The 56550-nt window shown below is 59.3% G+C and carries 54 protein-coding genes, 1 tRNA gene and 2 pseudogenes (2 of these 57 cut by a window edge); 24 read left to right on the top strand and 33 right to left on the bottom strand.

Annotated features, from left to right (window positions below):
• Both AC0V6M_RS10860 and AC0V6M_RS10855 read right to left on the bottom strand, forming a co-directional pair.
• Nucleotides 1-79, bottom strand: partial view of a TIGR03013 family XrtA/PEP-CTERM system glycosyltransferase gene (locus AC0V6M_RS10860; RefSeq protein ID WP_486138810.1) — the 5' portion only. 1307 nt of this gene lie to the left of the window's left edge; the window shows 79 of its 1386 coding nt (coding positions 1-79); it begins with the start codon at nucleotides 77-79; its stop codon lies beyond the left edge, outside the window.
• Nucleotides 80-246: 167 nt separating this feature from the next.
• Nucleotides 247-1584, bottom strand: coding sequence for a helix-turn-helix domain-containing protein (locus AC0V6M_RS10855; protein ID WP_486138809.1), 1338 nt, complete (start codon nucleotides 1582-1584; stop codon nucleotides 247-249).
• A gap of 155 nt (nucleotides 1585-1739) precedes the next feature.
• Between AC0V6M_RS10855 and AC0V6M_RS10850 the strand changes: the two genes are divergently transcribed.
• Both AC0V6M_RS10850 and AC0V6M_RS10845 read left to right on the top strand, forming a co-directional pair.
• A complete protein-coding gene (locus AC0V6M_RS10850; protein ID WP_486138808.1) occupies nucleotides 1740-3338 on the top strand; it encodes an isocitrate lyase in 1599 nt (532 codons plus the stop codon).
• Between the two features lie 134 nt (nucleotides 3339-3472).
• Nucleotides 3473-3652 (top strand): hypothetical protein, encoded by a 180-nt coding sequence (locus AC0V6M_RS10845; protein ID WP_472645551.1) that lies wholly within the window; start codon nucleotides 3473-3475, stop codon nucleotides 3650-3652.
• 157 nt (nucleotides 3653-3809) lie between these two features.
• On the opposite strand, the gene AC0V6M_RS10840 is transcribed toward AC0V6M_RS10845, so the two are convergent.
• Complete coding sequence (locus tag AC0V6M_RS10840; RefSeq protein ID WP_486138807.1) at nucleotides 3810-5150, bottom strand: amidohydrolase; 1341 nt, start codon at nucleotides 5148-5150, stop codon at nucleotides 3810-3812.
• A 231-nt stretch (nucleotides 5151-5381) separates the two neighbouring features.
• A complete protein-coding gene (locus AC0V6M_RS10835) occupies nucleotides 5382-7154 on the bottom strand; it encodes an SLC13 family permease (RefSeq protein WP_486138806.1) in 1773 nt (590 codons plus the stop codon).
• A gap of 189 nt (nucleotides 7155-7343) precedes the next feature.
• Here AC0V6M_RS10835 and AC0V6M_RS10830 point away from each other — a divergent pair, with 189 nt between their 5' ends.
• A complete protein-coding gene (locus AC0V6M_RS10830) occupies nucleotides 7344-8393 on the top strand; it encodes a zinc-binding dehydrogenase (protein WP_486138805.1) in 1050 nt (349 codons plus the stop codon).
• Here the strand turns inward: AC0V6M_RS10830 and AC0V6M_RS10825 are convergent.
• From AC0V6M_RS10825 to apaG, 3 genes are all read right to left on the bottom strand, one after another.
• On the bottom strand, nucleotides 8374-8907 hold the full coding sequence (locus AC0V6M_RS10825; RefSeq protein ID WP_486138804.1) for a GNAT family N-acetyltransferase: 534 nt from the start codon (nucleotides 8905-8907) through the stop codon (nucleotides 8374-8376). The genes AC0V6M_RS10830 and AC0V6M_RS10825 overlap by 20 nt on opposite strands.
• A 108-nt stretch (nucleotides 8908-9015) precedes the next feature.
• Nucleotides 9016-9804 carry a LysR family transcriptional regulator gene (locus AC0V6M_RS10820; protein WP_486138803.1) on the bottom strand — a complete coding sequence of 263 codons (789 nt, stop codon included), beginning with the start codon at nucleotides 9802-9804 and terminating at the stop codon, nucleotides 9016-9018.
• Nucleotides 9805-9864: 60 nt separating this feature from the next.
• On the bottom strand, nucleotides 9865-10269 hold the full coding sequence (apaG, locus tag AC0V6M_RS10815) for a Co2+/Mg2+ efflux protein ApaG (RefSeq protein ID WP_486138802.1): 405 nt from the start codon (nucleotides 10267-10269) through the stop codon (nucleotides 9865-9867).
• Between the two features lie 265 nt (nucleotides 10270-10534).
• Between apaG and AC0V6M_RS10810 the strand changes: the two genes are divergently transcribed.
• On the top strand, nucleotides 10535-11671 hold the full coding sequence (locus tag AC0V6M_RS10810) for a DUF4268 domain-containing protein (protein ID WP_486138801.1): 1137 nt from the start codon (nucleotides 10535-10537) through the stop codon (nucleotides 11669-11671).
• Nucleotide 11672: 1 nt separating this feature from the next.
• On the opposite strand, the gene AC0V6M_RS10805 is transcribed toward AC0V6M_RS10810, so the two are convergent.
• From AC0V6M_RS10805 to AC0V6M_RS10790, 4 genes and pseudogenes are all read right to left on the bottom strand, one after another.
• Entirely contained in the window at nucleotides 11673-12302 is a 630-nt protein-coding gene (locus tag AC0V6M_RS10805) for a DsbA family protein (protein ID WP_486138800.1), read from the bottom strand.
• A 325-nt stretch (nucleotides 12303-12627) separates the two neighbouring features.
• Nucleotides 12628-14130, bottom strand: a complete 1503-nt coding sequence (locus AC0V6M_RS10800; protein WP_486138799.1) for a SulP family inorganic anion transporter — start codon at nucleotides 14128-14130, stop codon at nucleotides 12628-12630.
• Nucleotides 14131-14315: 185 nt separating this feature from the next.
• Nucleotides 14316-15532, bottom strand: a pseudogene (locus tag AC0V6M_RS10795) (trans-sulfuration enzyme family protein).
• 12 nt (nucleotides 15533-15544) lie between these two features.
• Nucleotides 15545-16105 carry a TetR/AcrR family transcriptional regulator gene (locus AC0V6M_RS10790; protein ID WP_486138798.1) on the bottom strand — a complete coding sequence of 187 codons (561 nt, stop codon included), beginning with the start codon at nucleotides 16103-16105 and terminating at the stop codon, nucleotides 15545-15547.
• Between the two features lie 75 nt (nucleotides 16106-16180).
• Here AC0V6M_RS10790 and AC0V6M_RS10785 point away from each other — a divergent pair, with 75 nt between their 5' ends.
• On the top strand, nucleotides 16181-16591 hold the full coding sequence (locus AC0V6M_RS10785; protein ID WP_486138797.1) for a hypothetical protein: 411 nt from the start codon (nucleotides 16181-16183) through the stop codon (nucleotides 16589-16591).
• Nucleotides 16592-16652: 61 nt separating this feature from the next.
• On the top strand, nucleotides 16653-17927 hold the full coding sequence (locus AC0V6M_RS10780) for a phospholipid carrier-dependent glycosyltransferase (RefSeq protein WP_486138796.1): 1275 nt from the start codon (nucleotides 16653-16655) through the stop codon (nucleotides 17925-17927).
• A 52-nt stretch (nucleotides 17928-17979) separates the two neighbouring features.
• On the opposite strand, the gene AC0V6M_RS10775 is transcribed toward AC0V6M_RS10780, so the two are convergent.
• The 6 genes from AC0V6M_RS10775 to AC0V6M_RS10750 form a co-directional block, all read right to left on the bottom strand.
• Nucleotides 17980-19089 carry a glycosyltransferase gene (locus tag AC0V6M_RS10775; protein ID WP_486138795.1) on the bottom strand — a complete coding sequence of 370 codons (1110 nt, stop codon included), beginning with the start codon at nucleotides 19087-19089 and terminating at the stop codon, nucleotides 17980-17982.
• A 21-nt stretch (nucleotides 19090-19110) separates the two neighbouring features.
• A complete protein-coding gene (leuB, locus tag AC0V6M_RS10770; protein ID WP_486138794.1) occupies nucleotides 19111-20172 on the bottom strand; it encodes a 3-isopropylmalate dehydrogenase in 1062 nt (353 codons plus the stop codon).
• A gap of 10 nt (nucleotides 20173-20182) precedes the next feature.
• Entirely contained in the window at nucleotides 20183-20785 is a 603-nt protein-coding gene (gene recO, locus AC0V6M_RS10765; protein ID WP_486138793.1) for a DNA repair protein RecO, read from the bottom strand.
• Between the two features lie 28 nt (nucleotides 20786-20813).
• Complete coding sequence (locus AC0V6M_RS10760) at nucleotides 20814-22805, bottom strand: S9 family peptidase (RefSeq protein ID WP_486138792.1); 1992 nt, start codon at nucleotides 22803-22805, stop codon at nucleotides 20814-20816.
• Nucleotides 22806-22894: 89 nt separating this feature from the next.
• Complete coding sequence (locus tag AC0V6M_RS10755) at nucleotides 22895-23146, bottom strand: accessory factor UbiK family protein (protein WP_472638436.1); 252 nt, start codon at nucleotides 23144-23146, stop codon at nucleotides 22895-22897.
• Nucleotides 23147-23283: 137 nt separating this feature from the next.
• A complete protein-coding gene (locus AC0V6M_RS10750) occupies nucleotides 23284-23832 on the bottom strand; it encodes a TspO/MBR family protein (protein ID WP_486138791.1) in 549 nt (182 codons plus the stop codon).
• Nucleotides 23833-24261: 429 nt separating this feature from the next.
• On the opposite strand from AC0V6M_RS10750, the gene AC0V6M_RS10745 reads away from it, so the two are divergent.
• On the top strand, nucleotides 24262-24456 hold the full coding sequence (locus AC0V6M_RS10745) for a hypothetical protein (RefSeq protein ID WP_486138790.1): 195 nt from the start codon (nucleotides 24262-24264) through the stop codon (nucleotides 24454-24456).
• Between the two features lie 92 nt (nucleotides 24457-24548).
• The gene (locus AC0V6M_RS10740) at nucleotides 24549-25205 is read left to right on the top strand and encodes a DUF6969 family protein (protein ID WP_486138789.1); all 657 of its coding nucleotides are present in this window, start codon (nucleotides 24549-24551) and stop codon (nucleotides 25203-25205) included.
• Nucleotides 25206-25354: 149 nt separating this feature from the next.
• Here AC0V6M_RS10740 and AC0V6M_RS10735 read toward each other — a convergent pair whose 3' ends face one another.
• On the bottom strand, nucleotides 25355-26131 hold the full coding sequence (locus AC0V6M_RS10735) for a TlyA family RNA methyltransferase (protein WP_486138788.1): 777 nt from the start codon (nucleotides 26129-26131) through the stop codon (nucleotides 25355-25357).
• A 45-nt stretch (nucleotides 26132-26176) separates the two neighbouring features.
• Nucleotides 26177-26347: a hypothetical protein gene (locus AC0V6M_RS10730; protein WP_486138787.1), complete on the bottom strand. Its 171-nt coding sequence runs from the start codon at nucleotides 26345-26347 to the stop codon at nucleotides 26177-26179.
• Here AC0V6M_RS10730 and AC0V6M_RS10725 point away from each other — a divergent pair.
• From AC0V6M_RS10725 to AC0V6M_RS10695, 7 genes are all read left to right on the top strand, one after another.
• Nucleotides 26346-26750 carry a hypothetical protein gene (locus AC0V6M_RS10725; RefSeq protein WP_486138786.1) on the top strand — a complete coding sequence of 135 codons (405 nt, stop codon included), beginning with the start codon at nucleotides 26346-26348 and terminating at the stop codon, nucleotides 26748-26750. The genes AC0V6M_RS10730 and AC0V6M_RS10725 overlap by 2 nt on opposite strands.
• A 784-nt stretch (nucleotides 26751-27534) precedes the next feature.
• Complete coding sequence (locus AC0V6M_RS10720; protein WP_486138785.1) at nucleotides 27535-28629, top strand: branched-chain amino acid aminotransferase; 1095 nt, start codon at nucleotides 27535-27537, stop codon at nucleotides 28627-28629.
• Complete coding sequence (locus AC0V6M_RS10715; RefSeq protein WP_486138784.1) at nucleotides 28629-28991, top strand: hypothetical protein; 363 nt, start codon at nucleotides 28629-28631, stop codon at nucleotides 28989-28991. The genes AC0V6M_RS10720 and AC0V6M_RS10715 overlap by 1 nt, the downstream gene beginning before the upstream one ends.
• Complete coding sequence (gene trhO, locus AC0V6M_RS10710; RefSeq protein WP_486138783.1) at nucleotides 28988-30025, top strand: oxygen-dependent tRNA uridine(34) hydroxylase TrhO; 1038 nt, start codon at nucleotides 28988-28990, stop codon at nucleotides 30023-30025. Before AC0V6M_RS10715 ends, trhO begins: the two co-directional genes overlap by 4 nt.
• Complete coding sequence (locus AC0V6M_RS10705; protein WP_486138782.1) at nucleotides 30022-30684, top strand: glutathione S-transferase; 663 nt, start codon at nucleotides 30022-30024, stop codon at nucleotides 30682-30684. The genes trhO and AC0V6M_RS10705 overlap by 4 nt, the downstream gene beginning before the upstream one ends.
• Before the next feature lie 75 nt (nucleotides 30685-30759).
• Nucleotides 30760-31143, top strand: coding sequence for a hypothetical protein (locus AC0V6M_RS10700; protein ID WP_486138781.1), 384 nt, complete (start codon nucleotides 30760-30762; stop codon nucleotides 31141-31143).
• Between the two features lie 86 nt (nucleotides 31144-31229).
• A complete protein-coding gene (locus AC0V6M_RS10695) occupies nucleotides 31230-31613 on the top strand; it encodes a hypothetical protein (protein WP_486138780.1) in 384 nt (127 codons plus the stop codon).
• 223 nt (nucleotides 31614-31836) lie between these two features.
• On the opposite strand, the gene AC0V6M_RS10690 is transcribed toward AC0V6M_RS10695, so the two are convergent.
• Together AC0V6M_RS10690 and AC0V6M_RS10685 are read right to left on the bottom strand one after the other, a co-directional pair.
• Nucleotides 31837-34137, bottom strand: coding sequence for a methyl-accepting chemotaxis protein (locus tag AC0V6M_RS10690; RefSeq protein WP_486138779.1), 2301 nt, complete (start codon nucleotides 34135-34137; stop codon nucleotides 31837-31839).
• Between the two features lie 75 nt (nucleotides 34138-34212).
• Nucleotides 34213-36288: an NAD(+) synthase gene (locus tag AC0V6M_RS10685; RefSeq protein ID WP_486138778.1), complete on the bottom strand. Its 2076-nt coding sequence runs from the start codon at nucleotides 36286-36288 to the stop codon at nucleotides 34213-34215.
• 230 nt (nucleotides 36289-36518) lie between these two features.
• On the opposite strand from AC0V6M_RS10685, the pseudogene yghU reads away from it, so the two are divergent.
• Both yghU and AC0V6M_RS10675 read left to right on the top strand, forming a co-directional pair.
• Nucleotides 36519-37374: pseudogene (yghU, locus tag AC0V6M_RS10680) on the top strand (glutathione-dependent disulfide-bond oxidoreductase).
• Nucleotides 37375-37464: 90 nt separating this feature from the next.
• A tRNA-Gln gene (locus AC0V6M_RS10675) sits at nucleotides 37465-37539 on the top strand.
• 72 nt (nucleotides 37540-37611) lie between these two features.
• Here the strand turns inward: AC0V6M_RS10675 and AC0V6M_RS10670 are convergent.
• The 7 genes from AC0V6M_RS10670 to AC0V6M_RS10640 all read right to left on the bottom strand — a co-directional run bounded on the left by AC0V6M_RS10670 (nucleotide 37612) and on the right by AC0V6M_RS10640 (nucleotide 47692).
• Nucleotides 37612-38289 (bottom strand): retropepsin-like aspartic protease family protein, encoded by a 678-nt coding sequence (locus AC0V6M_RS10670; RefSeq protein ID WP_486138777.1) that lies wholly within the window; start codon nucleotides 38287-38289, stop codon nucleotides 37612-37614.
• Between the two features lie 67 nt (nucleotides 38290-38356).
• A complete protein-coding gene (locus AC0V6M_RS10665; RefSeq protein WP_486138776.1) occupies nucleotides 38357-39307 on the bottom strand; it encodes an NAD(P)/FAD-dependent oxidoreductase in 951 nt (316 codons plus the stop codon).
• A 64-nt stretch (nucleotides 39308-39371) separates the two neighbouring features.
• Nucleotides 39372-40358 carry an L-histidine N(alpha)-methyltransferase gene (gene egtD, locus AC0V6M_RS10660; protein WP_486138775.1) on the bottom strand — a complete coding sequence of 329 codons (987 nt, stop codon included), beginning with the start codon at nucleotides 40356-40358 and terminating at the stop codon, nucleotides 39372-39374.
• A gap of 15 nt (nucleotides 40359-40373) precedes the next feature.
• On the bottom strand, nucleotides 40374-41657 hold the full coding sequence (egtB, locus tag AC0V6M_RS10655; protein WP_486139617.1) for an ergothioneine biosynthesis protein EgtB: 1284 nt from the start codon (nucleotides 41655-41657) through the stop codon (nucleotides 40374-40376).
• Nucleotides 41658-41804: 147 nt separating this feature from the next.
• A complete protein-coding gene (locus AC0V6M_RS10650) occupies nucleotides 41805-42866 on the bottom strand; it encodes a GGDEF domain-containing protein (RefSeq protein WP_486138774.1) in 1062 nt (353 codons plus the stop codon).
• A 183-nt stretch (nucleotides 42867-43049) separates the two neighbouring features.
• On the bottom strand, nucleotides 43050-44423 hold the full coding sequence (locus tag AC0V6M_RS10645; protein WP_486139615.1) for a class II 3-deoxy-7-phosphoheptulonate synthase: 1374 nt from the start codon (nucleotides 44421-44423) through the stop codon (nucleotides 43050-43052).
• Nucleotides 44424-44635: 212 nt separating this feature from the next.
• Nucleotides 44636-47692, bottom strand: coding sequence for a M16 family metallopeptidase (locus AC0V6M_RS10640; protein ID WP_486138773.1), 3057 nt, complete (start codon nucleotides 47690-47692; stop codon nucleotides 44636-44638).
• A gap of 147 nt (nucleotides 47693-47839) precedes the next feature.
• Here AC0V6M_RS10640 and AC0V6M_RS10635 point away from each other — a divergent pair, with 147 nt between their 5' ends.
• The 7 genes from AC0V6M_RS10635 to AC0V6M_RS10605 all read left to right on the top strand — a co-directional run bounded on the left by AC0V6M_RS10635 (nucleotide 47840) and on the right by AC0V6M_RS10605 (nucleotide 52339).
• Nucleotides 47840-48418, top strand: a complete 579-nt coding sequence (locus AC0V6M_RS10635; RefSeq protein WP_486139614.1) for a NifU family protein — start codon at nucleotides 47840-47842, stop codon at nucleotides 48416-48418.
• A gap of 23 nt (nucleotides 48419-48441) precedes the next feature.
• Entirely contained in the window at nucleotides 48442-49050 is a 609-nt protein-coding gene (locus tag AC0V6M_RS10630; RefSeq protein ID WP_486138772.1) for a malonic semialdehyde reductase, read from the top strand.
• Between the two features lie 67 nt (nucleotides 49051-49117).
• Nucleotides 49118-49741, top strand: coding sequence for a tRNA (adenosine(37)-N6)-threonylcarbamoyltransferase complex dimerization subunit type 1 TsaB (gene tsaB / locus AC0V6M_RS10625; protein WP_486138771.1), 624 nt, complete (start codon nucleotides 49118-49120; stop codon nucleotides 49739-49741).
• Nucleotides 49738-50250: a GNAT family protein gene (locus tag AC0V6M_RS10620; RefSeq protein ID WP_486138770.1), complete on the top strand. Its 513-nt coding sequence runs from the start codon at nucleotides 49738-49740 to the stop codon at nucleotides 50248-50250. The genes tsaB and AC0V6M_RS10620 overlap by 4 nt, the downstream gene beginning before the upstream one ends.
• A gap of 98 nt (nucleotides 50251-50348) precedes the next feature.
• The gene (locus AC0V6M_RS10615; RefSeq protein ID WP_486138769.1) at nucleotides 50349-50783 is read left to right on the top strand and encodes a Ros/MucR family transcriptional regulator; all 435 of its coding nucleotides are present in this window, start codon (nucleotides 50349-50351) and stop codon (nucleotides 50781-50783) included.
• 217 nt (nucleotides 50784-51000) lie between these two features.
• The gene (locus AC0V6M_RS10610; protein ID WP_472638410.1) at nucleotides 51001-51423 is read left to right on the top strand and encodes a Fur family transcriptional regulator; all 423 of its coding nucleotides are present in this window, start codon (nucleotides 51001-51003) and stop codon (nucleotides 51421-51423) included.
• Nucleotides 51424-51460: 37 nt separating this feature from the next.
• On the top strand, nucleotides 51461-52339 hold the full coding sequence (locus AC0V6M_RS10605; RefSeq protein ID WP_486139613.1) for a lysophospholipid acyltransferase family protein: 879 nt from the start codon (nucleotides 51461-51463) through the stop codon (nucleotides 52337-52339).
• A gap of 25 nt (nucleotides 52340-52364) precedes the next feature.
• Here AC0V6M_RS10605 and AC0V6M_RS10600 read toward each other — a convergent pair whose 3' ends face one another.
• The 5 genes from AC0V6M_RS10600 to miaB all read right to left on the bottom strand — a co-directional run.
• Complete coding sequence (locus AC0V6M_RS10600; RefSeq protein WP_472645598.1) at nucleotides 52365-53249, bottom strand: LysR substrate-binding domain-containing protein; 885 nt, start codon at nucleotides 53247-53249, stop codon at nucleotides 52365-52367.
• 81 nt (nucleotides 53250-53330) lie between these two features.
• Nucleotides 53331-54266: a hemolysin family protein gene (locus AC0V6M_RS10595; protein ID WP_486138768.1), complete on the bottom strand. Its 936-nt coding sequence runs from the start codon at nucleotides 54264-54266 to the stop codon at nucleotides 53331-53333.
• Between the two features lie 32 nt (nucleotides 54267-54298).
• A complete protein-coding gene (gene ybeY / locus AC0V6M_RS10590) occupies nucleotides 54299-54787 on the bottom strand; it encodes an rRNA maturation RNase YbeY (RefSeq protein ID WP_486139612.1) in 489 nt (162 codons plus the stop codon).
• 269 nt (nucleotides 54788-55056) lie between these two features.
• A complete protein-coding gene (locus AC0V6M_RS10585) occupies nucleotides 55057-56103 on the bottom strand; it encodes a PhoH family protein (protein WP_486138767.1) in 1047 nt (348 codons plus the stop codon).
• Between the two features lie 139 nt (nucleotides 56104-56242).
• Nucleotides 56243-56550, bottom strand: partial view of a tRNA (N6-isopentenyl adenosine(37)-C2)-methylthiotransferase MiaB gene (miaB, locus tag AC0V6M_RS10580; protein WP_486138766.1) — the final stretch only. The gene runs 1024 nt beyond the window's last position; the window shows 308 of its 1332 coding nt (coding positions 1025-1332); the start codon falls outside the window, past its right edge; it ends in the stop codon at nucleotides 56243-56245.

Raw genomic sequence — 56550 nt, 5'->3', positions numbered from 1 at the left:
CCAGCACCAAAAGCGCAAAGTCCAGCAGGCCGAGCAGCAGCACAGCATGAGGGATGTAGTGCTTAAACAAGCGGATCATCAGGTTCAAAGCTCGCAGTAATTGCAATTGCGAGTGTGGCTTTACGCGCGAGACCTTAAGTGTCGGTAAATTTTACAGAGCTTCCTCAAAGCCGCGTGATGCGCCGATCTACACGGTTAATGACTTGTGAAAAACGCACTACGTAGTTGCGCCTAATTGTTGGCGGTTCAAATGCGTGCCTGAGCGGCCAAACGCGCGGTTTGCGGGGTCAGGCAATCCGGCCTGCCGCAGCGTGAGCATTTCACGCCCAAGGGCACCGCGTCTTCCTGCGCCAATGAAACACCGCGCGCCTCCGCCAATTCGCCCGCAAATCTCGCCTCAATACCCAACACAATCGCTTGGCGCGCGGAGCAAGTGACACCGTCGCCATCGACAGTGCGCGCCATCGTAAACCAGTGCTTGGGCGCCGCCTCGCCTTCGCTGAACAGCACCGGCTGGGTCAACAACGTGCTCGGGCGCTCAAACGCCGAATACGGCGTCCAGGCGGGCCAGCGCGCGCCGTCCAGCGGGAACATCGCCCCGCTCGCCCCAGCGCTGAACCCGGCAAGCTCTCCCGAACGATCCAGCCGCGCAGAGAAGAACGGCAGGCCGCGTTCGCCCACACGCTGCAAGGTCGTTAGCCGCTGGGCAACTTGCGCAAAATTGACCGCGAAGCGCCGCTGCAACACGGTAAGATCATAACCGGTTTGCTCGCACGCCCTAAGGAATCGGCCATAGGGCATCAGCAAAGCGGCCGCGACATAGTCACTGACCGCGCTGCGCATGGCGTCGCGCGCCTCGCGGCTGGTTAGCCCCGCCCCTTCGACCACTGCATCGATTGCCTCGCGCTGTTCCAGCACGCCGACTTGCCGCGCAATTTGAAACCGCCGCGCCGCGCCCGGCAGCATTTCAGACAATTGCGGCTGGCGCGCGTGCAGATCGAGCCGCGCCACTTGGCCCGGGATGACCTCAGCGGGCAGAATGCGCACCGACAGACGGTGCCGCTCTCGCAGGCGCTCATTTAAGGCCACGCTGATTTCGGCGCGCGACAGCCTGAGCTGATCGGCCAGATCCTCGGCTGCGTGATCTAGGTCGGAGAAATGGTTCTGCCAGCGTTCCACCGCCTCGCGGGCCTGACGCTGAGGATCGTCACCGCGCGCCGCGACAACACCGCCGGCATCAAACAGGCGCGCAAAGGCCGCCGCGGCTTGAGGAGCAGCGGCGAGGAATTCCTGCACCTCTTCCCGGTCAATCCCAAGATCGCTAAAACGTTCATCGGACAGGCGGCGCGCAAGACCATCCAGCCCGCCAATCGCCTCATCCTCCCGCAAGCTGCGCGGATCAAAATCGAACCGTTCGATCACCTGCACCAGCACGCGGGCGGACAACGGGCGCTGGTTGCGTTCAATGAGGTTGAGATAGCTAGGCGAGATACCGAGCGAGGTCGCCATAGCGGCTTGAGTGAGGCCCTCGCGCTTGCGCAAACGGCGCAAAGCAGGACCGGCAAGAAGGGAGTTATCAGCCATGAGTGTCTTGTAAATTACTTTACAGATTCACACAAGTTTTGCGGTTTTCGAGCCGATACAGACACGATTGTCTGTAAGGTTTACTGGAGAATCGGGTCGCTGGCGGGCATACAGGATGGCGTAACCCTCCCCATCACGAAGCCGAAAGAACAGACATGACATATCAAGCAACCACCGCAAAAATGCAGCAAACCATCAACGCCAACGGCCCAAGCTGGGGCGCTATTGATGCAGAGGCGACCGCCCGCATGGCGATCCAAAACCGCTTCCCGACCGGGCTTGATATCGCAAAATACACCGCGAAGATCATGCGCGCCGACATGGATGCCTATGACGCAGACCCTGCGAAGTACACTCAGTCGCTCGGCTGCTGGCACGGTTTCATCGCGCAGCAGAAGATGATTTCGATCAAGAAACACTTCGGCAGCACGAAACAGCGCTACCTCTACCTCTCAGGGTGGATGGTTGCCGCCTTGCGCAGCGAGTTTGGCCCCCTTCCCGACCAGAGCATGCACGAGAAGACCAGTGTTCCGGCGCTGATCGAAGAGCTCTACACCTTCCTCAAGCAAGCTGATGCACGCGAGCTGGGCGGAATGTTCCGCGCCCTGGACGCAGCGCGCGAAGCTGGCGATGAAGTGGAGGCCAAGCGCCTTGAACATGCAATCGACAATTATGAAACGCACGTCGTTCCGATCATCGCGGACATTGATGCAGGCTTTGGCAATGCTGAGGCGACCTATCTGCTGGCCAAGAAGATGATCGAAGCGGGCGCATGCGCTTTGCAAATCGAGAACCAAGTCTCTGACGAAAAGCAATGCGGCCACCAGGACGGCAAGGTTACTGTCCCGCACGAAGACTTCGCTCAGAAGATCCGCGCATGTCGCCACGCCTTCCTCGAAATGGGCGTGGAAGATGGCATCATCGTCGCTCGCACAGACAGCCTTGGCGCGGGCCTGACCAAGCAGATCGCCTACACTAAGGAAGAGGGCGACCTCGGCGATCAGTACAATTCCTTCCTCGACTGCGAAGAGGTTGATCCTGCAAACATCCAGAATGGTGACGTTTTCTTGAGCCGCGGTGGCAAGTTGCTGCGTCCAAAGCGCCTGCCGTCGAACCTCTTCCAGTTCCGCGCTGGAACCGGTGAAGACCGCTGCGTTCTCGACGGGATCACCTCACTTCAGGCCGGTGCTGATCTGCTCTGGATCGAAACCGAGAAGCCGCATGTTGAGCAAATCGCCGGCATGGTTGACCGGATCCGTGAAGTCGTCCCGAACGCAAAGCTGGTCTACAACAACTCACCTTCGTTCAACTGGACATTGAACTTCCGCCAGCAAGTGTTTGATGCTTGGGTTGAAGCGGGCAAGGATGTGTCTGCCTATGATCGCGACAAGCTGATGAGCGTTGACTACGACGCGACTGAGCTCGCTGCTGAAGCCGACGAGAAGATCCGCACCTTCCAGTCGGATGCTGCGAAACGCGCTGGCATCTTCCACCACCTCATCACGCTGCCGACTTATCACACCGCAGCGCTGTCGACCGACAACCTCGCTCGTGAGTACTTCGGTGAGCAAGCCATGCTCGGCTACGTCAAGAACGTTCAGCGCGAAGAGATCCGTCAAGGCATCGCTTGCGTGAAGCACCAGAACATGGCCGGCTCTGACATTGGCGATGATCACAAGGAATACTTCGCCGGTGAAGCTGCCCTGAAAGCGGGCGGCAAAGACAACACTATGAACCAGTTCGCGGCTGCTTGAGCAGCAGCCTGTGGGGACGCGTTCGCCGCACCCTGATTGAGCGGCGAGCACCTAGCGGGGCGGATTTGTCCGCCCCGCCGGGAACCAACCACAGGTCTAGAGAGCTTTAGTCTCATCAGCCTAGGAGAGTGACAATGACCGATACTACCAGCCCAGAGCCAGCCCGCGCCCGCGCGCTGCTATCAACCGCCGACATGAAGTTGCTGCGCCGTGCGCTGGAAAGCCATGCTCGCAGCACCGAAGATCGCGACGAGCTCGCTAAGATCAACGCTTTGCACCACCGTCTCGGGACTTACGCACCAGCGCCTGAGTAGGAAAGCGGTTTAACGCACCCAGTTTACCAGTCTCCTGGGGAGGAGAATACGGCCGTCAGAGCAGCGATGCTTTGGCGGCCGTAACATGTGGTTTTGGCCTCAGGCTCCGCTAGTTGCACTTGCGGCCTTGCAGGCCGATGCGTTTCCAGCGCGCCGATCACCCAGCCTTGCGAGGCAGCAGATCAAGCGTGGCCGCTGTCATTGCCTCAGTCGCGGTGGAGATCACCGCTTCTGCATCTGGGGCCCAGAACGGCGAGTGCAGCGATGGCAGGTCTAGCTCGCCCGCCTCTGATTTCGCCCATTGGTCCTGCGGTACGCCGCCAACCCAGAAGATCAGCGATTCGATGTTCTCCGGATCAGCCAGGTAGAACTGGCCGAAATCCTCGCCGCCCATCACGGGCGGGGTCTCGAACACACGCTCGCCAAAGCGCTCCGACAGACCTGCCATCACCTGCTCGGTGAAGTCCGGCGTGTTGTAGGTCGAGGGCAGATATGGGTCCTGCACGCTCACCACCGGCATACGGTCCTCCGGCATGCCCGCCGCCATTGCTTCGGCCTTGGCGATCCGCTCGATCCCCTCGAGCAGCGCCGCACGCGATTCCGCGCCGTAAGAGCGCACTGTCAGCTGCAGCTTCGCCTCGTCAGGGATGATGTTGTGCTTTGCACCAGCAAGGAAGCTACCGACTGTCACCACGGCGGGATCAAGCGGGTTCTTCTCGCGGCTGACAAGGGTCTGCAAACGCATCACAATGCTGCTTGCGACCACGATCGGGTCCTTGGTGGTGTGCGGATAGGCGCCGTGCCCGCCCACGCCCTTCACCGTGATATCGACGCTGTCCACGTTGGCCAACGCATAGCCCTTCGCATAGCCGATGGTACCCGCTGGCGCGCCAGCGGCATCGTGGAAGCCCAGCACATAGTCAGGCTTTGGAAAGCGGGTGAACAGGCCGTCTTCCAGCATCGCCAGCGCACCCAGGCCCAGCTCTTCGGCCGGTTGCAGGATCATCACCAAAGTGCCCTGCCATTCGCCCTTGCGCTCCGCCAGCAGCTGCGCCGCGCCGATCCAGGCCGCCATGTGCGTGTCGTGGCCGCAGGCATGCATCAGGCCGCTCTCGATGCCCGATGCAGGAACGCCTTTCGCCTTAGAGGTATAGGGCAGTCCGGTTTGCTCCGTCACCGGCAGGCCGTCCATATCCGCGCGCAGCATCACAGTCGGCCCATCGCCATTGCGCATCACCGCGACAACGCCGGTCTGGCCCACGCCCTCTGTCACCTCAAAGCCGAGGTCACGCGCGCGGGCGGCCAGCTTCTTAGCGGTCTCGAACTCCTGAAACGACAGCTCCGGATTGGCGTGCAGGTCCTTGTAGAGCTCCATCAGGCCCGGCATGTCCTCGCCCACCGCATCGCGCAGCTCATCCGCCTGCGCCGGCATAGCCAGCGCCACCGCGCCCAGCACCAGCCCCAAGGCCGCCGCGCTTTTCCGAATTACCCGAACCATCGTCTCACTCCCATTGTGATTGCCCTAGTTTCACCGCCCAGCTCCGTTCGCCGCGTGTGAAGCACGCTTGGAACAGATGGAACACAATCTAGGGCCAAAAATCCATCCGATTGAACCATGCCTGTTTGATCGAAAAAAGCGATCAATCGCGGGGGCAAAGTGGCTCATCAAAATCATACAAAGCGGTGTCGCATATTTTCACCGCAGTAGGAAATCGCCAATCGGCCGACCCTACAGACCATAGGTGATCGCGAGCAGCACCGACAAAGTCGCCACCATCAACACCACCAGCGGAACGCCGGTGCGGACATAATCGGCGAAGTCGTAATTCCCCTCTGCCATAATCAGCATGTTGGTCTGATAGGCAATCGGGGTCGCGTAACACAGGTTGCACCCGAACAGCACGGCCAGCACCAGCGGCTCTGGCGGCAGGCCCAGCTGGGCCGCAATGCTAAAGGCAATCGGCGTGCCCACCGTGGCGGCGGTTGCGTTGGAGGCAAAGTTCGTCAGCACCGTGACGAACGCCATGATCGCAGCCAACACCAATGCGGGCGGCAACAGCACCAGCCCCAATGACAGAGCCTCGCCCAGCCAAGCCGCTGCCCCGCTTTCATCAATAATTCGGCCAATCGCGATACTGGCCGCGACCAGCACGATCACTTGGCCGGACAGCGCCCGGCCCACCCGGTCAAACTTCACGCAGCCGGTGACGAACATCAAAATCGCGCCGGCCAGTGCAGAAATCGCAATCGGGAAAATCCCAATCGCGGCGGTGAACACCGAAAATCCCATGATCGCAGCGGCCAGCATGGCCTTGGAGCGGCGCGGCACCTCGCGTGCGCCATCGAGCATCAGCAGGCTGTCGGCGCGCGAAAACGCCTCCAGATCTTCCTGAATGCCCATCACGAGCAGCACGTCGCCCTCTGTAATGCGCAGGTCGCCGCCTTCAGAATATTGATCCGGCCCGCCCAAAACGCGCGCTGGCCGATGAATACCCAGCACCGCGACGCCATACAGATCGGCAATGCCAGAGGACGGCAATGTCCGCGTAATCAGGCGGGAATCCGCCGTCACTGTCATTTCAAAGACCAGGATATCGCTGCCCAGCGCCGCAGAACTGCGCTTAATCCGGTCGAGCACCCAGTTTGGCGCAAGCTCTCCCTTCAGCTCACGAACCGCATCCTCCAGCGCCTCATGCGTGCCAGAGATATGGATGCGCTGCTGGGGCTGTATCGGCCCCTTTTGCTCGCCGTGAAAGACGATACCATCGGGCAGTTTCGGCAGGATGTCGGCGACATCTTGACCGATCAGATCGCTATCACCAGCGATCCTAAGGCGCGTGTGGAACCGCCGCACATTCTGATCCGCTGCGACCTTATTGTCTTTCAGCAGGCGCGGCATGACCAGCCACATATAAGGCAGCGCAACCAACGCCGCACCGAGCACAATTGGCGTGAAATCGAACACGCCCATCTCGCGCATGCCCAAATCAACCGCGATGGAGACCACCAGAATATTGGTCGATGTGCCAATCGTGGTTGCCAGCCCGCCGATGAGCGATGCCGAATTGAGCGGCATCAGCGTCTTTGACGTGGGCAAAGCCCCGCGCGCAGCGAGCGCAGCGAAAATCGGGATCATCAACACCAGCACCGGAGTGTTGTTGACGAACATCGACAGGAACAAAACGATCAGCAGCGAAACCAGCAGGCCAAGCTGAAGGTTGAACTTGAACACCCGTTCCAACACGCGGGCCGCAGGCTCCAGCGCTCCTGTGACGACTAGGCCCCTGCCCATCACCATCAACGCGCAAATCGTGATCAGCGCGTAATGTCCAAACCCGCCAAATGCGATGGCCAGGCCATCGATCTCGCGCGTGCCGGGCAATGGGAAGAAATACAGGCCAACCGCAATCACCGCGATGGTCAGCAGCGATACGATCTCAATCGACATGCGCCCGCGGACAAAGCCGACGAACATAAGGACCGTAAGGACCATGGCAGCCATGGCGTGATATGTTGGAAGCGACAGCATGTTCGTTGCGCGTGAATTCCCAAAGGTCGCGTAGAATATCAAGCGAAATCGGATAAAGCGGGACAGTCTGGCTCTTTAGGTCCGCGCAGGAGAATGTCGCTTGCGGTCAGCCGGTGATCCAGCAATGGGTGAAGCCAACGGGTTTCTGGGAGGGACAAATCAATGCAAGCGCTGGTGTTCAACGGACCGCGAGACATTCGCTATGAAAGCTATGCCGACCCGCAGTTGCGCAGTGACAACAGCGTTATACTAAAAGTGGAAAGCTGCTCAATCTGCGGCAGCGACCTGCACATGTATCACGGCGCGCATATCGGCAACACCGAATATGGCTCTGATATTCCTAAATTTTGCGTCGGCCATGAATTCATCGGCGAGGTCGTTGAGGCGGGCGGCGACGTTCACGGCTTTAAGGTCGGCGACAAGGTTCTGGCCGCGGGCGGAACGGGCTGCGGCAGATGCTCTGCCTGCCGCACGGGCAATGCCGTAACATGCCGTAAAGCGACCGCCTTTGGTCTCAGCACAGAGCTGCAAGGCGGCCAGGCAGAATATGTGAATGTGCCCAATGCCGATGCAACCTTGTTCTCCACCGATGGGCTGACGACAGAACAAGCGCTGCTGCTGACCGATGGCATGGCGACCGCCTATTTCGGCCTAATGCGGGCCGATCCAAAGCCCGGCGGCAGTGTCGCCGTGGTTGGTCTTGGCCCAATTGGCCTGATCGGCGTGGAGCTAGCGTTTCTGCTTGGCGCGAGCCAAGTGATCGCGGTTGATCCCGTGCCCGCGCGCCGCGCGATGGCGGAGAAATTGGGCGCCACCGCCTTTGCTCCGGGACCAGAACTGCATGCGCAAGTGATGGAGGCCACCGGCGGCCGCGGCGCTCAGTCAGTGTTTGAGGCAAGCGGCGCGAAGGGCGCGATCAATGCGGTGCTGCCACTGACCGCACGCGGCGGAAACGCCAGTTTTGTTGGCATTCCAGAGCCTGACGATGTGCTGCCTTTGCCGCTGATTATGTTCAAGAATATCACCGTACGCGGCGGAATTTGCGACGTGCAGAATATGTGGCCGCATCTCGTACCACTGGTGCAATCCGGGCGGATGAAGGCGGATGGATTGTTCAGCCACCAATTCAACCTGAGCGAAGGGGCGGAGGCCTATAAACTGTTCGACAGCCGCGATGACGGCGTGCTGAAGCTCAGGATTGATGTTGGGTAACGTGGTCCCGCGCTAGTAATCCGTACAGACACAGATCACGCAGCCCGATATGCGTCGTCTCATGCTCGCGCAGATGCGCCTCGCGGGTGAAACCAAGGCTCTCGAGCAACCGGATCGACGGTTCGTTATCGACATCCACCTCGGCGATCAGCTTGCGCGTGCCCTCATGTAGCAAGTGCTTCACAAGCGCTTCCGAGCATTCGCGAGCAATGCCCTCACCCTGGCGGTGCATCACCGTGACATAGCCGATTTCCTGCACGGCGTCCTCATGCGCAGGCATGGCGACAAACCGGCCAAGGACCGCGCCTTCACTGTCTTCGGCGATCCATGTCCGCCCATTCCAGTCAGGATCCACCAGCCAGCCCCAAAGCTCAGCCTCTGAGGTGAAATGCGCGCGCGACATATAGAGGTTTTGCTGCTCATCCGCGAAAGTCGGGTACAACGCAGCGCAGTCAGCTTCTCGCAAAGGCCGCATGGTGAAGCGGGTTGTGTTGAGAGTAGTTACTTTGCTCATTGTTGTTTCCGTAGGCCATGCCGCCCGCGCCCTCCACCCTTCCACCCGGATAGTTTCCGGTAGGCTCCGGGTGGAAGGGTGGAGGGCGCGGGTGGCTTGGGACCGAAGCTAAGAGCTCAAATGCGCGACCAACGCCTTTACCTTTTTTTGGCGCCATTGCGGCAGCGGCGCGAGCAGCCAATAGGCACGCTGACTTTCGCTCGGCTCTTCCAACGCTTCCAACCGCCCATCGCCCAGCGCCTCCGCCACCAAAGGCAGCGGCAAAACTGTGCGGCCCATGCCCGCCAGCGCAGAGCTGAGCGCTTGGCCTGGATTGCCCGCCTTAATGCACGCCTTTGTTCCCTCTGGCAGAGACGCGCCCGGCCAATCGATCCAGGCATCGCGGCAACTTGGCGCCGCCACCGTCACCCGCTGAGCGGGGGCCAATTGCGCGCCCTCCAGATCACCGGGGCCGTCTACCAGACGGATCGCCAGATCGAGGTTCGCCTCGGTAAAATCGGCATTTTCATCGGAAACCAGGATATATTGCACCCCGTCCGTCCCGGCCTGAAATTCCGCCAAGCGCGGGGCGAGCCACTGCGCATAGAACTCGCGCGGGACTGCAATTGTATAGCGATCAGAGGCTTGCCCCGCCTGCATCGCCTGAACGCTTTGCTCAAATTGCAAGAAGCCTTCTCTCAGCGGATCGAGCCCTGCCTCGCCTTCCGGCGTCAGCTCCAGACCCTTGCTGGTCCGGCGGAACAGCACCACGCCCAGGTGATCCTCCAGCGCGCGGATCTGTTGGCCTACTGCGGCCGGCGTCACAGCCAGTTCGTCCGCCGCCCGCGTAAAGGACAGATGCCGCGCCGCTGCATCATAAACGCGCAGCGCATTCAATGGGAGATGGGTCCGTTTCACGCAGCCGATCTAGCCAGCCACTAGCGGCTGCGCAAGCTTACGCCGCGTCGCACTTAATGCTTAGGACCGATCCGCCGTTTCAGGCGCAGCCAGCGGGAAGAACGGAATGCGCACCTCGATCGGCGATCCATCACCGCGCAGGAAGGTGTAGAACCCCTCCATCGAGCCATGCGGCGTCGTCAGCGGGCAGCCAGAGACATAATCGTGGCTTTCGCCCGGTGCGAGCTTGGGCTGCTCTCCAACCACGCCTTCACCATCGACATGGTTCACCATGCCGCGCGCATCGGTGATCCGCCAGTGGCGGGTGCGCAGTTGCAGAGGCTCGTGAGAGCCGTTTTCGATCCGAATGTGATAGACCCAGAACCACTTGCCTGCTTCAGGCTGCGATTGCTCTGGTAGAAAATTGACAGCGACCCGGACGGTTACCCCGTCGGTCACAGCAGCGTGTTGAAACAGCTCTTTCATAGGTCTCTCAAGGTAACGATTCTCAGGCCCTTCACAAGAGCACCAACGCGCTTAATCCTCCCTGTATCCCAGATTCATCGCGAATTGTTGGATTTGAGGGGTTGTGCGTAAGGCATAGAAGGTTGGGCAAATGAGATGAAAATCGGCAATGCACGTGGAACAGACTTGTGACGTTGCGCATACTTGACGCCCGAAATGCCGTTGTATCGATGACTCAAAAGAGACTAAGCGAACTACATACCAGTAACGCAAGCCAGAGGTTGAAATGTTTCGAGTCGATTTGTCAGAAAACCGTTTAAAGCAAGTCGAACAGACTACATTCACGCAGGCAGGATTACGAGAACGCGAGCACCTACAAGAATGGCTGGCAAAGTCACCAGAAGCACTCAGTCAATCAATTGGTGAAGAACTCCTCGTAATACAGAAAGAGTTTGACGGTTTCGACGGAACAAGGGAGCGTTTGGACCTGCTGATGCTCGACAAAAGTGGTCAACTCGTTGTTGTCGAAAACAAACTAGATGACTCCGGTCGCGATGTGGTTTGGCAAGCGCTCAAGTATGCAGCATACTGTTCAAGCCTCAAGAAAACAGAAATTGCCGAAATCTATCAACAGTTTCTCGATCGACATGATGACGGCGATGCAGCAAACAAGATTTGCGAATTTCTGGAGATCGATGACCTTGATGAGACGGTCTTAAATGAAGGCAACGATCAGCGAGTCGTATTCATAGCCGCCAACTTTCGCCGAGAAGTCACCTCTACCGTCCTTTGGCTACGCGAACATCAAATCGATGCACGCTGCATAAAAGTCGCCCCATATCTTTTCGACGGCCAACTACTCGTTAACCTCCAACAAGTCATTCCACCGCCTGAAGCCGCAGATTATATGATCCGCATGGCCCAGAAAGACACTGAAGAAAAATCAGTCAAGGGAGCTCAAAGAAAGAGTCATGAGATGCGCTTTTCGTTTTGGGAAGAATTACTCGATTCTTTTCGTTCTTCGGGTCTAGAGCGCTGGCAGAACATTTCACCATCGCGCGACCATTGGCTTACATCGAGATTTGGAGTCTCGGGATGCAACTTGGTTCTCGTCTTCTTGAAGAAAGAGATCCGAGTCGAACTTAACCTTGGTCGTGGCCTCGCAAGCGAAAATAAGTGGCTCTTTGACAGACTTATTGACCAAAAAAGTGAGCTAGATGAACCGCCTGGCCTTGAGCTTCAGTGGCGTCGTATGGACCAAAAAAAGGTTAGCATTGTCCAATGTAAAAAATCTGTTGAAGGCTATGATAAGGAAAATTGGCCGGAGATGATTGAGTGGTTAAAGCTACGCTATCAAGAGATGGAAGGGTTGTTTGTGGAACGCATAGTCAAGCTCACAAACGAAATGAAGTCGGACCCTTAACCTACCCCTTAGCGAGTTCTTCCTCGACTTGGCCCAAACGTTCTTTGCCGAAGAAAATTTCATAGGTGGACGGATCAGCACCCGTTTTGCCGACGAACATTGTCGGAATGCCAAACGCGCCGCGCTCAACCACGGATGATGTGTTTTGGACCAGCCCTTCTTTCACCTCGTCGCTTTGGCTGCGCGTGAATAGATCCGCCGCGTCGAAGCCTGCTGCGCTGAGCGCCGCGCCCAAGGCATCTTGGTCGGTAAAGTCGATGCTTTCCTCCCAAATTGCCTTCAGCATGGCCTCGACAAATTGGACCCCGCGCCCGTCCTGATCGGCGGCATAGAGCATCCGCTGCAATGTGATCGAATTGAACGGAAACTGCGGGTGCATGCGGTAATGGCTGAGGCCGTGCTTGGCGATGAAACGCTGCATTTCCAGCATCGCATATTCATTCTTACCCTTCACATCGGCATCGCGCATGAATGGCGGGGCATTGCCGGTAAGCTTGTGCATTCCGGCGAGAAAAACCGGGATCACATCAATCTCTGCCCCGGTCCGGCGCAGCACCTCGCGCAGCGGCCACCACACCAGATAGGCGTTTGGGCTGACGAAATCGAATGTGAGCTCAACGCGGTTTGCCATGTGGTGTTTTCTCCCGTTCTTGATGGGGAGAATGGGTTGCACACGGTCGTTGGCAGAGCAAGAGTGAGCGGCAAGAGTATTTGTTTTTGCGCACTCGCATCCGTGAGTGGATATCCTCGCTCACACGATCGTAGATCGCATCGCTGCGGGCGGGCTCAAGGCCCTTGCGACGCCTGCGGCGTCGAACCAGGCCCCAAAATACTGGTTTAGGCACGGTAGATTGGTCGCGTCAGCGACGGCAAGGCCGACTGGCCGCCCGCAGGGGCCCGTAGCGAAGCGGAGGAATAGCCCCGAGGACGAAGGCGCGGATGCGCCTTCGCCACAATCAATGCGGCGCTAGGCCCGTTTCCAGACCGGTGCGGTCTTCCAGCGCGAACTTATCGAACAGGTCGGCGCTCGCCGCGTTGAGGCCAACAATCCGCGTGTGGCGGCCGTTGCGGCGCATTCGGTCGACCGCTTTTTCCAGCGCGCCAATCGCGGAAATGTCCCAGAAATGCGCCTTGGACACATCGATCACGACATAATGCGCGGCGTCGTCATACTGGCTTTCCGGGCCGAGCGCATTTTGGAATTTGTCGACGCTGGCGAAGAATATCTCGCCGGTCACGACGTAAACCGCGCTGTGCTCTCGGCGAACACGCTCGACAGAGAACAGGTTGCGAACCTTGTTCGCAAAGAAAATGCCCGACAGCAGCACGCCGACCAGCACGCCGAGCGCCAGATCATGCGTCCAAACCACGACCACGACGGTCGCGACCATCACGGCTGAACTGGTGGGCGGATGGCGGCGCAGGTTGGGGATCGAGTTCCAGCCGAACGTGCCGATCGACACCATGATCATCACCGCGACCAGCGCGGGCATTGGCACCTGGCCAACATAGCTGCCCAGCACGGTGAGCAGAAACAACAGAAACGCACCGGCTGCAAAGGTCGACAAACGCCCGCGTCCGCCGGATGCCACATTGATCACCGACTGGCCGATCATGGCGCAGCCGCCCATCCCGCCGAAACATGCGGCGACGATATTGGCGATGCCTTGGCCGCCGCTCTCGCGCTGTTTGTTGCTGTCGGTGTGGGTCATGTCGTCGACGATTTGCGCCGTCAGCAGGCTTTCGAGCAAGCCAACCGCCGCCATCGTCGCCGAATAGGGCGCGATAATCCTCAGCGTTTCCCACGTCAGCGGCACGTCAGGCAGGGCAAACACCGGCAGGCCATCGGGCAGTTCGCCCTCGCCCGCGACATTGTTGACCGGCAGATTGTAATAGATCGTCACCACCGTCAGCAAGACGATAGCGACCAGCGGACTAGGCACGACCTTGGAGATGCGCGGGAAACCATAAATGATCGCGAGGCCAGCGGCGACCATCGCATAGGTCTCCCACCCCACGCCGGTAAGCTGAGGAATTTGCGCAAGAAAAATGAGAATCGCGAGCGCATTTACAAAGCCGGTGATGACCGAACGGCTGACGAATTGCATCAGCAGGTCGAGCCTTAGGACGGCCGCAATCCCCTGGAAAATGCCCATGAGAATGGTGGCTGCGAACAGATACTCAACCCCGTGATCTTTCACCAACGGGATCACCACAACCGCTACCGCAGCGGTCGCGGCCGAGATCATGCCCGGACGTCCGCCGGTGAGCGCAATCACCATGGCAATCGCAACCGAGGCATACAGACCCACGCTCGGGTCAACGCCCGCGATCAGGGCAAAACCAATCGCCTCTGGGATCAGCGCAAGGGCGACAACGATGCCGGCAAGGATGTCTGCGCGCGGCTGAGCCAGCCAATCGCGCCGGAAATTGCCCATGAAATTGGCATCCGCAGCCATAAAGAATTCCAAAACTTGAGTGCGGCGAAGACCCCCTTCACCGATTGAATTGCCGCGCCTCTAGGCTTTTGTGCTGCAACGCACAACCGCGCGAATGCGTATTCACTGGCGGTTTTCAGTGCATGAGGCGCTTTGGCCACGGGTGCTTCGCAGCGGGAGTTGCTTCGCGCGTTAGGCAGCGGGATTTAGAGCCCGGCCTTGGCCAGCGCTTGATCCAAATCCTCTGTCAAATCGGCCAGGTCTTCCAGGCCAACATTGATCCGCAGCAGTCCTTCCGTCACGCCCATTTCTGCGCGGCCTTCTTCGCTCATCCCGGCATGCGTACTGGAGGCGGGGTGGCACATCAGGCTGCGCGCGTCACCGATATTGTTAGAAATATCAATGAGTTCGAGCGCATCGAGCAAAGCGAAGGCGCGCCCGCGTGTGCCGACATCAAAGGCAAAGATCGGCCCGGTTGCATCCATCTGAGCCTTCGCGAGATTGTGGCGCGGATGGCTTGGCAGGCCGGGGTGCAGCATATGCCCGCCGCCCTTTGCGATGCGCGGCTCAAGAAATTCGCCCAGCGCCACGGCCTGCTCGCTTTGCTTATGCGCGCGCAGCCGCAGCGTCTCCAGCCCCTTGTGCACGACCCAGGCGTTAAACGCGCTGATCGTCGGGCCGGTGTTGCGCTGAAATGGCATCAGCGTCTCATTGATCCATTCCTCGCTGCCGCAAATCGCCCCGGCGAGCACGCGCCCCTGCCCGTCCATCAGCTTGGTAGCGCTGTAAGCAACAACGTCTGCACCAAACTCCATCGGCCGCTGCAACGCTGGTGAGGCAAAGGCATTGTCGACCACGCTGGTGATCCCATGCGCCTTTGCGAGGCCGCAAACATGTTTAAGATCAACGACATCCAATGTCGGATTGGCGGGGGTCTCAAAGAAGAATACTTTGGTGTTGGGCCGGATTGCGGCCTCCCACGCGGCATCATTCGCGCTGTCGATGACGCTGGTCTCAACGCCGAATTTCGGCAGCAGCTCGTCCACCAGCCAGCGGCACGAACCAAACGCCGCGCGCGCCGCCACCACATGATCGCCAGCGGACACTTGGCACAGCAAAGCCGCCGTCATCGCCGCCATTCCGCTCGCCTGAGCGCGGCAGGCCTCCGCCCCTTCGAGCAGCGCGATACGTTCCTCCAGCATCGCAACGGTCGGGTTTTGCAGGCGCGAATAGGTCATGCCTTGCGCATCGCCCGCAAACCGGTCTGCCACCGTTTGCGCATCGTCATAGGTGTAGCCAGAGGTGAGAAACAGCGCCTCACTCGTCTCGCCATGTTCGCTGCGCCAGGTTCCCCGCGCACCGCGCGCGTTGCAGGCCGCCAGTTGCGCGTCGCCGCGCGGTCCATTCCAGTGGTCTTTTTCATAAGATGCCGCTTCTAAGAGGGAGACAGATCACTCGCAAGCAGTCCTTCACGCGCCGTGCGCGCATGGCCGACTACGCCGAGCATCAAACTGCCCTCGATCAGGGTCAGCAGGTAACGCGCCCCGCCCGCAGGATCGGGATCATCGGCGGGCATTTGCGTCTCCAGCCATCCGAGCAGTTCGGCCATCATGCTCTCCGCCGCCTCGCGGTAGCCGGGAACGCCGCGCGCCGTGCCCGCCACAATCTCCCACCACAGCGCCATGAATGGCTGCATCGCCGGTTCGCGGCCCTGCGCAAGGATACGCGCCACGCATTGCTGCCGCGTCACCGCCCTTTCATCGCCCACACCCGCATCCAGCGCGGCGGAGTAAATCCCGGCGATATGCTCAAGAACATCGGTAAGAAGCTGTTCTTTATTACCAAAATGATAGATCAGCATGCGGTCGCTGGTGCCCGCAGCCTTCGCCAAAGGGCGCAGGCTTGCCCCGCCGAGGCCTTGCTCCAAAATATGCTGCGCCAGCAATGGCAACAGCGATTCCTTCGACATTTGCGGCTTCGATATGAGTTTTGACATAAGTCCTTGTAGCGAACGCTACACTGCGTTACAAGCACTTGTAGCACTTGCTACACATGCACGGAGAATCGACCCATGAATCCGCTTGAAATGTCCCCGCTCGAAATTTTGGCCGCCGCTGGTCTGATCTCCATCGCCGGTGTCGCCGCTTATATCGTGATGGCGGATCGTAAAATTGGCAGCGCGGCCATGGCCGCTGCACTTTGCGCCGCATTCCTTACCTATAGCGGGGTCACGATCTACAGCGAGGGATTGTTGCTGGTCTGGACCAATCACACGCACAATATGTGGGGCGTTCAGGTATGGTGGGATTTGCTGTTTGCCGTTGGAATCGCGCTGTTTTTTGTCACCCCGCGCGCCCGCGCCGTGGGTATGAATGTGCCGCTATGGACGCTCGCGATCCTTGGCACGGCCAGCATTGCCTTGCTGGCGATGGTGGCGCGCCTGTTCTGGCTCGAAAGCCAGGCGGAAACGGATGCCTCATAACAACTTACGCTGATCCAAACACTTGCCGCTAAGGAGGGGCGCCGCTAATCGCTCCTCCGCAATGAGCGAAGCCCCTCCCCATCCGCGCGACCCATGGCTGGCCTGTCTGGGCATCACGGCTGTGTTTGCCGCTTTGGCGTGGGTGCGGCTGACGATCCCTTCGGGTCCGATGTTTGATGAGATCCATTATCTGCCCGCCGCGCGCGCGATTTTGGAAGATGGAATTTATCTCAATCGTGAACACCCGCTGCTGGGCAAGCAGTTGATTGCGCTGGGGATTACCCTGTTTGGAGACAATGCGCTGGGCTGGCGCATCATGCCGATGATCGCGGGCGCTGCGGCGCTGTTCGCGGCGATGCGCGCCATGTGGCAGGCCAGCTTTGACCGATTTGCCACCATTGCCTTTGGCGTGCTGGTCGCCAGCGGATTTCATCTCTTTATCCATGCCCGCATCGCGATGCTGGACGTGTTTATGGCCGCGTTCCTGTGCATCGCAGCATGGCAATTCGCCGCCGCGATCAGAGAGGCAGAGCGTGGACGCTTGCGGCTCGCGGCCTGCGGCGTGGCTCTGGGCCTGGCGATGGCGTCCAAATGGAACGCCGTGCCAATTGCCGTGCTGCCGGGCATCGCTTTCTTCGCTGCGCGCCTATCCGCTGGCAGGCAGCGACTGCTCACCAGCACACGCGGGATCCCAGTGCCGGGCATATCGTTGGCTGAGGCGTTTCTGTGGCTCGGCATTGTCCCGCTCGCCGCCTATGCCGCGACCTATTTGCCCGCCTACGGCCTGCTCAATTCGCCGCTGGCAGAACAGGGCATAATCGGCCTCCACCGCGAGATGATCGAGCTGCAAGCCTCCGTCAAACAGCCACATCCCTATCAAAGCACGTGGGACCAATGGGCGCTGAATACGCGCGGCATTTGGTATCTGTACGAGTTTACGGACAACGCTCAACGCGGCGTGCTGCTGATCGGCAATCCGCTTACGATGCTGCTCGGCCTGCCCGCGCTGGTGTGGTGCGCACTGAGCGGCGCGACCAATCGCAATTGGGCCAAGATTGCGGTTGTCGCAGGCTATGCCGCCAGCCTTGGGTTGTGGCTGATCGCGAATAAGCCGATTCAGTTCTATTACCATTATTTCATGCCGAGCCTGTTCCTGCTGGGCGCGCTGGCCCTGACGCTCAGCGATCTGTCACGCAGAAAATTTCGCTGGGCGAGTTACGGTGTTCTGCTCGGCAGTGCCGCGATGTTTGCGCTGTTTTTCAAGATCTTGACCGCTGCCCAGCTCGATGGCCCGATGAGCTTCGTACATTGGACTTGGATCGAGGGTTGGAGGTAGGGCGTTAGCTCTCTTCTCGTCATTGCTTCGCTACGCTCGCAATGACGACTAGCTAATACCTTCCCCAAACGAAGCGGCTGGATAGGGCGTAATTCCACACCGATCCAATCAGGATCCCGGCGAGCGCGGCGAACACCCAGTAAACACCCTGACTTTCGAGCAACGTCGCCACCGCGACGTTGGCGAAGGCGCCCACTGCGCAGGTCGCGCAAAAGCCAAGCCATCCGCGCAGCACCGCGCCCGGCCCGCGCAGCCGCTGATCACGGTAGGTCAGCCAGTTGTTGAGCCAGAAATTGAAGCTCATCGCCGCGAAAACGGCGCCCGCTTGCGCGATGGTGAAGGCCTCTTCCAGCCACAGCAGCAGCAGTGCCAGAACCGCCATATGCACGATCACGCCCAGCGCTCCGACCGTGCCGAACAAAGCAAAACGGGTCGGGATTACGCGGCCCAAAGTCTTGTCATAAAGCCCGGCCAAAAAGTCGAACAGGATCGCGCGGTCAAGCTTGCTTTCGCCCTCGCGGCGCTTGGCAAATGTGAGCGGAAATTCCTTTACACTCAGTGCCTTGCCAGAGGTCGCCAGCAGGTCGAGCAGTATCTTGAACCCGATGCCGGAAAGGCGCGGCACAAGCACGCGCGCCGTTTCGCTGCGCAGCAGGAAATAGCCGCTCATCGGATCGGTCAGATCGGCCCCGGTCAGGCGCCGCGCCACCGCATTGGCAAAGCCGGACAGACGCTCTCGCTCCGGCGCTGCCCAGTCCTGTGTGCTGGCACCGGGAGCAAAGCGTGAAGCGACCGCGACGTCCGCTTCCTGGCTGCGCACAGCATCCAGCATGCTCCCGAGCAATTCCGGGTCGTGCTGGTGATCAGCGTCCATCACCGCGACGTATGGCGCGGCGGTGGCGCAAAACCCCTCAATCGCCGCGCTGGCTAGGCCCCGCCGGCCAATCCGCTGGATCACGCGCACCCGCGCATCGCCCAGCGCAATCGAGCGCGCTTCATCCGCCGTGCCATCGGCGCTGTTGTCGTCGATAATCAGCACTTCCCAGCCGTTCGCGCCCAAAATCGGGGTCAGCGCGGTATCAATCCGCTCCACCAAGGGTGCCAGATTGCCGCGCTCGTTCAGCGTCGGCAGGATGATCGCAAGTTCAAGCCCGGCCGTCATCACGCATACAGCCCCGAGCGCTCAAAGCCGCTCGATAATCGCGCTGCCAATCGCCTCGCAGCCGTGCGAGCCGCCCAAATCTCCGCCGCGAATGCCGTCAGCCAGCGCTTTTGCGACCGCCGCCTCAATCCGCGCTGCCTGTGTCTCCAGCCCGAAGGAATGGCGCAGCATCATAGCCGCAGACAGGACCGTCGCCATCGGATTGGCCTTGCCCTGCCCAGCAATGTCGGGCGCGCTGCCGTGGATCGGCTCGTACAGGCCAAAAGTGCCGTGTTCCGTTTGGCGCGAGCCCATGGAGGCACTGGGCAACAGGCCGATTGAGCCGACCGCCGCGCTGGCGAGATCGGACAGAATATCGCCGAACAGATTGCCGGTAACGATCACGTCGAATTGCGATGGTCCGGTGACAAGCTGCATCGCGGCGTTGTCGACATACATGTGATCGAGCGCGATGTTGTCGCCTTGCTCAGCGGCATATTCCAGCACGGTTTCGCGCCAAATACGGCTGGTTTCCAGCACGTTAGCCTTATCAACGCTGGTCACCCGCCCGCCGCGTGTCTTGGCCGCGTTCCACGCGATAGCCGCGATCCGGCGAACCTCGCTGACGGAGTAAGACATCATGTCCCACCCCTCGCGCTCGCCCGCGTCGTTTACGCGCTCGCCCTTGTCGCCGAAGTAAACATCGCCGGTCAGCTCGCGAACGATCAGCAGATCAAAACCCGCTGCCTGCTCCGGCGCGAGCGGAGAAAGCTCCTCCAGCCCGTCGAACACCTTGGCCGGGCGCAAATTGGCAAATAGATCGAGCTCTTTGCGCAGACCCAGGATCGCTTGCTCCGGGCGCAAATGCCGCTCCAAAGTGTCGCAAGAGGGATCACCCACCGCACCAAACAGCACCGCATCGGCCGCACGGGCCATCTCCAGCGTCTCTGCGGGCAGAGGATGGCCGTGGCGCTTATAAGCGACAGCGCCAATATCGCCTTCAAATAGGGTAAAGCCGGGCAGTGAGAGCGCACCAAGCACGCGCAAAGCCTCTTTGGTCACCTCTGGGCCAATCCCATCACCGGGAAAAACTGCGATCTTCATTAGCAAACTTTCACGTCATCATCCGGGCCAGCCGCTCCGTAAGCAGCACTCGCGCGGCCATAACATCGCGATCACGCTCGGCAAGCACGTATCGCGCAAGCGGGGCCTCAAGCGCCTTAAATTGCGCCATTTGCCCGGCCAAATCGCCGTTTGGATCGGGCTTACCGCCGCCATATCCGAGCTCGCGCAGCAACATAGCCTCATAGGTGACGAGCACAGACAGCCATCCGCGCGCTGAGGGCGCATGGCATATCGCGCCCAGCAGCGCATTCAGCGCTTGATAGAGGGTGGGATAAGGATTGCGTTCTGGCAGCGCCGTTGCCGTCAATGCGCAGACCCATGTGATCGCGGCGGCTGGCAGTGGCTCCGTCATCCACGGCCCGCGGCTTTCCGCCAGCTCAATCCGCGCAAACGGCAATTGGCTGTCCGATTTGGAGCGCAGCTCCGCCTCTATCGAATTGCCCGGGATCATCACCGGGCGCAGCCGCCTCCCGCGACCGCCCGCGACATAGCCTGCGACGAGCCCGTGCTGCTCGGTCAGCATGCGCGCAATCGCGGCGCTTTCTCCATGAGCGCGCGAGGCGACAAGGATTGCAGGCGCTCTGATATTCATGGCAGTCTGCGGTGCGGCGCGCGGAGCATCACTGCCCGGCGCTCAGCCCCAGATGTTCTTCAATAAACTGGGCCTGTTTGCGGAAATAAAACGGCTGATTGCTGAGTTTGCGCCAGCCGTGGCCTTCGTCAGGAATGCGGATGAAGGGCGCTGGCACACCGTTTGCGCGCAGGGTTTTCACCATGGTTTCGGTCTCCATGATGTCGATCCGAGGGTCCATCACGCCGTGTGAATAGAGCACCGGCACATTGATCTGATCGGCTTTGCGGATCGGCGAGTTCACCGCGTAATATTCGCGCCAACGCGGGTCCTCGATATCGCCAAATTCAATTTTGTCAGAGGCCTTGAGCGCAGGCGAGGCAATCTCCAAGGCTGTGACCCAATCCGCCACGCCGAACAGAGAGACCCCGGCGGCGAATTCGCCCGGATATTCTGCCAGCACCGCATTGACGGCATAGCCTCCGTAAGAGCCGCCCATCACCGCTGCCCTATCGCCATCGATCAAGCCATCGGCGGCCAGCGCGTTTTTGAGATCAACCAGATCGCGGATCGAATCGAGCCGTTTTTCCCGGTCATCGAGGGTCGAGTAGGTTCGCCCCAGACCTATCGAACCGCGAATATTCGGCTGGAATACGGCCACACCGCGCGCAACATGATATTGCGCGACCGCGTTGAATCGAGCTTGTGATTGCCCAGAAGGGCCACCGTGGACTGAAAATACCACTGGGGGCGTATGATCTACGGACGCCGTACTCTTCGGAAGGTACAGCAAACCCTGGAGTTCCACTCCGTCACGCGCCGGGTAGCGGACCACTTGCGGGCGAACCAGACGGTGAGGATCAAGCCCGGCGAGGTTTGCGCTGAAAACCTTCTGTGCAGTTCCAGCGATTGGATTTGTCATCCACAACTCGCCCGGTGTCTGCCAGCCATTAATGCGAACAAGCAATTCCCCATCCGCTTCGCAGTCGAGGTAATAGTTGCCTTCCGGAAGCTGCGGCATCTCAATCTGTCGCTTTTCGATGGTTTGCCAGCCATGCAATGTGTCAAAACCATCATTATTGCGGGTCCAATAGAGATAGCTGCCTCCTGACCCGGCACCGCAAAGCTGAAGATTCTCTACATCCCATTCCGCCTCGAAGACCCGCTCGAAGCTGCCACTCTCCACACTGTAGAACGAGAGCGTGCCAAATTCGCGCTCTGCATTGGTCGCGAAGTAGAAACCTGACGAATCGGGCATCCACTCAAATCCGCCCAGTATATGTTCGGCGCGCTCCTCGATTGGCGGTTTGGAAACGGTAGTCATCTGCTTCGTTTGCAGATCGAGTAGATAGAGGTTGTTGGCATCCTCTCCCACCTGCTCCGTAACCAAAGCATATTTGCCATCAGGCGAGATCGAGCGGGCCGCGAGGCCCAACTCGCTCTCGACAATCAGCTCGCTTTCACCCGCCATGGTGCCGCGATAAATGTCGAACACGCCCGCGCCGCGCGCAGTGGAGGCGTAGACAAAGCTGCCATCGCTCGCAAAATCACCGAACACGCGAAAATCACCGCGCGCCGCTGGCAGCACTTCGGTCTCTTCTTTCCCGTCTGGAGTGATGGTGAAATAGGCTGGCTGCTCATTGCCATCGCGGTCGGCGGCATAGAACAGTCGCGATCCATCGGGCGTCCACACCGGCGCGCTCACTCCGGTTTTAAAGGTCACTTGTTTGGGCACACCGCCGCGGGCGGGCATGACCCACAATTCCGATTGTCCGGTTACATCCCAACTGAAGGCGATTGTTTCGCCATCGGGCGAGAGGTTCGCTGCCCCCGGTCCGCTGGCCAGCAGATAGCGCGCAATATCAGCCGGATGCTCGCCCGCGCGGCCAATCGATACGCCGCTACCGTCAGGTTCCATCGCTTCGATAGAGAGGTCTGCGCCCTTAGCGCCGCCGAAACTTTCCTCTGCGTCTTGTGCCAAGACGACGGCAGGCAAGAGAGCAATTATGCCAGTGGCGGCAAGGAGCGATGTGCGAAGCATGGACGGCCTTTCATAACGGAGCAATTGCCCGCGAACCTAGAGGAACGCCGCAGGCTTGCAATCCCGCTGTGGCCGGTATTTTAGGCAGATTACTTCTTGGAGAGCTTGGCTTCGAGCTGCTTGATCCGCGCCTCGAGCGCTTCGTTCTGCTCGCGCGCCTTTTGCGCCATCAGCTTGACCGTCTCAAACTCTTCGCGGCTCACAAAATCGACCCCGCCCAAGGCTTCGCGCATTTTCTCACGCGCGCCCTCGCGGGCCTCGCGCGTCATGCCGGCCATTGTGCCAGCGGCGCTGTTTGCGAGTTTGACGAAGTCGGCGATGATCGGGTTTTCACTTTGCATGGGCTTCAGATGGTGAAGCGAGCAAGATTTGTCCAGAGGAGTGTTTGCGCGTGAACTCGGTTATCGGGCTGATCCTTGACCTAGCCGGCCCGCGCCCTTGCGACGCACCGTGCTCCGAAATCAAGCCGCGACCGTCCCTATAGTTGGATTCGCTGCACCGCCGCGCTTTCGCCAGATGCACCGCCATCTGGGTTGAGCACAAGAAACTGATAATTGAGCATGGTGGCAAACAGCACCCAAGCCAAATAAGGCAGAAGCAGGAGCCCCGCCAGTTTGCGGACCCGATAAAAGGCCCAGATCACTGCCAGCATGGTGGCGATCACGCCGCCAAGCAACCACAGGCCGCCGACGATATCTTGCATCGCGAAGAACACCGGATGCCACGCCAAATTCAAAGCGAAGTGGATGACAAAAAGCCCAATGGCCAATGGCCGACCATATGCGCCCCAAGAGCTGACCACCAACGCGAGGGAGACACCAATCATCACGTAGAGAATGGGCCACACAATCGCGAACGCCACAGGTGGCGGGAAAAGAGCCGGTTTCTCAAGCCCTTGAAACCACAAGGTTTCAGAGCTGCCCAATTGGCCGGAAACGAAACCGAGCAACCCGATTAGAGGAACGAAAAACAAGGACCAGCGCAGCAGACTTGCCCGCAATTGCGCTTTGGACGCGAGAAAAGTCATATCCATCCTCATGTGAGCCGCAGATGCCGCCGTATTCCCCAAAACACGGCGCGATTCGCGGGTGCGATCAGAGCCAGCCGGGATACACATCGCCACCCCGCGCGCCAATCACGCCCGGGCGCAGAAACGATAGATCGTCGGGGAAGAAACGCAGCTCGGCGCAATTTATTGCCAAATTATCAACAAAACCATTGGGACACTTTCAAACCTTCTGCTAGGCCTGCCACATTCCTGCCGTGATTCTTGAGCGCACGACGGTGAGGAACGTTGGAGTGGGGCGCTCAACCCAATGAGGTAAAATTTCTATGCAAAAGACCAAACTCGCATCGATGATGGCGATCGCTGGCGGCCTTTCAATCGCTACTGCTGCGTGTTCAGCACCTGCTGAAGAAGCAAGCACCGACGCAGATACCACTGCAGTTGCTTGCTGTGCTGCTGCTGGCTGCTGTGCTGCTGCTGGCTGCTGTGCGGCTGCTTGCTGTGCTGCTGAAGGTTGCGAAGCATCTGCTTGTGCGGCTGAAGGTTGTGAAGCATCTGCATGTGCGGCTGAAGGCTGCTGTGCTGCTGCTTGCTGTGCAGCCGCATGCTGTGCCGCTGCTGAGTAATTCAGCTAAGCAAAGCTAAACCCAAGTTTGGCTAAACCCAAATTTGGTTAAACAATGCGGGCCGGTGACAACGTGGTTGTCGCCGGCCTCTTTGTTTTTTAGACACAGCCTATGACACCAGAACAAGCCGCGCTCACCGTTATTGAAACGATCACGCAAATGGCCAGCGAGCAGCGCCCGTTGATGGCGCGCGTATTGCCATCTGAAAATGTGCATTTCTGGAAACATTACCCGGAAAAAGACGCGCGCGACGCCAAGACCAAGTCGCGCTGGTATTACCACGTGCATGCGCCGGGTCAGCGCGATGAAAACGAGCATGGCCATTTCCACCTGTTCCTACACCGCGATCAGCTGATCAAGGGCAGTCAGGTTGCCGTGATGCCGCCGGAAGGCGAGAAAGCCAAAGCGCATGTGACCCATCTGGTCGCGCTATCGGTGGATACCAACGGCATCCCAATGTCGTGGTTCACCACCAATCGCTTTGTCACCAATGAATTTCTCTATCCCGCAGAGACGATGATCAAGCATCTGAAGCTCTACAATGTCGATAAGACACAGGAAGATGAGCTGGTGAACCGTCTGGTCACCGCCATGGTCGCGCTATACCGCGAAGAGATTGCCGAACTACTGCGCCAGCGCGATCTCCGTCAGGCCGAACTGGTCGCCGAGCATGGTCCAAAGGGCTATGAGAAACACTGCGGGGTCGAGGTGCTCAGCTCCATCCCGATTGATCTCGACGAGAAGATTTCAGCGCTCGATCTGGATTAGGATGGGTCGAGGCTTGGTCACGGAGCTCGGTCAGCGCAGCCGACCGCTAGGGCGACCGCCCGCCCGCAGCGGGGTCGAAGACGGCCATAGGCCACCCGATCTTTGATCGCATGAGCGAGGATATCGCACTCGCGGATGCGAGTGCGGAGCTAAGAACGCCTCGCACTCACCAGAAACTCAACATTGCCTTGGGGGCCGGTGATCGGGCTTTCCACGATCCCCTGAATGCGCCATCCAGCCTGCTCCAGCCATTCGCGAACCTCGTCGCAAACGCGGGCGTGCAGATCCGCATCGCGCACCACCCCGCCCTTGCCAACTTCCGCGCGGGCGACCTCGAACTGCGGCTTAATCAGCGCCACTAGCTGGCACTCCTTCGCCGCCAGTTCCAGCGGCCGCTCCAGCACTTTGGATAGGCTAATAAAGCTCGCATCGCACACCACCCAGCTGAACGGCTGAGTGATATGATCCGGCGTCAGCACCCGCGCGCTGGTCTGTTCATAAACGGTGACGCGATCATCCTGGCGCAGCTTCCACGCGAGCTGATTGGTCCCGCTATCGACCGCAAAGACATGCGCCGCACCATTTGTCAGCAGCACGTCCGTAAACCCGCCTGTCGATGATCCAACATCCATTGCCGTCACGCCTCTAGGATCGAGCCCAAAATGCTCAATCGCATGGGCAAGTTTGATCCCTCCGCGGCTGACCCAGGGGTGATCGCGGCCGCGCACCTCCAGCGCCGCATCCTCGGCAATTTGCTGCCCCGGCTTGGTCACCTTCTGCTCGCCGACAAATACCGCCCCCGCCATCACCAGCGCTTGAGCGCGTGTACGGCTTTCCGCCAGGCCGCGCTCGGCCAGCAGTTGATCAACGCGCTTCTTTTTTGGTTTTGGAGCGGATTTCGCTGAGGAATTCGGTGTTTTCGGCATAGACGAGGGCCTCGTTAGCGCGCATTGATGCGGCATGAAAGCAATCTACCTCAACGCCATCGGCGCCGTCGCTCTCAGTTTCACCATTGCCGCCTGCGTGCCATCCTCTGAGCCGCCCAGCGTCGCAACGTCCGCTCCGGCGACGACGAGCACACCCGCTGCCGCGCCCAGCCCCTTGCCAGCGGCTCCAAAACCCGCGGCAACTTTGCTGCCCATGACCGGCGGCATATCGTTCCTCGACGCTCCGCAGACGCCAGGCAATTGGCGTTATATCGTGGAGCGCAATGAAACCTTCGCTTTGTTCGGCAGCAGCATAGAGAACGCCCAAGCGATCATCCGCTGCGATTTGGATACGCGCCAAGTCGGGATTGGCCGGTTTGGCCTAGCTGCAAGCGCCGCAGCCATGCGGATTCGCTCTGAAACTCGGGCGAAGGAAGAAATGGCCACAACGCGCGACAGCGGGCAGCCTTTGATCGCCTTTGAAATCAACGCGAATGATCCGGTGCTGGATGCAATGGCGCTGTCAAAGGGGCGCTTTGCGATTGAGACCGCCGGGATGCCGACGCTTTACCTGCCCGCATGGGCCGAAGTGACCCGCGTGATCGAGGATTGTCGGTAGTATATCTGCCATGGCTTGGCTGCGGAGCACGGCGCGCAGCGCCGCAAGGCCCTTGCGGCCGTCCGCAGCGATGCGAGCGTAGCGAGCAATGAGCGAGGATATCGCGAGCGCGGATGCGCTTGCGGAGAACAAAATCGTTTTTAAGCGAGGCGATCTATTCTGACGTGGGAAAAGTTTTTTACAAGACTTGTGTTCAAACCCAAAACGACTCAGATTGATCCTCGAGTTCAGCGGCGAACGCAGTACTCGGCCCCCCGATGATACGGCTGGGTCTTGGCTTAATAGCGCGAAAGGAGGTGATCCGATGTCTCATGGTTCAGTAGCGAGGTCGGTGAAGATCCCTACGGAGCATATTCGGTAGTTTCCTTGTGAAATTAGATGCCGAGTAAGGCTACGTGAGCGGCACTTCCGGCCGCTGACCATGCGAAGGGCAGTTCCGCTGAGGCGGGGCTGCCCTTCTCAGTTTTTTGAGAGGCTTCAAGCGCCAGCACTCACATCCGTTCGCTTGGCTATCCTCGCTATTACGACCTGAAGGTCGCATCGCTGCGGACGGCCAGTCGGCCTTGCGAACCCTATCGGGTTCGATCCACTGCCTGACATCCGGCTTGGTCGCGGAGCACGGCGCGCAGCGCCGCAAGGGCGACCGCCCGCCCGCAGCGACGCGATCTTTGATCGCGTGAGCGAGGAAATCGCCAGCGCGGATGCGCTTGCGAAAAACAAACAAACACACCCCAACCTCACACAAATCTTGCCCTTGCGCGCTCACGGTATTACGCGCGTTCCCATGCAATTTGAGACGATCCCTCACCCCTCGCCAATGGCTGATGATGCGCGCGAAGCCGCCATCGCCGATCCTGGTTTTGGCACGGTCTTCACCGATTACATGGTCACGATTGACTATGATGAGGGCGCAGAGGGCAGTGTCGGCGGCGGCTGGCACTCCCCGCGCATTGGCCCGCGCGAGCCGATTGCGCTCGATCCGGCGGCCAGCGTTCTGCACTATGCGCAGGAAATTTTCGAAGGGATGAAGGCCTACCGCTTGGCGGATGGCGAGCTCGCCTTGTTCCGCCCAGAGGAAAACGCTCGTCGGTTCAACGCCAGTGCGCGGCGCATGGCGATGCCTGAACTCCCCGAGGAGCTGTTTCTGGAGGCCGTGAACAAAGCGGTCACCGCAGATGCCAAGTGGTTCCCCAGCGTCGAGGGCGGCTCGCTCTACATCCGCCCCTTCATGTTCGCAAGCGAGGCGTTTCTCGGCGTGCGCCCGGCCAAGCAATATAAGTTTATCGTCATCCTGAGCGCGGCGGGCAATTACTTCAAATCCGGCGCGCCAGCGGTCAGCATCTGGCAATCGGAATACACCCGCGCGGCCCCCGGCGGCACGGGCGCGGCGAAGACCGGCGGCAATTACGCCGCCAGCCTGGTGCCCACCGGCGAGGCGTTCAAACGCGGCCATGATCAGGTCCTGTTCCTCGATGCAGTCGAAAAGAAATGGGTCGAGGAACTGGGCGGCATGAACCTGTTCTTCGTCATGCGCGATGGCAGCGTGATTACTCCGCCGCTAACCGGCACAATCCTACCCGGGATCACCCGCAACAGCCTGATCACCCTGCTCGGCGAAGAAGGCTTGAGCGTGCGCGAGGAACCCTATTCGATCCAACAATGGCGCAGCGATGCGGCCAGCGGCGATCTGGTCGAAGTGATGGCCTGCGGCACGGCGGCGGTCGTCACGCCGGTTGGCAAGGTCGACAGTGCGGATGGCGAATTCGTGATCGGCAATGGCGGCCCTGGCGAAGTAACCAGCAAAATCCGCGAGAAATTGGTCGGCATCCAGCGCGGCAGCGTGGACGACACGCATGGCTGGGTGAAACTGGTCGGATAATGACTGACCCTCTGGCCCCTACTTTTGTGGAGAGGATGAAGCGTAGCTGGGCGTTTTACGCTCTAATGGCTGGACTGCTTGGGGTAATTGCACTGTTTGCGGTCCGGGCCGAGCAAATCGTCAACACTGATCCAGTTCTCGTTTCAGCGACCGTTCTCTCGTTCGGTACTCACGCCGACTTTGATGGCAACCACCCAACCATGACTGTGAAAACAGAACAGGGCAGCACGCGAGAGATCACGATTGCACCGCGCGTGCAAAGAGCTTGCAGAATAGGTATGGAGGTCGTTCTTGAACGCCGCGATACACATTTGCGAGTGGCACCTGAAGCCTGCCAAACTTCCTTGAAATCGAACTCATGACCAACACCCCCATCCAAGTTGCAGCGCTCTATAATTTTGCGCCGTTTAACGATCCCGCGGCTTTGCAGGGGCCCTTGCAGGCGGCGTGCGATGCAGCGGGAACGCGCGGCACCATTCTGCTCGCGCCAGAGGGCGTCAACGGCACCATCGCGGGAACGCCGGAAGGCATCGAAGCCGTGCTCGCGCACATTCGCACTCTGCCCGATTGCGAGACGTTCGACGTCAAATACTCTCATGCCGAAAGCATGCCGTTTCACCGGATGAAAGTGCGGTTGAAGCGTGAAATCGTCACTATGGGCGAGCCGGGAATTGATCCGCGCGCCAGCGTGGGCCGCTATGTCGATCCAAACGATTGGAACGATTTGATCAGCGATCCCGACACCATAGTGATCGACACGCGCAATGACTATGAAGTCGCGATCGGTCAGTTCGAAGGCGCGATTGATCCCAAGACCCCGAGCTTTCGCGACTTTCCCGCCTGGTTTCGGAATCGCCGCGAAGAGCTGCTGGGCGAAGGCAAAACGCCCAAGGTCGCGATGTATTGCACCGGCGGTATTCGCTGCGAGAAATCGACCAGCTTTCTGCGCAGCGAAGGTGTGGACGAGGTCTATCACCTCAAGGGCGGCATTCTCAAATACCTCGAAAACGTGCCGGAGGACAAAAGCCTGTGGCACGGCGAATGCTTCGTATTTGATCAGCGCGTTGCGGTGAAACACGGGCTGGAGCTCGGATCATATGGGCAGTGCTTTGCCTGCCGCCATCCGCTGAGCGCCGAGGAGATGGCCTCGCCCGACTATGCTGAAGGGATCAGCTGTCCGCATTGCATTGATGCTCGCGATGATGAGCAGCGCGCCCGCTATGTTGAGCGGCAGCGGCAAAAGGAACTCGCGAAGCAGCGCGGCGAGGCGCATATCGGCAAGCCAATTGAGACCTCTGTGGGAGACGCGGGCAACGATGGTTTTGACACAGGTGAAAGCTGGGAGGCAAACTTCCCCGGCGGCCTGACGCCAGACACGCTGAGCGATCCGAAATGACGCATCCGCCAATCCTCTATTCCTTCCGCCGCTGCCCCTATGCGATGCGCGCGCGAATGGCTCTGTGGGTGGCGGAAATCGGTGTGATCCTGCGCGAGGTGAAGCTGTCGGATAAGCCCCCTGCCCTGATTGAAATCTCGCCCAAGGCGACCGTGCCCGTGCTGATTTCGGTTGATGGTCCGGTGCTGGAGGAAAGCATTGAGATCATGCGCTGGGCGCTGGGCAAGAATGATCCAGAGGGCTGGCTGGCGGGCGATGATACGGAGCTTATCGCGCGCAATGACGGCGTGTTTAAGCATCACCTCGACCGCTACAAATATCCATCGCGCTATGAAGATGAGGCCGATCACGGCCAGGTTGACCACCGCGCAGAAGGCTTAGCGATCCTACAAGACCTCGATACGCGGCTTTCCACTCAGGCGTTTCTGTGCGGCGAGAGCCGCACGCTGGCCGATATGGCGCTGTTCCCGTTCATTCGGCAATTCGCCAACACCGACCGCGAGTGGTTTGATGCGCAACCGATCCCGCATTTACAAAAATGGCTGGAGGGGCATCTATCCTCAGACATTTTCAAGAGCATCATGCCCAAATTTGACCCGTGGAAAGCAGGCGATAAGCCAACGCGTTTTGGACCAGATGAAGAACTTGTCCGTTCGTAAAAGACGGCTATTGCGTTAAGCGAAAGTGCAATTGTTTTTTACTCAACGTTTACCTCGAAAGGGTAGCTCCAATCTATGACAAGCAATGACCCTGCACACTCCGCTGAAACGCATGAGCAGTACTGCGAATTGCATACTTCTATCAGTGGCTTCTGGAGCACTGACACGATTCAGTCCTATTTTGACGACTTGAACGAAGCCTCAATGCCGATGCTTGTGGCCAGGAAGCCGATCTATGCGCTTGTCGACTTTACCGAGTTCTTGCCGCAAGATCGGGGCACGGGAGACGCAATTCGGGAACATTTGCTGGTCTCGAAAAAGCACGGACTAAAACGCATCGCCATTCTTGGCGCATCTCCGCTGGCTAAACTGCAATACCGGCGCTTGAGCGAAGGTCTGCAAGTCGAGTTTTTCGATAATAAGGCCGACGGTCTGGTTTGGCTGCGCGCGGATCGTTGATTAGCAAGTGCCCTCAGAATATCGGCATTGGCAGATTTGACCGATAGCTTCGACAGCAAGCTATCCAGTTATGGTAGGAAGACATCATGACAGACAACAAACCAGTTCACACGGTCGCACTGCTAGAGCAGCACTGTGAAACCCATTCCGTCGTTAGCGGGTTTTGGGACATAAAGACGATCCAAACCTATTTCGATGAGGTGAACGAGGTGGCTTTGCCTTTGGTGAAAGCACGCTCACCAATTTACTCCCTGGTCGATTTCACAGGCTTTTTACCGCAAGACCGCGAAACGGCCGAAGCCATCCGCGAACATCTGGTCATGTCGGAAAAATTCGGCCTGAAACGTATCGCTATTCTTGGCGCATCTCCGCTCGCCAAACTGCAATACAAACGCCTGAGCGAAGGCTTGGATGTCGAGTTTTTCGATGACAAAGCCGAAGCGCTGACTTGGCTACGCGCTAATCGCTGATCCGGCCAAGGAGACCAGCTACCAGCCTGGTCCTTAAAGCACTGACCTTCTGATTGTGCGCAAACATGCGCTTACGTCTCGACTGCGCATCACATCAGCCAGAGTGCTCTGCTTTGAATTGACATCAATCAAAGAGCTGAGACACAAATCTTCAATTTGCTAGGGTGCGCACAGGATGACCGTCGTCTTGTCGGGTGCGTCTGCGCTTAAAGCGCTGTGCAGATTACTCAGCTGGTTCCGCTGACAAGCCATCGTCTGAGAAGCGTTGACGCAGGCTTTCAACCTCTCGGTCGATCTGGGTCGCCAAGGTTTCCAATTGGCCAGAGCTGTTGTCGATCTTATCGATCGTCTTGCTCGCTTGCGCAAAGTTCTCTGACACTTGTGCAACCGCGCTGCCACTGTCCAAGGCCTTGCGGCGAACCCCGTCGATCAATCCAGAGAGTTCTGCGCTGGTTGTGCGCTGTTTTTCGACCGAGCTTGCGGCCACTGCGGCCATTTCGCCGACGGTTTCAATCGACGCGTCAATCGCGCGGAACTGCGCAATGGATTCGCCAATCAGCTCAGACAGCGAGCCAACGATTGTTGAGATTTCGCTCGAGGCTTCTTGCGTCTGCTTAGACAATTGCGCCACTTCGCTCGACACCACGGAAAAGCCCTTGCCCGCCTCACCGGCGCGCGCGGCTTCGATCCGGGCGTTTAGAGCGAGCAATCCGGTCTTATCCGAGATCGATTTGATCATCGCCACCAGCTTGCCGATTTCCTTTGCCGACAGTTCCAGCTGGCCGGCAATTTGCGCGCCGCGATCGCTCGCTTGATCGGCGTGGGTCGCGGCTGCATTGGCATCTGCAACGCGCGTTCCAACCAGCTCCAAGGTCTCGCTAAGGACCTGTGCACCCTTGGCCATTTGTTCCGCCATGCTCAGCGTTGCATCGGCCTGAGCGCTCGCATGATCAACCTGCTCACCGGATTCGTGCGAGTGAGCGGCAAGGCGCTCCGATCCGGTCGCAAGGTCGCTTGCCTGAGCATTCAATTGCTGAACGAGTGCGGCAAAGTTTGTCTGAAATTCGCGCAAAGCCTTGGTCGTATTGTCTGCACGATCACGCTCCCGCGTGACCATACTCGCAAGCTCGTTTTGCTCAGCCCGCAATTTGTCCGCGGCGATCTGTTCGGTGGCCTGCACCCGGTCGAGAAAGGCGTTCAGTTCTTCGGCAATATCGCCGCCCTCTTCAAATGGGTCGACATCAAGGCGCGTGCTGAGATCAGCGTCGCCGCTGTTGATTTTGTTCAAAGTCCGCGACAGTTCCGCATTGCCTAGCAACGCGCGGTGTTCCGACAGGTTGAGCCCCCGCCGTTCGTCTTCCAACGGCACGCGCAACTTGCCGCGACTGTGCATGGCGTTTGCGATGACGCCCATCGTCATAAAGGCGAATACGCCAATGCTGAATGCTCCGAGGAATTGAACCCCAAGCTGCGTGAAAAACCCATGAGCCAGGCGGTCTGCTGGCACAATAAAAACCACCGCCAATGTCCCAAAGAAGCCGCCAAATCCGTGCACGCTGACCGCGTAAACCGCATCATCGACGCGGTGCGTGCGCTCCAGCCAATCGGCAAAGAACACACTGCCCACGGCGATCAACGCAGCAGCGCCAATCGCACCCAAGGAATACGCGTAAGGCGCGCTGGCAGTGATCGACACCAACCCGACCAGCAGGCCGTTGATCATTCTGTCGGCGCGGTAATAGCCATCGCGGTAATAACCCGCGACCGCAGCGGCGCAGGCCGCGGCTGAACCGGCCAGCAAAGTGTTGGACAATGCGCGCGCGAAATCATCGCTGCCCGGCTCCAGAGTGCCGGTGTTAAAGCCGAGCCAACCTACAAGCAGGATCAGCGCGCCGCCGCCGGTTAGGATCGGGCTATGGCCGTGGATCGCCCGCATGGCGTCGTCGCCTTCGCCATCTACACTTTCGAGGCGATCAAAGCGGCCATCGCGCGCACCAACTACCAGCAAAATGCCCAGCGCCGCGGCGCCGCCCGCAAGGTGGACGACGCTGCTGCCAGCAAAGTCGATAAAGCCCAATTGTTGCAGCCAGCCCTCACCGCTGCCGCCGGGGAGATAGCTCGCCCAGGCCCAGTGGCCAATCATCGGATAGATCACAGCCGTCAGCGGCAAGGTCATCAGAATATAGGCGGAAAAGCGCATGCGCTCTGCCACCGCGCCAGATACGATCGTGGCCGCCGTACCGCAGAACAAAGCCTGGAAAAGGAGGAAGAGCGTGACTGAGCCTTCGCCCGAATAGCCGAGCAGGCCAGTATCAAATCCGATGAGGCCAAAGCCACCACCAAACATGACTGCGGCACCGAAGATATGGAATACAAGAACCGCGACGACGAAGTCCGCGAGGTTCTTCATCGACACGTTGATGCTGTTCTTAGAGCGGACAAATCCGGCCTCTAAAAACAGGAAACCGATCTGCATTCCAGCTACTAGCACGCATGCCAGCGCCAGCCATATCTCGATTGCCATTTCTCACCCCAACTTCTTTTCTTTTCGGGGTTTTACTCATGAGCGGCTAAGAACAAGTTAACGGCGAGTTAGTCATCATTTCCCGCTGGGAAGCCCGGTTTTCAGATCCTCCAGCCACACATCGGCAACCGCATCAGACGGCGCGCGCCAATCGCCGCGCGGCGACAATGCGCCCTGCGAACTGACCTTTGGCCCATTGGGCAAGGCGCTGCGCTTGAACTGGCTGAAAGCGAAGAAGCGTTTAACGAAACTTTCCAGCCATCCGGCAATCGCCGCAAGGTCGTATTCGTTCTTGCGATTTTCCGGAAAACCATCGGGCCATTTGCCCGCCTGCGCATCGCGCCACGCGTGATAGGCCAGAAACGCAACCTTGGATGGGCGCTGACCATAGCGGATGGTGTGGTGGAGGAAGAAGTCGTTGAGCTCATACGGCCCAATCCGCTCCTCTGTGCTTTGGATCGCGCCATCTTCGCCCGCAGGCACCAGCTCTGGCGAGATTTCCGTGTCCAGCACCGCGCCCAAGACATCGCTGCAGGCATTGCTAAATTGCTCAGTCTGGATCGTCCAGCGGATCAAATATTGGATCAGCGTCTTCGGCACGCCCGCGTTCACGCCGTAATGGCTCATGTGATCGCCAACGCCGTATGTGCACCAGCCCAGCGCCAGCTCTGACAAATCGCCAGTGCCCACGACAAAGCCGGAATGCTGCCCGGCCAAGCGGAACAGATAATCCGTACGCAATCCGGCCTGAACATTCTCAAACGTCACATCATAGACCGGCTCACCGCCCGCAAACGGGTGCTTCATATCCTCAAGCATCCGCGTAGCCGCTGGCTTAATGTCTATCTCCTCAGCGGTGATTTCCATCGCCTCCATCAGCTTCCAGGCGTTCGACTTCGTGCTGTCAGAGGTGGCAAAGCCGGGCATGGTGTAGCCGCGAATGGCGGTGCGCGGCATCCCCAACCGGTCGCAGGCTTTCGCCGCTACGATCAGCGCATGGGTGCTATCGAGCCCGCCGGAAATGCCGATAATCAAAGACTTGGCATGGGTCGCGGTGATCCGCCGCATCAGGGCATCGACCTGAATGTTGAACGCTTCGTAGCAATCCTCGTCCAGTGTCTTTGCGTTGTTCGGCACAAATGGGAAGCGGCGAACCGGACGGATCAGGCCCTTATCGAGCGCGCCATCCTCAGCAACACCGGCATGGTCGAACACGATCCGGCGATAGCTGTCCTCTGGCCGGCCATGCGCCTCTGCTGCATCGGCAAAGGTTTGGTTACGAACGCGCTCGGCCGCAATCCGCTGGGTGTCGATATCGACCACGCACAGCTCCGGCTCCAGATCGAAGCGCGTGCTTTCCGCCATCAATCCGCCGAGCTCGTAAATTACGCCCTGCCCATCCCATGCAAGATCAGTGGTGCTTTCTCCGTGGCCGCTGGCCGAATAGACATAGGCACAAATCGACCGAGCCGAGCTTGATCGGCAGTGCAAATGGCGATCATCCGCTCGGCCAATCGTGATCGGCGAAGCGGAAAGATTGCACAAGATCTGAGCCCCGGCGAGCGCGGCCATCGTGCCCGGCGGATTGGGTGCCCAGAAGTCCTCACAAATCTCCACGCCGAAGGTGAAACCGGACAGGTTGCTCGCGGCAAAGACCACATCCGTGCCGAACGGAACTTCTTCGCCGTTCACTGCGATCCATAGATCTTCGCAGCCGCGCCCATGCGCGAAATAGCGTTTCTCGTAGAACTCGCGATAATTGGGCAGATAGCTTTTCGGGATCACGCCCAGCAATTCGCCATTCGCAATCACCGCGGCACAATTGTAAACCTTGTCCCCGCGTTTCAGCGGCGCGCCAATCACCAGCACAGGCGAAAGATCGCGTGAGGCCTCGATCACCTCGCCCAGCGCCTCTTCCACCCGGACCAGCAAAGCCTGCTGCAGCAGCAGATCATCAATCGCATAGGACGATAAAGTCAGCTCTGGATAGACCACCAAATCGACATTTTGCGCATGCGCCTTCTTCGCCTCGGCGATCACCCCAGCGGTGTTGTAAGCCACATCGGCCGGGCGCGAACACGGCGTGCTTGTCGCCACGCGCACAAACCCGTGGCTGTGCATGTCGTAAAAAGAATGGCTGCTGGCTGTCACGTGGGCACGCTCCGAATTGGTGTCTGGCGGACCCTTTAGCGGTTTATCACCGCGCATCAAAGGCATGAGAGATGATGCTGCAAAAGCGAACGCAAAGTTTCGCTATTCTGGCTAGCAATGAAAATGAACCCGCCGTCGCATCAACGATGGTTGCGCCCGGCGCAGACATCCCCCACCTCATGAAACACGGGTCAGAACGACACACCCCTCCCAGCTAAGGAGCACATAGAATGGCCGATCCCACCTACACCCCGCCAGAAGTCTGGACCAACGACACCGAGAATGGCGGACGGTTTGCCAGTATCAACCGCCCAACCGCGGGCGCGCGTGAAACCAAGGAATTGCCGCAAGGCGACAATCCATTTCAGCCGTACTCGCTGGCGACGCCCAACGGGGTGAAGGCCACAATCATGCTGGAGGAGCTGCTTGAGGCGGGCCACACGGGCGCAGAATATGACGCCTACACCGTGAACATCGGTGAAGGCGTGCAATTCACCAGCGGCTTTGTGGAGATCAATCCAAACTCGAAAATCCCAGCCTTGCTCGACAAAAGCGGCGACAAACCGTTCCGCGTGTTCGAATCGGCGGCCATTTTAGTGCACCTTGCGGAGAAATTCGGCGCATTTCTGCCGACCGATCCGGCTGCGCGCGCAGAGGTGATGAGCTGGCTGTTCTGGCAGGTTGGCACCGGGCCGTTCATCGGCGGCGGGTTTGGCCATTTCTACGCCTATGCCCCGGAGAAATACGAATATCCGATCAATCGCTATGCGATGGAAACAAAGCGGATTTTCGATGTTGCAGACCAGCGTTTGGCCGAAAGCCGCTTCCTTGGCGGCGATGAATACACCATCGCAGACATGGCCAATTATCCGTGGCTTGCGCCTTTCGTCGAAGGCAAAATCTACAATGAAGCCAAGACCTTCCTGTCGATCGATGAGTACAAGAACGTCGCCCGCTGGGTGGAGGAAATCTCGGCCCGTCCGGCGGTAAAACGCGGCCGGATCGTCAACAAGACCTGGGGCGAGGAAAACGAGCGAGCTGCTAGAGCGTCACTCTGCTGCGGACTTCGAAGGCAAGGCAATCTGACCGGCTGAAGCGATAAAAGGGGCGCACAGGCAAAAATGTGCCTTGCGCCCCTTCACATATAAAATGGCGGCGCTATATAGCGCGCTCTGCTGGGGTGTGGCCAAGTGGTAAGGCACCGCTTTTTGGTAGCGGCATTCGTAGGTTCGATCCCTACCACCCCAGCCATTTTCCTTACCCAAATCATTGAAACTGAGTGCTAAAACCCGGCGCCCATAACGCACGCCTTTTGCACAGGCCTCAGCGCAGCTCCAATGGCTCCTGCGGATTGTTCGGCTCCAGGATCATCTCATTGGTCTGATTGTCGACGCGGTATGATGCGAGCCGCGACAGCAGGTTCATCCCGATCACATTGGTGTTGCCCAGGCTAGGCGCGATCACGACATCAAGCCCGCGCGCAGCCACATTGCCAAAGCGCAGCTCGTCAATTGTGCCAAGAGACGCCTCAACCGGTCCGTTCGCTGTGCCAATAGTCACCGGCAGCCCGCCCGTGCGCGGCTCTATCCCCGCCTGGTCCGCCAAAGCTTGCGATATCGCGGTTAGCGTCGCGCCGGTGTCGACCAGAAAGTTGGCAGGCACTCCGTTCAGCTCCGCGCGCAGCCAGAAGTGTCCATCTTGGCTGATCGGGATGCGGGTCTCCCCGCCCTCCACCACCTGCTGAGGCAGGCCAAGCTGCGGCACGGCGACCTCAATGCGCGGATCAAAGCGGGAGAGCTGAATGATGACGGTGCAAAGAATGCCGACCAGCACCAAAGTGCTGCCCGCGCGCACGAACTTGCCGAACGCCACCTCGCGGCGGATCATCAGTGAGCCGAGCACTCCGGCCATCACCGCTGCCACCGCCAGCATCAGCAATTCCGAGCGCGGAACGGCGGTGAACGCGCCAGAAATGTTGGACAAGAGGTTGTCGAGACTCATTGCCCCTAAACATAAGCGCGATTGCTGTGCTTTTCCATGAACGAGCGCGCTCGCGCCGCCATCAGTTCTAGCCGAGCATTTTTGCCGCCAAGGCGCGGCCTGACAGAAACGCACCCTCAACGCGCGGGCTGTGCAGATAATCCCCGGCAATGCCGATCCGTTTGTCCCCGTCATAGCGCGCCGGTTCACCCGCGACTGGCTCAGCCATCGCATACAGCCAGCGGTGAGCGGTTAAGTGGATTGGCACCGCTAGAGCCACGCCAATCTGCGAGAAGAAATCGGCGAGCAAAATCTCGGCCACTTCCTCCTTAGGCCGATCGAGCACTTCGCGGCTGCGCTCTGGGCTGGCGTGCAGCACCCAGCATTCCTCGCCGGTCCTCCCAGGCTTGGCCGAATTGCGCGCAGCCCAAGAGATCCCCGCTTCGGGATCGCGCAGGCAGTCCGCTTCAATACCAATCTTCTCGCCAAACGCCGCCATCACGGCCCAGCACGGCGCGGATTGCACCTGCAATGCGGCGGCGGCCAGCTCTGGCGCGACTTCAGACAGCAGAACGCTCGCTTGCTCCGCCGGAACCGCGCACACAATCGCATCTGCGACAAAGCTCGTGTCATCTGTCTCCAGCTTCCAACAATCACCATCGCGATGCAGACGTTCGATCCGCGTACTCCACTCAACGCCAAGCGCACTGCCCATCGCGCGGATCGGGCCATTCATGCCCGGCGTCCCGACAAAGGCATCGTCACCCGCCGCTGGCCAAGGCGCGACCACGCCCACTTCCTGCCACTCGCGCACGGCCTCTTTGAAGGCGGGATCACGCGCGGTGAAGAACTGCGCCCCGTGATCAAAGCTGACCGTCTCGCCCGCAATCTCTGCGCGCCGAGCAGCCATGCGTCCACCGGGGCCGCGTCCTTTGTCAAAGATCACGACCTGCTTGCCCGCCGCCGCCAATTGCGCGGCGCAGCTAAGCCCAGCCATGCCAGCGCCGATGATTGCGACGGTTTCTATTGAGTGTGCCATAGCGGGGTAACGCGCGGGCGCGCCTTTCGGTTTCGAAGGAAATGAGGGGTTTGTGAGAAAACGTTTAAGGCGCGGATTTTGGCGGCTTCGCCTCGGCCAGGATCAGGGAGAAACGCTCTTCGCTGTCGAGCCAGCGCTGCTGCGGCTCCCATCCACTCGCGAGCAGCAGCATGTTTGCTGTGCGGCGATTGAACTTGTGGCTGTTTTCGGTGTGGATCGTCTCGCCGCGCGTCATCGAAAAGCCGGTGCCTGAAACGGAAAAGTCGAGATCGCTCTGCGCCACCAGATGCATTTCAATGCGCGCAAAATCATCGTTCCAGCGCGCCTCATGGGCGAAGGCTTGCGTCGGAATATCGCTGCCGAGCTCGCGGTTGACCCTTCGCAGCAGGTTGAGGTTGAAATCCGCCGTCACCCCGGCGGCATCGTCATAGGCATCGACCAAGACTCCGCGATCCTTGATCAGATCCATACCGATCAGCAGGCGCGCGCCCTCACCCAATGTCTCGCGCATATTACGCAGCAAATCGACCGCAGTGCGCGGCACCATATTGCCAATCGTCGAGCCGGGAAAAAAGCCGAGTTTCGGCAAGCCAGCGACCGCATCGGGCAGTGCAACTTGCCGCATAAAATCCGCCTCTACCGGATGGACCGGCAGGCCGGGAAATTTCGCCGCCAGATCAGCCGCCGCCGCGCGCAGAAAATCGCCTGAGATGTCCAGCGGGACATAGGCGCTGGGTTCAATTGCAGAGAGCAGCAGCGGCGTTTTCACCGAACTGCCCGAGCCAAATTCCACCACTGCCCGGCCCGGCCCGATCAGTTCGGCAAATTCTGCGCCTCGCTCGCGCAAAATCTCGGTCTCGGCGCGGGTCGGATAATATTCCGGGATCTGCGTGATGTCTTCGAACAATTGCGATCCGGCATCATCATACAGCCAGCGCGCAGAAATCGCCTTTTGCGGCTGCGACAGCCCGGCCAGAACATCGCTGCGAAACGCGGTATCCACTCCATCATCATCGCGGTTCACGAGCGCAATGCCTTCTTGAGAACTCATCAATTATCCTTGGGCCTAAAGATCTTTGGCAAGGCGCAGACCGGTGAATTGCCAGCGCTGATGCGGGTAGAAGAAATTGCGATAGGACGCGCGCGAATGGCCGCGCACGGTGGCGCAGCCGGCGCCCTTCAGAACGAACTGACCGCTCATGAATTTGCCATTGTATTCGCCCACCGCGCCGCCTGCGGGCGCAAAGCGGGGGTATGGCAAATAGGCAGAGCGCGTGAATTGCCAGCAATCGCCAAACAGCGCCTCTCCGCCATGCTGAGCCGGGGCATGAGCGCCGTCCAATTGGTTGCCGGACGAGGCATCATGCGCAGGCGCGCTGCCCTCCCCGTCTTGGCCGCGCGCAATCGCCTCCCACTCGAACTCGGTTGGCAGGCGCATTCCCGCCCAACTGGCAAAGGCATCCGCCTCAAAATAAGAGATGTGGGTGACCGGCGCATCGGGATCGCGCGGCTGCCAGCCTTGATGGGTAAAATGCTCGCCCGCGCCGCCGCGCTCACGCCAATAGAGCGGAGCAGTGATGCCGTTTTCCCGCCCCCAAGCCCAGCCGTCGGATAGCCACAAAGACGCGGTGGTGTAGCCGCCATCGGCGATAAATTCGTCCCACTGCCGGTTCGTCACCAGCCGGCGCGACATGGCAAACGGCTCCAGCAGGACGCGGTGGCGCGGCCCCTCATTGTCGAACGCAAAGTCGGCGCTCTCGTTATGGTCATGCCCGATCAGAGCAATGCCCCCGGGATGCTCATTCCAACCCGCATCGGCCACGCCGCCCGTACCGCCCGCCGACATCGCGGCCTCTGGCGCGCCATCCCACATTGCGGGACCGAGCGGATTTTGGAACAATGCGTGCTTGATATCGGTCAGTAGCAATTCGATGTGCTGCTGCTCATGCGCAATGCCCAAAGCGATCAGATCAGCGCGCTCTGGGTCACCGATCAGCGGCTCCATCGCGCGGTCGACAGCTCTGCGCCAATCGCGGATTTCATCCAGCGTCGGGCGCGACAACGCCCCGCGGGAAAAGCGCGCGATCCGCTCCCCTTCCGCCTCGTAATACGAATTAAACAGGAACGGCCAATCTTCGTTGTAGAGCGTGTATCCCGGCGCATAATCGCGTAGCAGGAACGTCTCCCAAAACCAATTGGTGTGCGCCAGATGCCATTTTGCTGGCGAGGCGTCCTCCATGGATTGCACCGTTGCATCGGCATCGGACAAACGCTCGGTTAATGCCTCCATCAGCGCTCGGGTAGAGCAATATCGCTCATTCAGATCGGGGCGAGGCTTCGCCTTGTGCACTGGGTGTTCCGGCGATGTCAGCGGCACGCGCGCCTCCCAATTTGTGAGCGTTTCCAATCGCTCAGCAATGGCGCAATGCCCGAAACTTGGGAAAATTGAAAGGCACAGCCCGCAACAATAGGTTGCAAGCACACTTCTCCGCGATGCTTAAGCTGCCATGCGCACGCGATTGCGCCCTGCGCCCTTTGCATCATACAAAGCCGTATCCGCGCGGGCGAACAATTTGAGCGGCGAATCGCCGGCAACAAGGCTGGTGAAGCCAACGCTGATCGTCACTGGAGGCTTCTCGCCAATCGCTGTACCCATCGAAATCGCCAGCCGCAAACGCTCTGAGATGATGCGGGTATAGGCATTGTCAGCGCCCGGCACGATCCAGACAAATTCCTCGCCCCCTACCCGGCCAATAACATCGCCTTCGCGCGCTTGCTCCATCGCAATTTTCGCCACCTCTTGCAGCACTCGGTCACCATGCGGATGGCCATAGGTGTCGTTCACCGACTTAAAGTGATCAATATCAAACAGGATCAGCGAGAGCGGCTCGCCCCTCTTCTGGTGCTGTACCACTTGTTGATCCAGCACTGCCATTACCCGGCGGCGATTGGCCAGCCCGGTCAGTGGATCGGTTTCAGCGAGCTTGCGGGCAACGCTCGCCTCTTGCAGAGCCGATACGCGAGAACGCTCCAGTTTGCGTTCGCGCTGAACCTGGTCGGTCACATCGCGCACCACCGCGACAACGCGCGCGACCTCGCCAGAGGCATTGTGCAGATTGCATGCCTGAACCGAGATCGAGCGCGGCATGCCGTCATAACCGTGAATGTCATAGTGCAGCTCGTAAGGCCCAACTTCTTTGGCCCGCGCGGTGACTTGACCAACAAGGTCGATGTCATTGGCGAACAGGACAGTTTCTGCGTCGCCCTCGATGAACTCTTCATCTTTCGCCATGCCAAACAGTGTGCGCATCCCATCGGACCATTGCTGCGCGCCGCTCGAAGGATCATATTGCCAGATACCCAGGTCGCCGATGTTTTCCGCCATGCGGACCGTGCGCAACAGCTCGCTCATGCGTTCGCCGCGTTCGCGTGCAATGCGCGCGGCAAAGCGGGTCTCGCGGCGGGCATTCACTGTGGCGATGACAAACACCATCGCCAACACACCCAATAGGATGCAGACGGCAAACAGCGCGCTGTTCCCTGCTTCCCCGGTCAACATACCGGCCCCGTGATGTGCCCTCGATCCATAATTTGCAGGCGTTAGCGGGAAAGCGTCAACCGCTTGGCGGGTTGGGCATGCGGGTTTTTACCTAATGTACGGAGGCGTGCGTTTTACCGCGCAGTAAGCATAACGCTCGCCGCCGCATTGAAATAAGGCAGTTCGGCTTAGAATGCCGCGCGATTAAGCCGCGTTGGCTTGGCGTCCAACAACCTCTTGATTAAGCATCTCAGCCAGCAAAAACGCCAGCTCGAGCGATTGCTCTGCGTTGAGGCGCGGATCGCAATGTGTGTGATAGCGATCGCCCAGGCGCTCATCGGTGATCGCCACCGCGCCGCCGACGCATTCGGTCACGTCTTGGCCGGTCATCTCAATATGGATGCCGCCCGGATGCGTGCCCTCTGCGCGGTGCACGTCAAAGAAACCCTTCACCTCAGTCAGGATACGGTCGAATGGCCGCGTCTTAAACCCGGTTTCAGACTTCACGACATTGCCGTGCATCGGATCACAGCTCCACACCACCGGATGACCTTCGCGCTCAACTGCGCGGACCAGTTTCGGCAGGCCTTCGGTGACTTTATCATGGCCAAAGCGAGAGATCAGCGTGATCCGGCCCGCTTCGCGCGATGGGTTCAGGATATCGAGCAATTCGATCAGAGCATCGGGCTCCAGGCTTGGCCCACATTTCATACCCAGCGGATTGCCAATGCCGCGCGCAAATTCGATATGCGCGCTGCCCGGGAAGCGGGTGCGATCACCAATCCACAGCATGTGTGCGCTGGTCGCAAACCATTGACCGGTCAGCGAGTCCTGCCGAGTGAGCGCTTGCTCATACGGCAGCAGCAGGCCTTCGTGGCTGGTGTAAAAGCTGGTGCCCTGGAGTTGCGGAACTGTCGCAGGATCAACGCCGCAGGCCTCCATGAAATCGAGCGACTCGCCGATGCGGTCCGCCATTTGCGCGAACTTAGTCGTCCACGGCGTACGGCCCATAAAGTCGAGCGTCCATTGGTGGACCTGACGCAGATTGGCATAGCCGCCGCCCGCGAAAGCGCGCAGCAAGTTGAGCGTCGCCGCGGCCTGAGAATAGGCGCGCACCATCCGGCCGGGATCATTGCGGCGCTGGACCGGATCAAATTCGATCCCATTGATATTGTCACCGAAATAGCTCGGCAAGGTCACATCGCCGACCGTCTCTGTGTCGGAGGAGCGCGGCTTTGCAAACTGGCCCGCCATCCGGCCGACTTTGATCACCGGATGCTTACTGGCGAAGGTCAGCACCACCGCCATTTGCAGCAGCGCGCGGAAGGTGTCGCGAATGTTGTTCGGGTGAAACTCTGCAAAGCTCTCAGCGCAATCGCCGCCTTGCAGCAGGAACGCCTTGCCATTGGCGACGTCCGCCAGGTCTGATTTGAGCGCGCGCGCTTCCCCGGCAAACACCAACGGCGGATAGGCCGCCAATGTCGCCTCAGCCTCAGCCAGTTCGGACGGGTCCTCATACTTCGGCAAGTGCTTTGCTTCGTGGGACTTCCAGCTTTCGGGGGACCAATTGTTTGACACGTCGAATTCTTCTTCCAAAATTGTAGCGAGGGGCATGGCGGTACTGCCGAATGCTCTCGCCCGTAGGGAGCGCCGTTATCGCCCCTAGGTTACATGTGTAAAGCCGCAATAGCTCCAGCGACAACATTATTTCGCGTCGCTGTGATCGCTTCAACCGATTGGTGGACACTCTAAGGCGGCAAAAAACCGCCTAAAAAGCGCCCGGCCTACCGCTATCGCCCGATTACCTCAGGACGCGGCGCAGGCGCGGCAGCGGCCGCCGGAGTGCCCTCACTCGCTGGCACTGGCAAAGCCTCGGCCAGTTCGGTGCCCTCAGGAATTACGGCCAATCGCCACCCAGGCTGACGCCCGAAATACCGCCCGGCGAGCACTTGCATCACCTGAGGCGTGGTCTGCGAGTAGTCGTTGAGCAGGCTCGGCAGCAAAGCAATGCGGCGGCGATCCGTAGTCGCGCCTTCCGGCTGGTAAAGCCAGAAGGTGTTGCCCGTGGATGCGCGGCTGAACAATTGCCTCAGCGGTTCGGTCACCCGGTCGAGCTCTTCCATGGTCGGCGGCGTGTTGACGAGATCGCGCGCGATTTTATCAGCCTCGCTGAAGAAAACGGGCACGTCTTGCGGCTGCAATTGTGCGAGCGCGGTGATCGTACCGCCGCTTTCCAAATCGGTCGGCCAATTGGAGAGGATCTGCGGCGCATAGCTTGCGCCAGCGCGCTCTCGCATCGCCTCAAGCAAACGGTTGTTGAAGACTTGGATCAGGATTTCAAGCTGGCGGGACTCGCGCAATCTTTGAACGCCCGCGCCGCTTGGCCAAGCGATCACAGCCGCGGCTTGGTTCTTGTCACCGCGGTGATTGAGGACCGTCGTCTCGCCAGCGCCAGCCGGGAATTCCGGTACGCGCGCAGCAACATCAGCAGGTACCGGATCGCGCGCATCGAGCGCGCCAAAGGTGGTGCGCAGCGCTTCCACCGTCGCATCGCGGTCAAACTCGCCGAACACCAGAACCTCAACCGGCCCTTGCGACAACAGCGGCTCCCACACTTCGCGGAAACCCTCTGGCGTCAAATTAGCCAGAGCATCGGGATCAGGCGTGGCAAAGCGGGGATCGCGATTGGTGAGCAGGTACTCAAGATCGCGGTTGATCACGCCATTGGGACTGGTGGCAAAGGCATTATACGCCAGCTGAGCCGCAGCGCGGGCGCGGATCACCGGGTCTTTATCCCAGCGCGGCATGCCCAGCTTTGCAGCGAACAGATACAGCTGATCGGCCACATCGGCAGAGCGCGTGCGCGCGGTGAAGGTGAAGACCGCATCATCGATTTGGAATTCAAAGCCGAGCTTGCGGCCCGTTGCCAAACGGTCGAGCTCTTCCTGCCCCAATTCGCCAAGGCCCGAGCCGACCAAGGCGGTCGTACCTAATGCGGCGTAGGGCGCTGTTTGATCATCAAATGCGCGGTAGCCAGCGCCAAAGCGAACCTTGACGACGACGCGTCCTGGCTCTGCATTGTTCGACCACAGCAGCGCGCGAACGCCATTGTCAAAATCGACCTGCTCAATATCGAGCAGGCCAATCGGAGCGCGCGAGGCAATCGTGCCCGGCTCGCCAACGGCGGGAAGCTCGTCAAACGACACAGTGCTGGCGGCGAGGCGCGAGCTGCCATCGCTGGTAGCGGCGCGTTCCAGCGCGACGCGAACCGCACCCTCATCCGCTTCACCAGCCGACGGCGTCACATAGATGCCGCGCACAACGTCGCCTTGGAACAGCTTGCGCGTCGCGGCGAGCACTTCGTCAGGCGTGAAGCGCGGTTTCGTGCCGCGAAACACGTCCAGCACCACTTCGGGAGAAGCGGTGGTCTCGCGAATATCGACCGCATTGATCAGAGTGTCGGCCAGGTTCGACCCGGCGATGACTGTGCGCTGCTCCACCTGATTGGCGAAAGCGATGTCGAATTCGGCGACCTCGCGGTCGATCTCTTCCTGTGTCGGGCCGCTTTCCAGCGCATCGGCAATCACACCGCGCACATCAGTCATCGCAGCATCCCAATCTTCGGATAGCGGCGCGAAAGTCACAAAGGTCGCGTCGGTTGAGCGCGAGACATCGTCCTGTTGAACCTGCGCATAGAGATAGCTGCCGCCAGAGCGCGCGCGCGATTCCAAACGACGGTTGATGATCGCTTGCGCAACCGCATCAATCATCAGCCCTTCGTTATAAACAATAGTGTCTTCCACCTGCCGCCAAGGGCGCATCACGGCATAAGTCAGGCTGCGCGGCAGATCAGGCTCTACCATTACGCCGACCTCGCCAATCGGACCGCTCTCGCTTTGCGTGTTCGCCGCATCTGCTGGCGGCACGGGATCGCCAAAATCTGGCGTAACACCAGCTTCACCAGTCCCTTCCCAATCGGCAAACCATTGCTCGATCAGGCCCGCCAAAACCTCTGGCGGGGCATCACCGACAACAACAATCACGGTATTTTCTGGGCGATACCAACGGTTGTAGAAGTCTTGCACCTTGGCGCCATTCGCCCCGCGCAAGGTTTCTTCAGTGCCAATCGGTGCGCGGGTGGCCAAACGCTGACCTGCAAACAACACGGAGCGGGTAAACTCGCCCACGCGCTCCGCCGCGCCGCCGCGCTCGCGTTTTTCAGCGAGCACAATCGGCAATTCCGCCGCGACATTCTCATCGCTCAGCACCGGCGATTTGATCATGCCTGAGAGCAGCTTGAAACTCTCCGCCAGTTTCCCACGGGTTACGCCCGGCAGATCAAGTTTATAGGCGGTGTGCGTCGGGCTGGTTTCCGCATTGGCATCGCTGCCAAAGGTCGCCCCCAATCGCTGCCACGTTTCAATCGCTTTCGCTTGGCCCAGATATTTGCTCTCACGGAACAACAAGTGCTCCAGCAAGTGTGCATAGCCCTGTTCAGAATCACGCTCGTGCAAGGAGCCTGCATCAATCCGCACGCGGATCGAAACCTGTCCGGGCGGCACGCCATTTTTGCGCACGGCATAGCGCAGGCCATTGTCCATTTTCCCGAACAACCACTCACGGTCGACCGGAACATTGCTGTTTTCATAGAGCCACGGGACTTCATCCGCCCCTTGCAGCTTTTTCGGCTGAGGAATGATCGGATCAGCGCTCGGCACGCTGATCGCCTCAGGCGGCGCTCCGTCAGAGCTGTTGGGCTCTATATTTTGCGCCGTAGCTGGGAATGTCAAAGCCGCCGTAGCAGCAAGCAGGAGAAGGGCCTTGGGCGCCCGGAAAATCGCGTTCATCGGCGGAATATAGGCAAGCATCGTGTGAAGGGATAGTGAATGCTGCGCAATAAGACGCGATTGTGCGTCATTTTGTGCGGTTTTATTATCAGGTTTGAGCGCGACTACGCCTTGTGGCGGCTTTGCAGCGACCCTAAATACATCAGCATGTTCATAGAAACCGAAACCACTCCGAACCCCGCCAGCCTCAAATTCCTGCCTGGCCGGACAGTGATGACCGCCGGTACGCGCGAATTTTCCAGCCCTGAAGCGGCAGAGGCCAGCCCCCTTGCCCAAGCGATCTTTGACACGGGTGAGACGATCAACGTGTTCTTCGGCAGCGATTTTGTGACCGTCACGGCGGCTCCCGGCGCGGATTGGGGATCGCTCAAATCGCAAGTGGTGGCCATTCTGCTCGATCACTTCGTGTCAGAGGCTCCGCTGTTCAATGCCGCAACGGCGGGCGACATCTCGGTTCCAGCGGACACAGAGCATGTGGTCGAAGAATCGGAAGAAGACGCAGAGATCATCGCCGCGATCAACGAACTGCTCGAAACGCGCGTTCGCCCAGCAGTGGCGGGCGATGGAGGCGACATCGCCTATCGCGGATTTAGCAACGGCGTTGTCTATCTCACTCTGCAGGGTGCCTGCGCTGGCTGCCCATCTAGCACCGCGACGCTCAAGCAAGGGATTGAAGGCCTGCTGAAACATTATGTCCCTGAGGTCGTTGAAGTACGCGCAGCATAATTCAACAGACTTTTGGAGCTGAAATGACCAAGCAATTTCACGGCACCGTGCTGAGCGATGACGCACTCGACCAGCTGTTTAATGAAGCGCGCAGCTATAACGACTGGCTAGATAAGCCGGTTAGCGAAGCGCAGATCCGTCAGATCCACGATCTGCTGAAAATGGCGCCAACCTCGGCCAATATGCACCCTGCACGCTTCATTTGGTGCACATCAGCTGATGCAAAGTTGCGCCTCGCCGAACATGCGATGGATGCGAACAAGCCAAAGATCACCAATGCCCCTGCCTGTGTCATCATTGGCTATGACATCGACTTTCACGAGCATCTGCCAGAGCTGTTCCCACACACCGATGCGAAAAGCTGGTTCGAAGGCGATGAGGCAGGCCGGATCGACGGAGCTCGGCGCAATTCCGCTCTGCAAGGCGCGTATCTGATGCTGGCAGCGCGCGCGATTGGGCTTGATTGCGGGCCGATGTCCGGCGTTGATCTTGACGGTGTGACGTCGGAGTTCTTCGCCGACAGTCCGCGCATGAAAGCCGACTGGATTTGCTCGATTGGATATGGCGATCCTGAAAGCGTCTTTGACCGCTCGCCGCGCCCCGACTTTGGCAAGTTCAACACAATTATCTGACGCCTTCATTTGAGCCGCAATTTCTAAGACTTGCAGGCAGCGCAGCTCTAGGGCATCGCGCAATCCCATGCGCACCTTAGCGATAGAAACGGCGAGCGAAGCCTGCTCAACTGCCCTGTTCGACGGGACGAAACTGGTCGCGCACGAGCATGCTGTGCTGGGGCGCGGACATGCCGAACGGCTGATCCCGATGATTGCTGAACTGCCGGGCAAGGGCTGCGCGGAACGTATTCTCGTCTCGCTTGGCCCGGGCAGCTTTACCGGCGTGCGCATCGGCATTGCCGCCGCCCGCGCGCTCGGCTTTGCTTGGGGAGCTGAAGTCCTCGGCTATCCCACCATGGCGCTGGTCGCCGTGCGCGCCTGGCAATCCTCCCCGCGCGGCGTGACTGTGTGCATGAACGGCGGACACGGCGAGTGGTTCGTGCAGAACTTTGCCGAAGGCGGCGGCTGTGACGACGTTCGCTCGCTCGCCCCAGATGCGGCCAAACTCGCCTGCGAGCATGACACGATTGTCGGCAACCGCGCCGAAGAACTTGCGGCAATGTTTTCTAGCGACAAGCGCGCGCTCAATCTGTTGCCTGATGCTAGCAAGGTGAACTTGCTGCACGAAACGAAGCTAACCAACGACCTGTCGCCAATCTATGGCCGCGCGCCCGATGCCAAGCCGCAAGCAGCAAGGACCCCGCAATGACTGCGCCCACCTGCTTCATCGATCACATCATGACCGTGATGGAGGCGGCGTTTGATCCAGCATACGGCGAGGCATGGAATCGCCGCCAAATCACCGACGCGCTAACCCTGTCAAACACGCATGCTTTGCTAGTGGACCAGAATGGTGCGATATTGGACGAACGCAGCAATGCCGACGGCCAGGGCGCCTGCGGATTTGTTCTGACCCGGGCGGCCCCCGGCGAAGAAGAGCTCTTATTGATCGCGGTGCATCCGGAAAATCGCGGTAGCGGCCTTGCTCAAATATTGATCGAGCAGTCTGCTCAAAGCGGCGCAAAACCGCGGTTCAGAGCGGATTTTTCTGGAGATGCGACGCGGCAACCCGGCGGTACATCTTTACAGCAAGCTGGGTTTTGTACCGATCGGCGAGCGCCCCAAATATTACCGCATGACAAACGGAGAACGGGTAGACGCCATTACTTTCGGGCGTGCGATCTAAAGCTGATTTGGAGGTTTCTCATCTTGATTTAATTGCGAACAATCTGTTCGGTTGGTTGCATTGTAAGAGGAGCTGGTTCATGTCGAATTTATCGGAAAAATCCGAACAAAAAAGAGACGAGGAACTCTAAATGGAAGACTTGCAACTTGAGATGAAGGAAACACTGATAACGCTCACCAGCGATATCGTGGCTGCGCATGTCAGCAATAATGACGTATCTGTTGACGATGTGCCTTCGCTCATCACCAATGTATTTACGGCTCTTTCAGGCCTAGGCGAAGCAGAAGCACCTGAAGAGGTGCGGCCTGAACCGGCTGTTTCGATCCGTGCGTCTGTTAAGAAAGATCACATTGTCTGTTTGGAAGATGGCAAGAAGTTTAAGATGCTTAAGCGCCATCTGATGACAGAGTACAATATGACACCTGATGAATATCGGGCACGCTGGAACCTCCCAGCGGATTATCCAATGGTTGCGCCTAGCTATTCAGAAACACGCCGCGACCTTGCAAAAAAGATCGGCCTCGGCCGCAAGGCTGTAAAAGGCCGCGGTCGCCGTAAGAAGTAATGGAGCAAAGCGGGCCTGAGTTGGTTTTTCCTGCTTTGGCCCGCTTGGTTTCCCATTGGGGCGCTCACAAGGTTATGCCCGTCCTTGTGCAGCTTGACTTGAGCAATCCGCCCTCCACCTTTACAGCGGGTTTGACCGCGCGCCTATCCGAAAGGAAACAGCGTAAATAGCGGCTAACACAGCAATAATATCGGCGGCACAGCTGGCGGAGTAACAAGTGCAGCAAAAGATCGATCTTGAACAATTATGCGCTGAAAAAGGGTTGCGCATCACCGAGCAGCGCCGCGTTATCGCGCGCGTCCTTTCGGAGAGCGACGATCACCCTGACGTAGAACTGCTGCACCAACGCGCCTCTGCGATTGATCCAAAGATCTCAATTGCCACCGTTTACCGCACAGTGCGTTTGTTTGAAGAAGCCGGCATTCTTGACCGGCACGATTTCGGCGATGGCCGCTCGCGCTATGAGCCTGTGCCAGAGGCGCATCACGATCATCTGATCGATGTTGAAACCGGCAAAGTGGTTGAGTTCGTCGATCCAGAAGTGGAATCGCTCCAACGCCAGATCGCGGAGCGTTTGGGCTATCGCTTGGTTGACCACCGAATGGAACTCTACGGGGTTCGCCTCTCTCGTGACGACTAGACGCGAAACGCTCGATCGGGAGCGGCGCCTGGCCGCAATGCGCGGCGAAACGACACCGCTCTCAGCGATCGGCTGGCTCCGGCTAACATATCGCACGATCCTGTTGGCGCTTGGCCTGATTGTCTGTGTGCCGCTGCACTACATCTATCGCATCTTCGCCTACGGCTCGCCCATCCCGATGTTTTTCCTTCGCTATGCCGCATGGGCATCGGGCGCGCGGGTGGAAGTGGTTGGCACGCATTTGAAGCGCGATGTATTTTACGTCGCGAACCACATGTCTTGGCTCGATATTCTGTCAATGGCCGGGGCCTGCGGGACGGCATTCGTTGCAAAGGCAGAATTGGCCGACGCCCCTCTCGTGGGGTGGCTCGCATCGCTCAACCGCACCGTGTTTGTAAAACGCGAGCACCGCATGGGCGTAGCAGAGCAGATCAATGCTCTGAAAGAAGCGTTATCGGACAATTGGGCGGTAACCGTCTTTCCCGAAGGCACGACCACAGATGGGCAATCCCTGCTCCCTTTTAAGACGAGTATGCTCAGCGTGCTGGAGCCGCCGCCGCCTGGCGTCATGGTCCAGCCTGTTTTGCTCGACTATGGCGAAGTGGCCGAGGAAATTGGCTGGATCGGCAATGAAACCGGTCTCAACAACGCAAAGCGCGTGCTATCACGGCGCGGCACATTCAAGCTGCGGCTGAACTTCCTGGAGCCATTCAGCCCGGAGGATTACCGTGGGCGTAAGAAGATTGGTGCAGAGGCGCGGCGCCGCATCGAAGAAGCTTTGCTGGAGACGCTTGGCAAACCGCTGCGCGATTTCCGCCACACCGTCGATCCGATCCGTTACGAAGCGCCAGAAGAGGCGCAGCGCATCGCTGAAGCGCAGGGCGAGAAGCCGGTTGAGAATGCCAACCAAGCCTAGGCAAACCGCCTAAGACCGCGCGAGCTTAAAGGCCCGCGCGCACCAACCAATCGTGGAACAAGCGTACGGGGCGAAGCTCCAGCGCCGTTGGCTTGCACACAAACCAATAGCTGTATGGGCTTTCAACCTCGAGGCCGTAGAGATCGGTCAAGCGGCTGTCAGCCGCGCGGCGCAAGTGATCATCATGCATAATCGCAACGCCTAGGCCTTGAGCGGCGGCTTCTAGCATCAGCTGACCCGAATCGTAATGATCGATAGCGGAAGGATCCATATCCTCCATGCCCAGCGCCTTCTTCCACGCCTCAAAGCTCGCCGGTAGCTCGTTGTGGATCAGGAAGGTCTGCTTCTCGAGCGCTTCCTGATCGACCTTCGTGCCAATCGCCGCGGCGAGTTCCTTACTGCAAATCGCATGGACCAGATTGTGGTCGAGCCGCACCGCATGCAGGCCGGTGTCGGGTCCGCGCGACAGGATGATCGCCGCATCCAGAGTGTCGCCCACACGGTCTTCCAGATGCGGGCCAGTGTCGATGTCGATATGCAGCAAAGGGTGCCGCTTGCGCAGTTCGCCGAGCCTCGGGAACAGGCGCTGGCTGCCGAAAAGCGGCAGCACGCCGAGACGCAGGCGCAGCAGCGAGATATTGTCCGACTGGCTTTCGACGGCGCGGGCGAGCGATTCCAGATGCGGGTTCACCGCCTCGTAAAACGCCTGCCCCTCATCGGTCAGTTGCATGGATTGGCGCGCCCGCGTGAACAGCTTCTTGCCGACGAATTCTTCCAGATTGCTGATCCGGCGCGACAAAGCGGACGGGCTAAGCCCGATCTCTTCAGCAGCAGCACGGGCTGAACCAAGGCGCACAGTTCGCATGAAAGCTTCAAGTGCGCGAAGTGGGGGTAGTCGGCGGGATGGCATGTCTAACTCCTTGTTATAAGGAGCTACGCATGACCAGCAGAAAAGATGCAAAAAATCGAACTAACTGCGAATAATTCTTAGCTAGCTTGTTATTTCCTCACGTTCCGGGGCGTGCAGACGCAGCCGTTTGACGTGTGTTTCATCCGCCGCTGTCACTTCAATCCGCCAGCCGCTGGGATGTTCCAACCGCGTGCCGACGGATGGCACTTGCTCTGCCAAGACGAAGGCGAGCCCGCCCAATGTGTCGACCGATTCTTCAACCTCGGCGAGTTGCGGATCGACCAGCTCAGCCACATCGTCGAGCTCCGCGCGGGCATCGCAATCCCACATGCCCTCGCCAATCGCGACGATCAGTGCCTCTGGCGTCTCATCGTGCTCGTCTTCAATGTCGCCAACAATCTCCTCGACCAAATCCTCAATCGTAATGAGACCGTCAGTCCCGGAAAACTCATCGAGCACAATCGCGAGGTGCACTCGCCGCGCGCGCATGTCGGCCAGCACATCGAGCGCGCCGCGCACCTGCGGCACATAGATCGGCTGACGCATCAAGGTCGTCCAATCCTTGGGCGGCGGTTTGCCATTGGCAAGGTATGGGAACACGTCTTTGATGTGCACCATACCGATCACTTCATCGAGCGTTTCGCGATAGACAGGCATGCGTGAATGGCCGTTCTCGCTGAAGCTCGCGACCAGCTCTTCCCAGCCGATCGAGGCATCAACCGCTATGATCTCGCCGCGCGGAACCGCGACATCATCGGCGTCATGCTCACTGAAATGCAGCAAATTGCGCAGCATCTGGCGCTCAACCGGCGAAAGATCGCCATTGCCATTGCCGCTGTCCTCGCGGTCTTCATCGTGGTTTTCGTCTTCGTGCTCGTCGATCGCGTCTTCAAGCTGCGCGCGCAAAGACCGATCGCCGTCGCCGGCGCCGATGAGTTTTCGAAATGCGGTCCCCAGATTGCTGAGGACGCCGCTGCTACTGTCCGCGTCTCCGGCGGGGGATTGAGAATCGGGCATTGTCAGTTTTGGGCCCTTCGCGGGAGTGCTCCTTAAGTGCTGGGCGTAGCATATGGGTCTGCGATACCCATTTTTGCAAGGATTGCAATTTCCAGAGCCTCCATTGCGTCGGCATCTTCGTCGGACGTTTCGTGATCATATCCCGCCAGATGCAGCAGGCCGTGGGTGATGAGATGCGCGGTATGATGCTCCACGCTGATACCCTTGTCCGCCGCTTCGCGCGCGCAAGTCTCATGCGCTAAGGCAAGATCGCCGAGCATTTCTGGAGGGCCGTCATCCGCGAGCGCCAACAGATTTTCACGTGCCAGCATGGGAAAGCTCAGCACATTGGTCGGCTTGTCCCGGTCTCGCCATTCGCGATTGAGCGCGTGCACCTCTGCGTCATTGGTGAACAGCAGGCTGACGTTGAGGCGCGGATTAGCGAGTTCTTCGGTCACGCCTTGTACTGCTTCCGCCACACGCTCAGCAAGCGCCTCCCACTCGCCAGCAGGCCAACCTTCAATGTCCATGTCGAGATGAATCAGCTAACCCCTCTCGGTTTGAATTATGTTGATTAAGCTAAGCTCATCTCCGATTAATGTGCTCAAGGACCAAGCATTTGTGAGTCCATCTAAATGGACCAATTCCAAACTTGAGAATTGTCCGGCGGCATGTGCCCAGTCACACTGCTTGGCTGCAAGCTTTGCTTGCCACACATCAATAGCCTGATGCGGCCCGTTTGCATCAACTTGCTCGATGTAAGTCCCGCCCTCGTGCTCGAGTATGATCGTAAAAAATGGCACTATTTGTGCTAACTACCCGGCCCTTCATAGGCCTCGACGATGCGGCCAACGATCGGGTGCCGCACCACGTCTGCCGCGGTGAAGCGGGTAACAGCAATGCCGTCCACAGCCTCCAACCGGTCAACCGCGTCGGCCAGGCCGGACATGCGATCACCGCCGGGAATATCGACCTGGCGCGGATCGCCGCAGATCACCATCCGGCTGTTCTGGCCAAACCGCGTGAGGAACATCTTCATCTGCTCACGCGTCGTGTTTTGCGCCTCGTCCAAAATCACAAAGGCATCGGCCAAAGTCCGCCCACGCATGAAGGCAATCGGCGCAATCTCAATCTCGCCGCTGGCGATCCGGCGTTCCACCTGTTCCGGCGGCATGCAATCATACAGCGCGTCGTAAATCGGGCGCAGATAGGGATCGACCTTTTCCTTCATATCACCGGGTAGAAAGCCAAGCTTTTCGCCCGCTTCCACCGCTGGCCGCGACAGGATCAATCGCTGGACGCTGCCGGAAATTAGCTGGCTGACCGCCTGCGCCACCGCGAGATAGGTCTTGCCCGTGCCCGCCGGGCCAAGCGCAAAAATCAGCTCATCTCGCGAGAGCTGCTTCATATAGGGGATCTGATTGGCCGAGCGCGGCACAATCGTCTTGCGCCGGGTGCGGATCATAATCGGCGGGTTCTTCTCTTCGCCTGAGATAATCCCCTCCAGCGTGGGTTCGTGCGACATGGCGATCAGCGATTCAATCGCGCCAGCATCCAGCTCCTGACCCTGAGCCAGGCGGTCATACATGGTGGTCAGCGTTTCCCTTGCCCGCGCCACATTGTCCGCGGGCCCTTCGATCAGGACCTTATCGCCGCGCGCATGGATCATCACACTCAGTCGGTTCTCGACCTGCACCAGATTGGCGTCAAACTGTCCAAACAAGGGGCCGAGCAACGACTGGTTTTCAAAGCTCAGCTCTGCCTTCGCGCCTTGGGCATCGGACGCCGATGCATCATCAGCATTGATGGAACCGGGCAATGCGGCCGGATCGATTGTATCAGAAGGTCTGCGGCCCATAGGATCCTTTGTCTGTGCCAATTGCCTGAGTCGTGAAGGTAAGCCAGATGCGCGCGATGGCAAGCGCACTCGCTATGACCAATGGGGAAAGTCGCACAAGTGCAACACGGGCCTGCCGTGCTGGATGGGCGGCAATACGCTAGCCTGAGACTAACTCGCCGCGCAGTGAGCTGGGGCGGCCTTCGACGATATGCGTGCGGACCATGTCGCCGATTTGCACATCGCCCTCGAACCACACGCTTTGCAGCCACGGCGATTTGCCGAGCCATTGGCCGGGTAGCTTGCCTTTGCGCTCGACCAAGACATCGCAGGTCTTGCCCGCGCTCGCGGCGTTGAACGCCATTTGATCGCGGCTGAGCGCATCTTGGAGGCGGGCGAGCCGCTCTTCCATAACTTCTTTCGCGATCTGATTGTCCATCGTCGCGGCGGGCGTTCCGGGGCGCGGCG

The organism is Erythrobacter sp. JB3-1, assembly GCF_057364995.1.
This window is presented reverse-complemented; position numbering and strand designations above follow the sequence as displayed.

Excerpts from the sequence above, each read along its gene's own strand:
- AC0V6M_RS10855 (WP_486138809.1), bottom strand. The coding sequence starts at position 1,584 with ATGGCTGATAACTCCCTTCTTGCCGGTCCTGCTTTGCGCCGTTTGCGC.
- AC0V6M_RS10850 (WP_486138808.1), top strand. The coding sequence starts at position 1,740 with ATGACATATCAAGCAACCACCGCAAAAATGCAGCAAACCATCAACGCC.
- AC0V6M_RS10845 (WP_472645551.1), top strand. The coding sequence starts at position 3,473 with ATGACCGATACTACCAGCCCAGAGCCAGCCCGCGCCCGCGCGCTGCTA.
- AC0V6M_RS10840 (WP_486138807.1), bottom strand. The coding sequence starts at position 5,150 with ATGGTTCGGGTAATTCGGAAAAGCGCGGCGGCCTTGGGGCTGGTGCTG.
- AC0V6M_RS10835 (WP_486138806.1), bottom strand. The coding sequence starts at position 7,154 with ATGGCTGCCATGGTCCTTACGGTCCTTATGTTCGTCGGCTTTGTCCGC.
- AC0V6M_RS10830 (WP_486138805.1), top strand. The coding sequence starts at position 7,344 with ATGCAAGCGCTGGTGTTCAACGGACCGCGAGACATTCGCTATGAAAGC.
- AC0V6M_RS10825 (WP_486138804.1), bottom strand. The coding sequence starts at position 8,907 with ATGAGCAAAGTAACTACTCTCAACACAACCCGCTTCACCATGCGGCCT.
- apaG (WP_486138802.1), bottom strand. The coding sequence starts at position 10,269 with ATGAAAGAGCTGTTTCAACACGCTGCTGTGACCGACGGGGTAACCGTC.
- AC0V6M_RS10810 (WP_486138801.1), top strand. The coding sequence starts at position 10,535 with ATGTTTCGAGTCGATTTGTCAGAAAACCGTTTAAAGCAAGTCGAACAG.
- AC0V6M_RS10805 (WP_486138800.1), bottom strand. The coding sequence starts at position 12,302 with ATGGCAAACCGCGTTGAGCTCACATTCGATTTCGTCAGCCCAAACGCC.
- AC0V6M_RS10800 (WP_486138799.1), bottom strand. The coding sequence starts at position 14,130 with ATGGCTGCGGATGCCAATTTCATGGGCAATTTCCGGCGCGATTGGCTG.
- AC0V6M_RS10790 (WP_486138798.1), bottom strand. The coding sequence starts at position 16,105 with ATGTCAAAACTCATATCGAAGCCGCAAATGTCGAAGGAATCGCTGTTG.
- AC0V6M_RS10785 (WP_486138797.1), top strand. The coding sequence starts at position 16,181 with ATGAATCCGCTTGAAATGTCCCCGCTCGAAATTTTGGCCGCCGCTGGT.
- AC0V6M_RS10780 (WP_486138796.1), top strand. The coding sequence starts at position 16,653 with ATGAGCGAAGCCCCTCCCCATCCGCGCGACCCATGGCTGGCCTGTCTG.
- AC0V6M_RS10775 (WP_486138795.1), bottom strand. The coding sequence starts at position 19,089 with ATGACGGCCGGGCTTGAACTTGCGATCATCCTGCCGACGCTGAACGAG.
- leuB (WP_486138794.1), bottom strand. The coding sequence starts at position 20,172 with ATGAAGATCGCAGTTTTTCCCGGTGATGGGATTGGCCCAGAGGTGACC.
- recO (WP_486138793.1), bottom strand. The coding sequence starts at position 20,785 with ATGAATATCAGAGCGCCTGCAATCCTTGTCGCCTCGCGCGCTCATGGA.
- AC0V6M_RS10760 (WP_486138792.1), bottom strand. The coding sequence starts at position 22,805 with ATGCTTCGCACATCGCTCCTTGCCGCCACTGGCATAATTGCTCTCTTG.
- AC0V6M_RS10755 (WP_472638436.1), bottom strand. The coding sequence starts at position 23,146 with ATGCAAAGTGAAAACCCGATCATCGCCGACTTCGTCAAACTCGCAAAC.
- AC0V6M_RS10750 (WP_486138791.1), bottom strand. The coding sequence starts at position 23,832 with ATGACTTTTCTCGCGTCCAAAGCGCAATTGCGGGCAAGTCTGCTGCGC.
- AC0V6M_RS10740 (WP_486138789.1), top strand. The coding sequence starts at position 24,549 with ATGACACCAGAACAAGCCGCGCTCACCGTTATTGAAACGATCACGCAA.
- AC0V6M_RS10735 (WP_486138788.1), bottom strand. The coding sequence starts at position 26,131 with ATGCCGAAAACACCGAATTCCTCAGCGAAATCCGCTCCAAAACCAAAA.
- AC0V6M_RS10725 (WP_486138786.1), top strand. The coding sequence starts at position 26,346 with ATGACCGGCGGCATATCGTTCCTCGACGCTCCGCAGACGCCAGGCAAT.
- AC0V6M_RS10730 (WP_486138787.1), bottom strand. The coding sequence starts at position 26,347 with ATGGGCAGCAAAGTTGCCGCGGGTTTTGGAGCCGCTGGCAAGGGGCTG.
- AC0V6M_RS10720 (WP_486138785.1), top strand. The coding sequence starts at position 27,535 with ATGCAATTTGAGACGATCCCTCACCCCTCGCCAATGGCTGATGATGCG.
- AC0V6M_RS10715 (WP_486138784.1), top strand. The coding sequence starts at position 28,629 with ATGACTGACCCTCTGGCCCCTACTTTTGTGGAGAGGATGAAGCGTAGC.
- trhO (WP_486138783.1), top strand. The coding sequence starts at position 28,988 with ATGACCAACACCCCCATCCAAGTTGCAGCGCTCTATAATTTTGCGCCG.
- AC0V6M_RS10705 (WP_486138782.1), top strand. The coding sequence starts at position 30,022 with ATGACGCATCCGCCAATCCTCTATTCCTTCCGCCGCTGCCCCTATGCG.
- AC0V6M_RS10700 (WP_486138781.1), top strand. The coding sequence starts at position 30,760 with ATGACAAGCAATGACCCTGCACACTCCGCTGAAACGCATGAGCAGTAC.
- AC0V6M_RS10695 (WP_486138780.1), top strand. The coding sequence starts at position 31,230 with ATGACAGACAACAAACCAGTTCACACGGTCGCACTGCTAGAGCAGCAC.
- AC0V6M_RS10690 (WP_486138779.1), bottom strand. The coding sequence starts at position 34,137 with ATGGCAATCGAGATATGGCTGGCGCTGGCATGCGTGCTAGTAGCTGGA.
- AC0V6M_RS10670 (WP_486138777.1), bottom strand. The coding sequence starts at position 38,289 with ATGAGTCTCGACAACCTCTTGTCCAACATTTCTGGCGCGTTCACCGCC.
- AC0V6M_RS10665 (WP_486138776.1), bottom strand. The coding sequence starts at position 39,307 with ATGGCACACTCAATAGAAACCGTCGCAATCATCGGCGCTGGCATGGCT.
- egtD (WP_486138775.1), bottom strand. The coding sequence starts at position 40,358 with ATGAGTTCTCAAGAAGGCATTGCGCTCGTGAACCGCGATGATGATGGA.
- AC0V6M_RS10650 (WP_486138774.1), bottom strand. The coding sequence starts at position 42,866 with ATGTTGACCGGGGAAGCAGGGAACAGCGCGCTGTTTGCCGTCTGCATC.
- AC0V6M_RS10640 (WP_486138773.1), bottom strand. The coding sequence starts at position 47,692 with ATGAACGCGATTTTCCGGGCGCCCAAGGCCCTTCTCCTGCTTGCTGCT.
- AC0V6M_RS10635 (WP_486139614.1), top strand. The coding sequence starts at position 47,840 with ATGTTCATAGAAACCGAAACCACTCCGAACCCCGCCAGCCTCAAATTC.
- AC0V6M_RS10630 (WP_486138772.1), top strand. The coding sequence starts at position 48,442 with ATGACCAAGCAATTTCACGGCACCGTGCTGAGCGATGACGCACTCGAC.
- tsaB (WP_486138771.1), top strand. The coding sequence starts at position 49,118 with ATGCGCACCTTAGCGATAGAAACGGCGAGCGAAGCCTGCTCAACTGCC.
- AC0V6M_RS10620 (WP_486138770.1), top strand. The coding sequence starts at position 49,738 with ATGACTGCGCCCACCTGCTTCATCGATCACATCATGACCGTGATGGAG.
- AC0V6M_RS10615 (WP_486138769.1), top strand. The coding sequence starts at position 50,349 with ATGGAAGACTTGCAACTTGAGATGAAGGAAACACTGATAACGCTCACC.
- AC0V6M_RS10605 (WP_486139613.1), top strand. The coding sequence starts at position 51,461 with ATGCGCGGCGAAACGACACCGCTCTCAGCGATCGGCTGGCTCCGGCTA.
- AC0V6M_RS10600 (WP_472645598.1), bottom strand. The coding sequence starts at position 53,249 with ATGCCATCCCGCCGACTACCCCCACTTCGCGCACTTGAAGCTTTCATG.
- AC0V6M_RS10595 (WP_486138768.1), bottom strand. The coding sequence starts at position 54,266 with ATGCCCGATTCTCAATCCCCCGCCGGAGACGCGGACAGTAGCAGCGGC.
- AC0V6M_RS10585 (WP_486138767.1), bottom strand. The coding sequence starts at position 56,103 with ATGGGCCGCAGACCTTCTGATACAATCGATCCGGCCGCATTGCCCGGT.